Here is a 55,654-nt window from a genome sequence, read left to right as displayed (position 1 = left end):
TTTTCCGGGCGGGCTCCGGGCTGCCCACTGGACCCGAACCAGAACAGCACGCCCCGGGAACTTGCAGTCGGCGCCGAACTGCAGCAGAGTGCGCGGCCCCTGATCGCCCCCGGAACTCCCCATGCGCCTCGGCATCGACTTCGGTACCAGCAACTCCGCCGCCGCCATCGTGCATGAGGGGACACTGCTGCCGATCCGCTTCGGTGACGCCGAACAGTTCCGCACCAGCGTGTACTTCCCCGGCGTGGTGCCCGACCCGGATGACTTCCAGCTCGACGACGGCCAGGAACACCAGCTGCAGCAGATGATCGACAGCGCTGCGCGCGCGGCCCGTGCCGCCGGCCAGGAACGCACGCCGCAGGCGCTGCGCCGCGAAGCCCTGCGCGCACTGCGCCGGGAATGGATGGAAGCCCGCGCCGGCAAGGAACGCAGCGCCAGCGACCTGCTGCAGAACGCGGTCTACGGCGACGATGCACTGGAAGCCTACTTCGAGGAACACGAGGGCAACCTGGTGCAGAGCCCGAAGTCGATGCTCGGCTACAACCTGCACCCGCGCGCGAAGCAGACCATCACCGGCATCGCCGCACACATCCTCGAGCACATCCGCCTGACTGCCAGCGCCCAGCTCGGCCAGCCGCTGCGTGCCGCCCTGCTCGGGCGCCCGGTGCAGTTCCGCAGCTCGATCGGCGCGGCCGGCAACGACCAGGCGCTGGACATCCTGCGCGAAGCCGCCACCCAGGCTGGTTTCGACCAGATCGACTTCCTCGAGGAACCGGCCGCGGCGGCCATGCATTACCACGCCGAAAGCCACGAGCGGCACCAGGCGGTGATCGTCGACATCGGTGGCGGTACCACCGACATCGCGCATGCCGAAGTCGGCGGCGACGACGCCCCGCGTATCCACCGCGCGTGGGGTATCGCCCGCGGCGGTACCGACATCGACCTGGCGCTGAGCCTGTCCAGCTACATGCCGCTGTTCGGCCGCGGCATCACCCGCGTGCCCGCCCATCACTATGTGGAAGCAGCCACCGTGCAGGACATGACGCGCCAGCGTGACTTCCGCCAGCACAAATACGATCACGTCGACGACCCGTGGGGCGCGCGCCTGCAGGCCCTGCAGGACACCGGCAATACCGCCCGCCTGTACCGCGATGTCGAACGCGCCAAGATCGCCCTCAGCGCCACCAGCGAGCACCGCAGCACGCTGGACTACATCGCCCGCGACCTGCATGCCGACAGCAGCGCCGATGGCCTGGCCGCCGCCGCCCACGGCTACCTGGAGCAGATCCGGGAACTGCTTGCCCAGGTCCGCAGCGACATCGGGGGCGACCCGGATGCGGTGTTCCTGACCGGCGGCATGTCCCGTGCCGGCTACCTGCGCCAGGCCGTGGCCGAGGCCTTCCCGGGGGCCCGCATGGTCCACGGCGAGCCCTCGCTGGGCGTCGTCCAGGGCCTGGCATTGGCGGCAGCCAGCCAGGATTAACAAAACGTTACGCGGTCTAAGTTACTCTTGGTCGGCTAGAACCCCGCTGCACCTTCCACCGGCCACGCCGGTGTGTGTCCACGGTGCAGCCTGGCCCGCCCTGCGGGCCTAGCGGCCATGCCTTCCTGGCTCGTTCATGGTCCGCGCAGCACCTGAGCCGCCATCGAGACCCGCTTTGGGCACCCGCCAGGCCCCTGTGGCCTTACAACCTGACGCAGCACCTGCACCCATCGACTGCCGCCGTTGTGACGCGGTCTGTTGCCGGCTGCCCGTGCTGCTGCAGCCCGGCGACCACGTGCCTGGCCAGTTTCTGTCACGCGACACCCACGGCCGTGCCGTGATGGCGCGCAACGAGGAAGGCTGGTGCGCGGCGATCGATCCCTATCACCTGCGCTGCACGATCTATTCGCAGCGCCCGGCGATCTGCCGCCAGTTTTCGATGGGCGGCGATGACTGCCGCCGCGAGCGGCAGGACTACCTGCGCCAGGCCGACGCCTGGGCGCTTTCCTCCCCTTCCACCTGACAGGAGCAACCATGCCCCGCAAGGCAAAGACCCCCGCGAAGGCCAGCAACAGCATCCGCAGCGAACGCAAGGGCGCGGCCGCCAGCACCGTGGTCAGCAGCGATTCGATCGCTTCGGACCTGGCAGCGTTCCGCAAGGCCGGTGGCAAGATCGAAGTCCTCGGCACCACCTGGGCGCTGAAGAAAGCCAGCTGACCCAGCACCGACCGCGGCGGCGCTGCCGCCGCGGCCTGCCGGACCGCGCTCAGCGATCCAGGCTTACCCGAACACTGCCCGAATGCGACTGGATGCGGATGTCACCGTCGCCACTGCCCAACCGCGTATCAAGATGGCTGCCGGGGCCGTAGCGCGGCCGCTCCACCTGCCCGGCATCGCTGTTGATCGACCCGCTGAAGCTGTTCACCGACAGCTGTGCCGACACCGTGCGTGGCAGGCTCAGCGTAACCGAGGCACTGACCGATTCGACATTGATGCGGCCACCGGGTGCCAGTCCGGCTGCTGCCAGATCGATGCTGCCCGAGACGGTCTCCACCGCCAGCCGCTGCACGCGCCCGGCGTCCACCTCGACCCGGCCGGACACCGTCTGCGCACCGATATCACCGGACACCCCGCCGCCGGCCTCGATGCGGCCACTGACCGTGTTCACGTCCAGCCTGGGCGTCTGCAGGCGTGCGCTGACTCTGCCACTGACCGTGTTGAGCTTGCTGTCGCCACTGCGGCCCGCCGCGCTCAGGCTGCCGCTGACCGTGTCGGCCTGCAGCCGTCGCACATCGATACCACTGATGTCCTGGCTGGCGCTGACCGTGCTCAGCAGCAGCTCCACCGATCGCGGCACGTTCAGCACCAGCGTTGCACCGCCGTTGTTGCTGCGGCGCGGATATTCGATCTCCCAGCGCACACGGTTGGCGCTTTTTTCCTGACGCAACTGCAGGCCGTCGCTGAGCGTGCCGGTGAGCTGCACGTCGTTGCGGTCCCAGCCACGCACGGTCACCTTGCCGGCCACGTTGCTCAGCTCGATGCGACCGCCCGCAGCCAAGGTGTGGCGCTCGTCGATGCGGGTGTCGGCCAGCGCCACGGCAGGGGCCAGCAGCAGCGCGACACAGCAGGAAATCAGGGTTCGGGTCATGGGGGTCTCCTCAGGTCGTCAAGCCGGACTCGGCGGCATAGGCCGCCTGCCGGGTCAGTTCCAGCCGCAGCGCATAGGTGCGCTTGAGCTGGCCAAGCAGGTGCGGCGCACGCGGGTCCTGCGCCAAGGCGGCACGGATCTGCGCCGCGCTTTCATCCAGTTCGTGCAGGGCCGGCTGCCATTCCGGCGCCCGTCCATCGGGCAGCGAAGCGACGGCCTGCTGATACTGCTCGGTCATCGCCGCCGCCTGAAGCTGCAGCGCTGAAGGTACCGGAACCTCTGGCTGCGCATGGCGCCACGGCGCCACGGCGTAGACCGCCAGGCTGGCCGCCAACGCCGCACCCACCGGCAACCACCAACGCCGACGCGAACCGATCGGCAGGGCCACCACGTTGTCGCGCGGCGCAGGTGCCGCCTGCGGTTCACGCAGCGGCAGCTGGGCCGACAGGCGTGCCCAGCCATCGGTGGGTACGTCGCGCTCGCTTGGCAGCGCGCGCAGCCGTGCCAGCAGATCGTGGTCGGAATCGTGGTCGTGTGTATTCATGTCATGTCTCCCAGCCGTGCGCGCAACAGGCCGCGCGCACGATGCAACTGTGCTTTGGAACTGCCGACGGCCATCTGCAGCTGTTCGGCGATTTCCTGGTGTTTCCAGCCTTCGATGTCGTGCAGTACCAGTACCGCACGTGCCCGTGGTGGCAGCGTCGACAGCGCCCGTTCGAGGTCGCGTTCGGTGCCGGCACAGCGGTCGTGTACCGCCAGTTCCTGCAACCCTCCGTCCACTTCGTCGAGACTGTCATGGTCCTGCCCGGCAGCACGCCCGCGCAGCTCCATCAGTGCCGCGTTGACGCCCAGCCGGTGCAGCCAGGTTGACAGGCTGCTCTCGAAACGGAACCCCGGCAGCGACTTCCACGCCTGCAGGAACGCTTCCTGCAGCGCATCCTCGGCGCGCGCCTGCTGGCCTCCACACAGCCGCCACAGCACAGCGAATACCCGGGGCGCGTGGCGCCGGTACAGCAGTTCATAGGCAGCGGTGTCGCCGGCCGCCGCCGCCCTCACCAGGGCGGGTTCGTCGACGGCGTCGTTGGCGGCAGGCAGCGCGGGCATGGTGGTGTCGAGCATATCGCTTGGATGCGGTGACCCGGAAAAAGGTTTAGAGCCCATCCCCGATCAATGCCATGCAACCTTTTTGATGGCTGCTGCATCCATGGAAGGTCCTTCGCAAAATTGCCGTCCAGGAGTCCTGCCATGTCCAGCCCATCCTGCGCCGCCCTGCTGGTGATCACCGCCTGCGTCCTGCTGCAGGCGCTGGGCCTGTCACTGCAGCTACGCCCCGACAACGGCCGCGCCTGCCTGCAGCAGCACCGCCAGGAGCTGGTGTGCCTGGCCTGGACCCCGGCGGTCGAATCCCCCGCACGCGCCGGGTAACATCGGGGGCCGTTCCCGCCACCTGTTTTCGCCCCATGATGTTGTCGCTGAAGGATCACCTGCCCGCCTGGACCCACCCGTGGTTGAACTACGCCGGCGTCGCCCTGCAGATCGTACTGGTGCTGCTGGTCGCGTGGCTCCTGCGCCTGCTCGCCCGTCGCCTGATCCGCCGCTTCGCCGAGCACTACACGCTGCCGCCTGAAATGGTGATGGGTGCACGCCGGATAACCAGTTTCGTGGTCTATTTCAGTGCCCTGCTGTACATCCTCAGCCTGCTCGGCGCGAAGCCGTCGGTGCTGTGGACCGCCTTCACCGGCTTCGCCGCCGTGGGTGCAGTGGCCTTCTTCGCGGCGTGGAGCGTGCTGTCCAACATCTTCTGCACGCTGCTGATCTTCACCACCCGCCCGTTTCGCCTGCACGACTACATCGAGGTGCTTGAGAACGGCGAGAAGCCGGGCCTGAAGGGCCGGGTAATCGACGTGAACCTGATCTACACCACGCTGCAGGAGACCGGCGACGGCCACGAGGGCACGGTGCTGCAGCTGCCGAACAACCTGTTCTTCCAGCGCACGGTGCGGCGCTGGCGCGACCCGGCACAGGCCCCCGGCGGCATCCAGGGCGACGGCTGAGGGGGTTTTCCTTTGCAGGGCTGCGCCCTGCACCTGCCGAATCAACGTCAACCGCCAGAGCAACAGCAAAAGCCAGCATTTCGTGGGTTGGCGGGGTGGGTCCGGTTGAGGGGGACGCTGCAAGTACGTCCATGTAAGCTCGGTCGCCGCATCCATGCGGCTCACGCCCCCTCAACCGGACCCACCCCGCCTTCGACAGATTTCCGCGATCTGTCGGGACGGCGTTCTGCCCTGGTGGGTGTCGACCTTGGTCGACACAGTAGAGCCACGCCATGCGTGGATGATTCATTCGATGTCTGACAGAAAAATCGTGTCGACCAAGGTCGACACCTACCAACAGCCGCGCATTCAAACAGCCGCCATCACCAACAGCCGCGTGAACCCGTCGAAGGCGGGGCGGTGTCGGAGTGCGGGGTGTCAGCCGCATGGATGCGGCTGCCAAGCCTACAAGGAGGTACTTGCGGCGTCCCCGCACTCCGACACCGCCCCGCCACCCCACGGAATGCCCGCTTTTGCTGTGGCTGTTGCCTTGGCTTGAAGGCTTCGGCGGGTGCAGGGCGCAGCCCTGCCGAACACCCCTCACCTCAACTGGCTGTCCTTGCTGCCACGCCGGTTGTAGCCGGCATGCGCCTGCGCTTCGTCGTCATGCGCCTGCTGGCACGCCACACACAGACGTACACCAGGCACGGCCTGGCGCCGCGCCAACGGAATCGGCGCGTCGCATTCCTCACAATGTTCCAGACCCGGGCCCTCGCGCAGCTGGCGCCGCGCGCGGGCAATCGCATCGTCGACGGTGGCGTCGATCTGGTCCTGGACCGCGCCGTCTCCCGCCCAACCGGTGGCCATGGCCATCCTCCGCAGGTGTGTCGCCTGATATGGGGACGATACACCCGCGCACAAAGGAGCAGACCTGTGTTGAGCCGAGCCATGCCCGGCTGATCTTCAGCAATCTGAGCAGAACGTGGAGGACTTCAATCAGGTCGATCGCGACTTAATCCCCTCCGTCCCCTTTTTGCTTACCAGACCAGGTCGTCGGGCACCTGGAACTGCGCGTAGTAGGCGTCGTCCTCGGCGTTGCCGGTGGATATCTCGGCGGTCGAGCCCGGCTGGCCGTGGTCGACGATGATCGCTTCCGGGGCGCGCTCACGCACCTTCTCGGCAGCAGCACGTGGCAGCAGCGCGTAACCGTCGCCGTGGGCAACGATGACCAGTACGCCCACCGACAGCGCCTTGCGCAGCTTGGGGTCGATCAGCAGGGTGCGGATCGCCGCGCCATCGCTGAAGCGGTACTCGTCATCGCCCTTGTGGGGCACGGCATGGGCCGCGATGATCTGCCGGGCCTGTGCCTTCTGTTCAGCCAGCTTGGCCTGGGCATTGCGCTCGGCGGCCAGCGCGCGGTCGCGCTCGACCTTCTCGGCGCGGGCCCGTTCAGCCTCGCGCTGGACGTCGGCCGAGGTCGATTCGGCCTTGCCCTGGCGGGCCTTGGCCTGCGCGCTGGCGGCAGCGCTGGCCTGCGACTTCTTGGCCAGGCCGGCCTTGAGCAATTGTTCCTGCAGCGCGTTGGGCTTTGCCATGGTCGATGCGTACCGCGTGTAATCTTGGATGCCCCATTCTACCGACGCCCCGCCGCCCCTGCATGGCAGTCCTGAAGTACCTCACCGGTTATCCCGAACCCCTGGTTGCCCAGGTCAGCGACCTGCTGGCGCAGGGCAAGCTCGGCCCCTGGCTGCAGCAGCGCTACCCCGACCCGCACGAAGTACGCAGCGACCGCCAGCTGTACGACTACACCCAGGACCTGAAGGACCGCTACCTGCGCAAGTCGGTGCCGCTCAACAAGGTCTGCTACGACAACACGCTGGAAGTGATCAAGCACGCGCTGGGCACCCATACCGCCATCTCCCGCGTCCACGGCGGCCGCCTCAAGGCCAGCCGTGAGATCCGCATCGCCACCGTGTTCCGCCAGGCACCGGCAGCGTTCCTGCGCATGATCGTGGTGCATGAGCTGGCCCACCTGAAGGAAGCCGACCACAACAAGGCCTTCTACCAGCTGTGCCAGCACATGGAGCCGGATTACCTGCAGCTGGAATTCGATACCCGCCTGTACCTGACCGAGCTGGCCAACCGCGGCCAGCGCTGACCGGCCGCAGCAGCTACACTGCGCGCCCCCTGCCTGACCTTTCCGCCATGGAACCGATCCGTCTCGACAAACGCCTGTCCGCCCTGCTCGGCATCCCGCGCGGCGAAGCGCGACGCTACATCGAAGGCGGCTGGGTCACGGTCAATGGCGAGGTGGTCGAACAGCCGCAGCGTCCGGTCGATGACAGCGCGGTGATCGTCGTGGCCGAGCAGGCCAGCGATGAAAAGGCCGAGCGCGTCAGCATGCTGTTGCACAAGCCAGCCGGCGTTGCCGCTGAGACCCTGTGTGCGCTGGTCAGCAGTGACAGCCGCAGCGAACTTGATGCCAGCGACATCCGTCCGCTGCAGCGCCATTTCCACGGCCTGCAGCTGGCCGCCTCGCTTCCGGCCAGCGACAGCGGCCTGGTGGTGGTCAGCCAGGATCCGGCCACGCTGGCCCATCTGCAGCGCAATCTGGGCCGCACCGAACAGGAATACCTGATCGAAGTAGCCGAAGGCGGTCCGGAGCGCGGCCCGTGGCTGATGGCCCGGCTGCAGCAGGAATCGGGCGGCGCCAAGGTCAGCTGGCAGAGCGAGCAACGTCTGCGCTTTGCTGGCAAGGGACTGACCGCCAAGGGCCTGCGCGTGGCGGTGACGGCTGCCGGCCTGCAGGTGACGGCCGTGCGTCGGCTGCGTATTGGCCGCGTGGCATTGGGGCCGCTGCCGCCTGCGCAGTGGCGTTACCTGGGCAGCGACGAGCGGTTCTGACCGCGAAGTCCCTGTCATCCACGCATGGCGTGACGTTGTCTGAAGAAGCCATCCACGCATGGCGTGGATCTACGCGGCGGGTCTCTCGGCTTTCATCCACGCATGGCGTGGCTCTACCATCGGGGCATGAGCCTGCCCAAGCCCCTGTGGCGACGCCTGCTGCGCGTCGCTGCACTCATCCTCGCCGCGCTGTTGCTGCTGGTCCTGTCCGGGCTGCTGCTGGCTGACCATCTCACGCCACAGGCGCAGGGCTCACCCTCGCATGTGCTGCCACTGCAGCTGGCGCAGACCCGCATCGACCAGGAAATCGTGCCGCTGCAGGACGCACACCCCGGGCAGTCCGGCGTGGCGTTCCTCAGTGATGGCATGGATGCCTTCGCCGCACGCGCGATGATCACCACGCACGCAGGCCGCAGCCTGGACCTGCAGTACTACATCTGGCACGACGACCTGATCGGCCACCTGATGGCCAAGGCGCTGTACGACGCCGCCGAGCGCGGTGTGCGCGTGCGCATCCTGCTTGACGACATGAACGCCAAGGACAAGGACGCGCTGATGATGGCGCTCGATGCGCATCCGAACATCGAGATCCGCCTGTACAACCCGTTCCGCAACCGCAGCGGCGTCGCGCGCACGCTGGAACTGGTGCAACGTGCTTTCAGCGTGAACCACCGCATGCACAACAAGAGCTGGATTGCAGACGGCCGCATCGCGATCGTCGGTGGCCGCAACATCGGCGAGGAATACTTCAGCGCGCGCGACGATGTGAACTTCCAGGACCTGGATCTGGTGGTGGCCGGCCCCGCCGTGCAGCAGGCCAACCAGATCTTCGACGACTACTGGAACAGCAGCACGGCGATCCCGATTTCCGCACTGGCCTCGTATACCGATGCGCAGTTGCAGCAGCTGGTGCGGCAGTCGGACCTGGATGCCATGCATGCCAAGGCACAGCCCTACCTGCAGCGCGTGGCCGAATCGCGCGCACTGCAGCGGCCCAGCCCGGAACCGCTGCACTGGAGCGCGAACGTGCGCATCGCTTCCGATCCGCCGATGAAGCACCGCGATGACGACCGCCGCGGCTGGCTGGTCAGCCGTCTCAGCGACGAGTTGCGCGGCACGCAGCGCAGCGCGCTGCTGATCTCGCCCTACTTCGTGCCCGGCAACGATGGGGTCGAGGCGCTGTCATCGCTGGCCGCGCGCGGCGCGCAGGTGGGCGTGGTCACCAATTCACTGGCCGCCAACGACGTGGCGGCGGTACACGGCGGCTACATGGGCTACCGGGTGCCGCTGCTGAAGGCCGGCGTGCAGCTGTACGAACTGAAGGCACACGGCCAGCTGGATGCCAGCCTGTTCGGCAGCAGCGGTGCCAGCCTGCACACCAAGGCATTCGTGGTCGATGACCGTCGCGGTTTCGTCGGTTCGTTCAACCTCGACCCGCGTTCGGCCTACCTCAATACCGAAATGGGCGTGCTGTTCGACGACCCGGTGCTGGGTGCGCAGCTGCGCGACGAGTACCTGCGCCTGGCCGGCCCGGAGCACAGCTGGTGGCTGGCGCTGGGGCGTGATGATGACCTGCGCTGGCTGGAGCGGCAGCCACCGCCGCACTGGGTGGAGGCCGAACCCGGGGCCAGCCTGGGCAAGCGCTGGACCGCGCGGGTGATCAGCTGGCTGCCGGTGGAATCGCAGCTGTAGCGCTCAGGGCGCCGGACCCGCCTCTTCTTGCCCGGCGTCATCCCGTGTTTCCACGCTGCGCCCATGCAGGCGCCGCCAGATCCAGCGCAGGGCATGCGGCGGCGCCGAAGGCAACTGTTCGAGCAGGGCCAGCATGCGGCTCTGGCTGGCATGTCCGTGCCGGCACAGCAGGCTGGCCGCTGCGGCCGCGCTGGCCAGGCGCAGGCTGTCGGCCAGCGGGCCATCCGCCTCGGGCGCCAGGGCCTGGTGCACCGGCTCGGGCAGCTCCCAGGCCGCAGCCACGCGTTGCGCCAGCGGCAGCGACCACTGCTGCAGCAGCTGCAGCGCCAGCGCCGGCTCCACGGTTTCATCGCGTGCCTGCGCTTCCTGCAGCAGCTGGCGCATCACCAGTGCGGCTCCCAGCCCCTGTACAAGGCCCAGCCACTGGGCGGCGAAGGCATCGCCGAAGGTGACCGTACGCGCATGGTCAGCGGCTGCGCGCGAGGCCAGCAGTGCGTGCTCCCAGATGATCGTGCTGAACTGCGGAAACACCTCGCACTGCACCTGCATCACCGGCTGCACCAGAACCGCGCTGATGATCTGTCGCACGCCCTCGGTACCGACCAGCGTCACCGCCCGCTGCAGGCTTTCCACCGGCCGCTCGTGCACCTTGTAGGCCGGGCTGTTGGCGATGCGCAGCAGGTTGCCGGTCAGCACCGGGTCCTGGCCGATGATCGCCGCCATCACCCGCGCCGACGCTGCATCGTCGTTGACCGTCTGGATCAGCTGCGGCAGCAGCTGCGGGCGGCGCGGCAACTGACGGGCCGCCCAGTCCCGGTCCTGCAGCGCGCGCGCCACCGCCTCGCCCAGCCCCGCGGCCTGCACCGGCGTCGATTCACCGGCCAGGCGCGGGTACAGGGCCAGCGCATGCAGGCCGCGCTGCAGATGTGCAGCGATCTCGGCCGAGGGCAGAGCCTCGCCCTGCAGGCTGGCCGCAGCCGCCGCCACCGCCTGCCGCGACACCGCCGCCAACCGGGACGGCGCGGTCCCGGTCGAGCGCGCCAGCCAGCCGCGCAGCGATCGCCACCAGGCCGGCGTCATCGCCGCCCGCCCTGTCGTTGTGGTGCCCTTGCCGTCACTGACCGCCCTGCCTCTTCACGCGAATCCGGCCACCCGCCGTCGTCGCAGCATCGGCCGCACTTTCATCTTCTTTAACCGGAAGGCCGCCGATGTCGACGGCACCGGCCGGGGGAATGGACTAGAATGGCGCCGCGCGACCCGTCCCCCTGCACCGACGACGTCGCTTTTTTTGTTTTGGGACCCTACCGTTCACTGGCCGTTCGCTGCAGTTAGCCGCTGATCGCGCCATCGGAGACGCCATGCTATTCGAAACCCTCGCCACCACCGGCCACGAACAGGTGGTGTTCTGCCACAACCACGACGCCGGCCTGAAGGCGATCATCGCCATCCACAACACCACCCTCGGCCCGGCCCTGGGCGGCGTGCGCATGCGCCCCTACGCCAGCACCGACGAGGCGTTGGCCGATGCGCTGCGGCTGAGCCGGACGATGACCTACAAGAATGCACTGGCCGGCCTCAACGTAGGTGGCGGCAAGGCGGTGATCATCGGCGACCCCAAAGTGGACAAGACCGAGGTGCTGTTCCGTGCCTTCGGCCGTTATGTCGATTCGCTGGGCGGGCGCTACATCACTGCCGAGGACGTCGGAACCGACGTCAACGACATGGAGAACATCTACCTGGAAAGCCAGTTCGTGACCGGCGTGCACCAGGTCCATGGTGGCTCCGGCGACCCCGCCCCGTTCACCGCCTACGGTGCGCTGCAGGCACTGATGGCATCGATGCGCTTCAAGTTCGGCCATGAGGAAGTGGGCAAGACCAGCATCGCCGTGCAGGGCCTGGGCCACATCGGCATGGAACTGGTGAAGCTGCTGCGCGACCGCGGCGCCAAGCTCTACGTCACCGACCTGGACAGCGCGCTGGTTGATCGCGCGGTCAGCGATTTCGGCGCCGAAGCAGTCAAGCCGGATGAGATCCATGAAGTGAACGCCGACGTGTTCGCGCCGTGCGCGCTGGAAGGCGCGATCAACGCCGACACCCTGCCGCGGATCAAGGCGAAGATCATCTGCGGCACCGCCAACAACCAGCTGTCGAGCCTGGAGATCGGCGACGAACTGCATGCGCGCGGCATCCTGTATGCGCCGGACTATGCGGTCAACGCCGGTGGCGTGATGAACGTGTCGCTGGAGATCGACGGTTACAACCGCGAACGCGCGATGCGTCTGATCCGCAGCATCTACCACAACCTCACCCGCATCTTCGAACTGTCGCAGCGCGAGAACATCGCGCCGCAGCGTGCCGCCGACCGCATCGCCGAGAGCCGCATCCTGTCGATCGGCAAGCTGAAGATGCCGCTGGGCCGCAGCACCCCGCGCCTGGGCAACCTGCGCGGCGGCTGAGGCTGCAGACGTCGCGCCGGGCATGACCCGGCGCGACCCGTCCTTCAGAACCCGGTGCTGTAGCGCAAGGCTGCCTGCCGCGCACCTTCGCCGCCGACGCGCTGGTCAAAGCCCAGGCTCAGGCGACCATTGCGGCCCCACCACGATTCCAGCGCCACGCCAATCAGCGCACTGCCGCGCGGCGCGTTCCAGCCCGCCAGCGGCGCCCAGGCATCGACGCCGACGAAGCTGGCCTGCCAGTCCGCATCCGCACCATCAAGCCGTTGTTGCCATTCGGCATGTCCACGCAGCGTCCAACGCCCCCAGCCACGTTCGCCGCGGATACCGGCCAGCATCTGGCTGCGCTGTACGCGATTGGCATCACCCCGCAGGCCGAAACCGAAGCCGCCGAGTTCATTGAAGGCGTCGGTATCCACACGCGTGGTGCTGGCGCCGACGTAGGGCGTCAACGATGCGCCTGCACGCCCCAACCGGTAGCCGCCCTCCACGCTGGCACTGCTGAAACGGCCGCCGTACCGCGCAGAGACGCCATAGGCGCCCGCACCGAGCAGCAGCTGACGATCCAGCGCGCGGGTGAACTGGCCGCTGCCCACCTGGGCCAACGCGTAGCCACGCCCCAGATTCCAGCCGGCGTACAGCTGCGCCTGCGCCTGACGATCACGCCCACGATCGCCGCCGAAACGGCTGCCACCATTGCTGCGGGTCTCGCCAAACGCCACGCCCATCAGGCCGTTGCTGCCCAGTGGCAGATCCTGGCCGGCCATCCAGCCCCGGCTGTCGGCGGCGTTGCCGGCGAAGCTGCCCTGCCCCGCCTCACCCAGCGCGCTCTGCCAGCTCCCGCGCAGGCGCGGTGCGGCCTGTACACGATCGAATCGCTCGGCAATCGCACGCCGCGACATGTCGATGCTGTCGAAGGTCGCCGCTTCGGCACGGGCATGCGCTTGACCGGACAGGCTCTGCAGGCTGGCGGCCAGGCCCTGCGGGCCACCGCCGGTCCACTGCAGGGCACCGGCCGCTGCACCAAAGGCCGATCCCTGCAGGCCTGCGTTTTTGTCCAGCGCTGCGAATGCACCTTCCAGGCGCTGTGCTGCCGCCTGGGCGGACGCCCCCAGGCCACTGGCCGCTGCGGTGACGCTGACCTGGGTCAGGTTCAACCAGGCGTTGTTGCTGTCATAGCCGTAGCTGCTCTGCAGCAATGACAGCCCCTGCAGGCCACTGGAGGTAGCCGGCGTACTGAAGGTGCCGCTGAGTCCGCCTGCCGCATGGATCAGGTCCTGTCGGCTGCCGTTCTGTGGCACGTAGCCGGAAACGAAGCCATGCACGCGCACGCCACCGTCGATCGCGGCATTGCCGGTGACCTGCAGCGCATTGGCGCCCAGTGCGATCATCAGCTGTGCGCCGGCCTGCTGGGTGTAGTTGCCCTCGATGGTGCCGGTGGTGTTGCCGGTGGTGAGGAATACGCTGCTGCCGTTGACCACATTGCCGATCACGCGGGGCGTGCCGCCATTGAACTGCAGGCCGGTCGAATCCGGATCGGGCTGGCCGAGGATGGTCACGTTGGAACGGATCACGCCACCGTTCTGCAGCGACAGGATGCCGCGTTCGATGCGGGTGGCACCGGTGTAGCTGTTGTTGCCGGCCAGCACCAGGGTGCCCCCGCCCTGCTTGACCAGGCCGCCGCTGCCGACGATATCGTTGCGCCACGCCGAGCCGGTCGAGGCCAGGTCCACGTTGGCGACCACATCACCCCAGTCGAAGCGCCCCGGACCGTTGATCGCACGACCGATGTCGAGCAGGCCATAGCCGAACACCGGATCCACGCCCGGCGCGCCGATGTCCTTGGCGGTGCCCAGCAGGGTCTGCCGCACCAGATCGTTGCTGAAGTACGGGAAGCGCTCCCAGACCAGCGCCGCCGCGCCGGAAATCAAGGGCGCCGCGAATGACGTGCCGTAGTTCCAGTAGTAGCTGCCACCGTTGGCATCGGGGTAGACCGCGCTGCCTGGCGCTGCCAGGCAGTAGCGTGCCGCCTGGCCACAGGCATTGGCATAGCTGGCCAGCGTACCGGGCGCATACGGATCCACGGCGGTGGCCACCAGCCAACCGCGCTCCAGGTCGGCGGCCGGTAGCGTGCCGGCCATGCCCTGCTGGCTGGGCAGTGCGGCCAGGCTGCTCGGTTCACTGCGGCCATCGTTGCCTGCGGCGAACACCACCAGCCCGCCGTGGTTGATCACGAAGGGGCGATATTCGGCGGCCACCTGCGCGGTGGTCGGCAGGTCGGTCCAGTACAGGCCGCCCCACGAGTTGTTCATCACCTTCACGTTATAGCTGATCAGGTCCTGGTGGACCTGCGCCACGCCCAGCGGGCCGCTGAAGGAATTGCCCTTGCCGCTGCCGTCATCGACGGGCGGTTTGTCGGCAATGATCCGTGCCGACACGATCTGCGCCTTTGGCGCGATGCCCCCCGGCCAGGAGCCCGTTGCTGCGCCGGCGGCGAGGCTGGCCACGGCGGTGCCGTGGCCGACCACATCGTCGACACCCAGATTGTTCCTGGCCGGATCGATGTAGTTGAGGTTGGCCAGCACCCGGCCATTCAACGCCACCGCATTGCGCTGCACGCCCGAGTCGACGATGCCGATGCGCACGTTCTGACCGGTCAGGCCGGCAGCCTGTGCGGCGCGCGCATTGGTGACTGACAGATGCGCGTCGAAGGCCGGCTCCTGCGGTTTGACCGGGGGCGGCGTCGTCGGTGGCGGGGTAGTCGGCGGCGGCGGTGGTGGCGGTGTATCGATGCGCACGTTGCCGCCTCCGCCACCTCCGCCACAGGCCGTCAGCGCCAGTGCCAGCGCGGTTGCCAGGGCAGATCTCACCGTCGTCGTGCGTTTCATCGATTCCTTCCCATGAACGTTGGCCCGCCCTTGTCCCGGCAGGCATGCGGCGCCGTCCAGCGGCGGCCCTCCCCGACCCTCTATACTTGGGCCGACCCCCACGCAGTCTGCCGGGAAACCGGGGCGCTTCCAACGGCCCACGGTCTCCTTTCCGAACATTGCTCACGCATCAACGAGATTGCCATGTCCAACATCGTCATCGCCGCCGCCAAGCGCACCGCCATCGGCTCCTTCCTCGGCCAGTTCAACGGCGTGCCGACCCCGACCCTCGGCGCGGCCGCCATCGCCGCCGCCCTGGAACAGTCGGGCATCCCGGCCAGCGACGTTTCCGAAGTCCTCATGGGCTGCGTGCTGCCGGCCAACCTCGGCCAGGCGCCCGCCCGCCAGGCGGCGATCGCTGCCGGCATCCCGCTGTCGACCGGTGCCACCACGCTGAACAAGGTGTGCGGCTCGGGCATGAAGACCATCATGCTCGGCCATGACCTGATCAAGGCCGGTTCGGCCAGCATCGTTGTCGCCGGCGGCATGGAATCGATGTCCAACGCGCCGCACATGCTGCCCAACTCGCGCACCGGCAACCGCTTCGGCAACTTCCAGGCGGTCGATCACATGGCCCACGATGGCCTGGTCAACGCTTACGACGGCAAGGCGATGGGCGAATTCGCCGAATGCGCCGTGGACAAGTACCAGTTCAGCCGCGAAGAGCAGGACGCCTACACCATCGAATCGGTCAAGCGCGCGCAGGCGGCCCAGGCCAACGGTGCGTTCGCCGATGAAATCGTCGCGGTGAAGGTCGCCACCCGCAAGGGCGAGGTCGAGGTCAGCACCGACGAGCAGCCCGGCCGCTCGGACATCGCCAAGATCCCGACCCTGCGCCCGGCCTTCAAGAAGGACGGCAGCGTCACCGCCGCCAGTTCCTCCAGCATCTCCGACGGCGCTGCTGCAGTGGTGCTGCTGACCGAGGAAGATGCGGCCGCGCGCGGTATCACCCCGCTGGCCCGCATCGTCGGCCACGCGACCCATTCGCAGGAACCGGAGTGGTTCACCACCGCCCCGATCGGCGCGCTGCACAAACTGCTGGACAAGACCGGCTGGTCGGTGGACCAGGTCGACCTGTTTGAAATCAACGAAGCCTTTGCCGTGGTGGCGATGGCACCGATGCGTGAGCTCGGCATCCCGCATGACAAGCTCAACGTGAATGGCGGCGCCTGCGCACTGGGCCATCCGATCGGTGCCTCCGGTGCACGCCTGGTGGTGACCTTGGTCAACGCCCTGCGCACGCGCGGTGGCAAGCGCGGCATTGCCACCCTGTGCATCGGCGGTGGCGAAGCAACGGCTATCGCCATCGAATTGATTTAAATGGATTTAACGATGATTTCGCAAAAATGAATGCGGGATCGCTTGACACCCAATCTTGGCTTGTCATCATGTTGTCGGCGCGCAGCATGCGCGTTGCCTAATTCTAACGACGAGGATTCACACAATGAGCATCAACAAGCTGCTGGTCGCGATGTCCCTGGCTCTGGCCCTGGCCGCCTGCTCGAAGCAGGAAGCTGCCCAGGACGCCGCTGCTTCGGCCAACGAAGCCGCCACCGAAGCCCAGGCTGCTGCCGACCAGGCCGCCGCTGCTGGCGCCCAGACCGCCGACGCTGCCCAGCAGGCCGCTGACACCGCCGCCACCGCTGCTGACGCTTCGGTTGACGCTGCTGCCCAGGCTGGCGCTGCTGCCACCGACGCCGCTGCCGGCGCCGCTGCTGACGCTGCCAAGGCTGCTGAAGGCACCGCTGAGAAGGCCAAGGACGCTGCTGAAGAAGCCAAGAAGTAATAACTTCTTTCTTCACGCTGTTCTGGAAAAGCCGCTGGTTCGCCAGCGGCTTTTTCTTTTGTCGAATGCGCGCGACTGAGCCGCTGCATCGCGACCCCGTCTTCACAACGGCATGAATAGGCTGGCGTCCCCATCCATTGCAGTACCGGAGACCGCCATGAAGATTCGTCCGATCACCACCACCCTGCTGGCCGCCTCCCTGCTGCTGGCCCTGGCCGCCTGCAAGGGCCCGGAAGCCGAACAGGCCAAGCAGGACGCACAGCAGGCTGCCGACAGCGCAGGCGCTGCCGCACGTGACGCCGTGGACAAGGCCGCCGAAGCCACCCGCGACGCCGCCGACAAGACCGCTGCCGCTTCCGAGCAGGCCGCCGCCGATACCCAGCAGGCGCTGGACAAGGCTGCAGACGCCACCGCCAACGCCGCCGACAAGGCCAAGGACGCCGCAACCGACGCCGCCGCACACGCCAGCGACGCGACCGCCAACGCGGCACAGAAGGTCGCCGACAAGGCCCGCGATGTCGCCAATGACGCCAAGGCCAACGCCGCCAAGGAAGAAGCCAAGCACTAAGCCTTACCGGCAGCCGAGCACCGGCTCGGCTCCACAGGAAAAGCCGCGGCACTGCCGCGGCTTTTCTGCTTTTCGCTCCCTGCTTTTTCTGTTGATTCCGTGGTGTGCGCCCACGGAAAGTGTCCAAGGACGCGCGGGTAGGTTGCGCAGGGGCGTAAGCGCCATGGATGGCGCGCCCGAGCCTACAAGGACGTATTCACGGCGCCCCCTGCGCGACCTACCCGCGCGGCCCACCCATCAGTATCAGCGCCCACCACGAGGGGCTCCGCCGTTGGCCGCCCCTACGGCAGCGCGCGCGCCAGCATCGCCGTCAGCTCCAGCCCCGCCGGCAGCGTCCCGAACGCCAGCCCATGCTCCCCTTCCAGCCGGCTGCGCACGAACGCCTCCGCCATCGGACTGCGCGCACGCAGCAGCAGCGCCGCCTGCAGCAGCAGCGCAGTGCGCTCGCAGAACAGCCGCGCCTGCGCTTCCTCCGCTGGCGGTGCCGCTGCCCAACGCTGCAATGCCGCTGCATAGCGCGCATCACGGTCAGCCACCGACGCCAACTCACCGCGCAACGCCGCCATCGCCTCCGGTTCACGCGCCAGCGCACGCAGCACATCCAGGCACTGGATGTTGCCGCTGCCCTCCCAGATCGAATTCAACGGTGCCTGCCGGTACAGGCGCGGCAGCATCGACTCCTCCACGTAGCCGGCACCGCCCAGGCATTCCTGCGCTTCATTGACGAAGGCCGGCGCGCGCTTGCACAGCCAGTACTTGCCCAGCGCCGTCCCCAACCGCGCCATCGCCGCTTCATTGGCATCCACACCGGCACGATCCACCGCGCGTGCGATGCGCATCGCCAACACCGTGGCCGCTTCCGACTCCAGCGCCAGATCAGCCAGCACGTTGGTCATCAGCGGGTGCTCGACCAGCAGCTTGCCGAAGGTGCGTCGATGACGTGCGTGGTGCAGCGCCTGCGCCAGTGCCATGCGCATCTCCGCCGCCGCACCCAGCATGCAGTCCAGGCGGGTCATCATCACCATGCCGATGATGGTGGCCACGCCGCGCCCCTCTTCGCCCACCCGCCATGACTGTGCGCCGCAGAACTCGACCTCGCTGGAGGCGTTGGCCCAGTCGCCGAGCTTGTCCTTCAGCCGCATCAAACGGAACGCATTGCGGTCACCATCGGCCAGCCGGCGCGGCATCAGCAGGCAGGTCAGCCCTCCCGGCGCCTGCGCCAGCACCAGGAAGCCATCGCACATCGGTGCGGAAAAGAACCACTTGTGGCCGACCAGGCGGTAACGCTCGCCATCGATCGGTTCGGCGCGCGTGCTGTTGGCACGCACGTCGGAACCGCCCTGCTTCTCGGTCATGCCCATACCCAGGGTGATGCCGGCCTTGTCCGCCACCGGCACGTCGCGCGGGTCATAGACCGGTGCAGCGGCCTTGCGCGCCCACTCGGCCAGATGTGGCTGCGAATGCAGTACCGCTACCGCCGCATGGGTCATGGTCAACGGGCAGCTGGTGCCTGCCTCGGCCTGGTGATGCAGGTAGCTCAACACCGCACGCGCCACGTGCGCGCCAGGCTGCGGCTCATGCCAGGACAATCCTGCCACGCCGTGCGATTTGGCCGTGTCCATCAACTGGTGATAGGCCGGATGGAACTCCACCGTGTCGATGCGATGGCCCTGTGCATCATGCGTGCGCAGGCGTGGACGATCACGGTTGGCATCGAAGCCGAGCCGGTACAGTTCATCACCGGCGAGTGCACCATAGACCCCCAGTCGCGACGTGAAGCTGGCGGCGCCTTCGCGCTGCACGGCCTCCATCAACGCCACGTCGTCGGTCCACAACTGTCGCCCTGCGAACGGCGGCGGCTGGTTCAGCACCACATGGGTTTCATACGGCGCGTTGCTGCTGAAGCTGGGTCCACTCATCCGGTCCATCCTGGCGGCAAGAGGTCTGCGGCCCGATTGTGCCGCATCGCCTGCCAAGCCCGTGTTCAGGCCGGTTCTCACCCTCTGCACGAGACGCAGGCCACAGTGAGTGCATGGCAGGCAACGACGATCTGGTGGTGCTGCGCCCGGAGGGGCTGTACTGCGCCGCCGGCGATTTCCATATCGACCCGTGGCGACCGGTACCGCGTGCGGTCATTACCCATGGCCACGGCGACCATGCCCGTCCGGGCATGGGGGAGTATCACTGCAGCGAAGGCAGCCTGCCGATCCTGCGCTGGCGGCTGGGTGACGTGCCGGTACAGGCGCATGCCGAGGGTGCCGCGTTCCAGCTTGGGCGGGTGCAGGTATCGCTGCATCCCGCCGGCCACGTGCTCGGTTCGTCACAGGTGCGCATCGATGACGGCGAACAGGTCTGGGTCGCCTCCGGCGACTACAAGCGGCAGCCTGATCCGACCTGCACACCGTTCGAAGTGGTGCCCTGCGATACCTTCATCACCGAGGCCACCTTCGCACTGCCGATCTACCGCTGGCCGGACACGCCGGCGGTGGCTGCAGAGATCGTGGCGTGGCGCCGCGAATGCGAACAACGTGGCGAAGCGGCGATCCTGCTGTGCTACGCATTGGGCAAGGCGCAACGGGTGCTGGCCGAACTGCGCCCACTGGACGATCGCCCAGCCTGGCTGCATGGCGCCATCGCCAATGGCGTGGCGGTCTACCGGCAGGCCGGGGTACCGATGCTGGAGACGCTCACCGTCGCCGAGCAGGGCCGCCAGCCTGATGCCGCCGGCCAGCTGATCCTCGCCCCGCCGTCGGCTGCGGGCACGCCCTGGATGCGCCGCTTCGGCCGCCACCAGCTGGGCTTCGCCTCCGGCTGGATGCAGCTGCGCGGCAATCGGCGGCGCCGCAATGTCGATCGCGGTTTCGTCATTTCCGATCACCCCGATTGGCCAGCACTGCTGCAGACCATCGAACAGACGGGCGCGCAGCGGGTGATCGCTACCCATGGCAATACCGATGCGTTGATTCCGTTCCTGCGCGAGCGCGGCGTGGATGCCGAAGCCTTCCGTACCGATTTCGGGAGCGAGGAATGAAGGCCTTCGCTGCGCTCTACCAGCGCCTGGATCGCAGCACCGCCACGCTGGACAAGCGTGCAGCGCTGGTCGACTACTTCCGCCAGGCGCGCGCGCACGATGCCGCATGGGCGCTGTACCTGCTCAGCGGTGGCAAGGTGGGCGGCGCACGCCGCAGGATCGCTGCCAGCGGCGAGTTGCGCACCTGGATTGCCGAAGAATCCGGCTTGCCGCCCTGGTTGGTGGAAGACAGCTATGCGCAGGTGGGTGACCTGGCCGAAACGCTGACCCTGCTGCTGGATGATCCATCGCAGCCAGCTGCCGACCGCGCGTTGGCCGAATGGATCGAACAGCATCTGCTGGCGGTGGCCAATCAACCCGAGGCAGTGCGCCGTGCGGCGGTCGTCGCGGGCTGGCGGCAGCTGTGCAGCAGCGAACGCCTGGTGTTCAACAAGCTGCTGACCGGCGCCCTGCGCGTAGGCGTTTCGCAGCGGCTGGTACAGCAGGCGCTGGCCGAATGGTCCGGCCTGGACATCGCACGCATCGCCCAACGCATGCTTGGCGAGTGGGTGCCTTCGCCCGGGCTGCTGGCTCAGCTGCTGTCGCCGGATGAGCTTCCGCTGGACCGTCAGCAGCCCTACCCGTTCTTCCTCGCATCGCCACTGGAAGGTGAACCTGCCGAACGGCTCGGCCCGATCGATGACTGGCTGCTGGAATGGAAATGGGATGGCATCCGCCTGCAGCTGCTGCGCCGGCGTGGCGAGGTCGCGCTGTGGTCCCGCGGCGAGGAACGGCTGGATGGCCGCTTCCCCGAGATCGAGCAGGCGGCGATGGCGTTGCCGGAGGGCTGCGTGCTTGACGGAGAGCTACTGGCCTGGGACGAGACCGCCAACCTGCCGCGCGCCTTCAATGCACTGCAGACCCGCATCCAGCGCCGCAAACCCGGTGCGGCCACCCTGCGCAACACGCCGGTGCGCGTGCTCGCCTATGACCTGCTTGAACTCGATGGCGCGGACCTGCGCGAACTTCCGTTGCAGCAGCGGCGCGCGCAGCTCACCGAGGTCATCGGTGCGCTGGACGATGTGCGGATCCAGCTGTCGCCCCACGTTGACGCCGACGATTGGCGGCGGGCTGCAGCGATGCGCGACGTGGCACGCGAACGCGGCGTGGAAGGTCTGATGCTGAAACGGAGGGGCTCGCCCTACCTGGCCGGGCGACGCCGCGGCGACTGGTGGAAATGGAAGGTCGATCCACTCACCGTCGATGCGGTGCTGCTGTACGCACAGGCCGGCCACGGGCGGCGCAGCACGCTGTACACCGACTACACCTTCGGTGTCTGGGACGGCGACACGCTGGTGCCGGTGGCCAAGGCTTATTCGGGCTTGGACGACAAGGAGATCCTCGCACTCGACCGCTGGATCCGCGCCAACACCCGCGAGCGCTTCGGGCCGGTGCGCAGCGTGCGCGCCGAACAGGTGTTCGAGCTGGGCTTCGAAGCGGTCAACCGCAGCAGCCGGCACAAGTCCGGCATCGCCGTGCGCTTTCCGCGCATCCTGCGCTGGCGCCACGACAAGCCTGCCAACGAGGCCGATCAGCTGGCTACGCTGCAGGCGCTGGCGCGATGACCCGCAGCCAGGCGCTGCGCAGGCTGGAAGACTGGTTCGCCGCGCGTGGCTGGCGCTCACTGCCGTTCCAGCGTGCGATGTGGCGGCATTACCTTGCCGGTGGTTCCGGGTTGCTGCACACACCCACGGGCAGCGGCAAGACACTGGCGATGTTCGGCGGCCCTCTGCTGCAGGCCATGATCGACCCACCGCCGTCGCCCCGCCGCGCCAGTGCAGTGCGCCCGCTGCAGGTGCTGTGGGTGACGCCCTTGCGCGCATTGGCAAGCGACACCGCGCGCGCACTGCAGGCCGTGGTCGATGGGTTGGGGCTGGGGTGGCGGGTCGGCCTGCGCAGCGGTGACGCCAGCAGCCGCGAACGACGACAGGCGCGCGAGGGCCGCATCGACGTACTGGTCACAACGCCGGAATCGCTGGCGCTGCTGTTGAGCTATCCGGATACGCTGCCACGCATGCGCCAGCTGCGCTGCGTGGTAGTGGACGAATGGCACGAGCTGTTGGGCAACAAGCGCGGCGTCCTGCTGCAGTTGAATCTGGCCGTGCTACGCGATGCCGCGCCTGCAGTGCAGCTGTGGGGGCTGTCGGCCACGCTGGGCAATCTGCAGGAGGCACGCGACGTGCTGCTGCCCGGGCAGCCGGATGCACCGATCGTGCAAGGTGTACGTACGCGGGCAATCAGCGTGCGCAGCCTGCTGCCCGACCCCGGCGAACGTTTCCCCTGGGCGGGGCATCTGGGCCTGGCGCAGCTGCCTCGCGTGCTGGACGCGTTGATGCAGGCACGCAGCAGCCTGTTGTTCACCAATACGCGTGCGCAGGCGGAACTATGGCATCAGGCACTGGCCGCGGTCTGGCCCGAGGACCAGGACACGCTTGCGCTGCACCACGGCTCGCTGGATCCGGCACTGCGCCAGCAGGTGGAAGACGGACTGCGCGCTGGCGCGCTGCGCTGCGTAGTGGCCACCTCCAGCCTCGACCTTGGCGTGGACTTCCCCGAGGTCGAACAGGTACTGCAGCTGGGCAGCCCCAAGGGCGTGGCGCGCCTGCGCCAACGCGCCGGACGTGCACGCCACCGCCCGGGTGCCAGCGGTTCCATCCTGTGCGTGCCCAGCCATGCGCTGGAACTGGCCGAGTACGCCGCAGTGCGCCGTGCATTGGCCGAAGGCGTGGTCGAAGCACGCAGGCCGCCGACGCTGTCGCTGGATGTGCTGGCCCAACATGCGGTCAGCCGCGCCCTGGCCGGTGGCTTCGACAGCGATGCGCTACTGGCGCAGGTGCGGCGCACCCACGCCTTCGCATCGCTCGGCGAAGACCAATGGCAGGCGGTACTGACCTTCATCGTGCAGGGCGGCCAGGCGCTGGCCCAGTACCCCGATTTCCACAAGGTCGTACGCGATGACGACGGCTACTACCGCATGCACGATCGCCGCCAGGCACTGCGCCATCGGCTGTCGATCGGCACCATCAGCAGCGATGGCAGCGTGCGCGTGCAGTTCCTGCGCGGTGGTGGCCTGGGCGCCGTGGAGGAGCAGTTCGCCAGCCGACTGCGCCGTGGTGATCGCTTCCAGTTCGCCGGGCGCCTGCTGGAACTGGTGCAGCTGCGCGACATGACCGCCTTCGTGCGGCTGGCACGAGGACGCGGTGAGGGTGTGGTGCCGCGATGGCAGGGAGACCAGTTGCCGCTGTCGATGCCGCTCGGCCGCGAGCTGGAGTGGGTACTGTCCAGCGCCGACGACAGCGCCGAATCACGCTGGTTGCTACCGTTGCTGGCACTGCAGCAGCAGTTGTCGGCGCTTCCCGGCCCAGAACATCTGCTGGTGGAAGAGGTGCGGCGCCGCGAAGGCCAGTTCCTGTTCGTCTACCCCTTTGCCGGCCGCCACGTGCACGAGGCGCTGGCCGCCTTGCTGGCACTGCGCTGTACCCGCCGACAGCGCAACAGCATCGGCTATGCGGTAAACGATCATGGCCTGGTGCTGGCACCGGCGCAGGCGATCGATCTGGATGCGGCGCAATGGTGCGCATTGTTCACCACCGATCAGCTGCTGGACGATCTGCGTGCTGCGGTGAACCTGGGCGAGCTGGCGCGGCGCCAGTTCCGTGGCATCGCACGCGTAGCGGGCCTGCTGGTCCCCAGCCTGCCCGGCGGCACGCCGCGATCGCTGCGCCAGCTGCAGGCCTCGGCGGGCCTGCTGTACGACGTACTGCGCGAGCATGATCCCGACCATCTGCTGCTGGCCCTGGCCGAGCGCGAAGTACTGCACGACAGCCTGGACCTTCCCGGACTGCAGCAGGTACTGGAACGGATCGGCACCCGGTCGCTGTCGGTGCAGCGCCCTTCATCACTCACGCCACTGGGCTTTCCATTGTGGGCAGAGCGGCTGCGCGGGCAATTCAGCAACGAAGACTGGCGCACCCGCGTGCAACGCGCGGCCCAGCAGCTGGAGCGCCGCCATGGCCGATGAACTGCCGCTGCTGCGCGCCGGCGAATCGCTGATTCTGCTTGGCGCGCGTGCGCTGTACTGGCCCGCGCGGCGGGCGCTGCTGATCGCCGACCTGCACCTGGGCAAGGCCGATGTCTTCCGTCGTTCCGGCATCGCGCTGCCCGCTGGCGGTACCCGCACGGACCTGCAGCGCCTGCAGTCACTGCTGGACACGTACACCTGCCGCGAACTCTGGATCCTGGGCGACATCCTGCATGGGCCGGCACATCGCGCCGCCTGGTACCAGCAATGGTTGGCATGGCGCGAGCGCAATGCCGCGCTGGACGTGCATGTACTGCGCGGTAATCACGATCGGCAGCTGCCGCATGCGCAGCTGCAGGTACATATCCACGATGAGGTACGGCTGCAACCGTTCCTGCTTCGCCATGAGCCGATGCTCGACGCGGCATTGCACGTGATCGCAGGTCATCTGCATCCGCAGATCACCGTGCCGCCTCTGCGGCGGCGCTTCCCCGCATTCTGGCTGCGCGAGCGGATGACGATCCTGCCCGCGTTCTCCGCGTTCACCGCTGGAATCATGCCCGTACCTGCCCACAGCGAGCGGATGATCGCCTGTGTGGAAGATGGCCTGGTGGAACTGCCCGTACGGTGAATCAGGCCGGGCGGACGCCCAGCGCCGGCATCAGGCGGAAATCAGGCGTGTCATCGTCACGTCGCCGCGGCAGGGCCTGGATGGCCACCAGCATTTCCTGCGCACAGGCCCGGATGCGTGCGTGGTGCTCGGGCGATGCATGACTGATCAGGCTGCCGACATGGAATTCGAATACGTCCTCCAGTACGTCGGGCTGGTCCTCGTGCAGCATCTGCAGCAGACCGCGCAGCTTGCAGATTTCCGATTCCAGCTCCTCGACCGCGAACAACATGGCGTCCTCCTCTTCAACATCAGCGGCACATCCGGGCCGCAGCAGGCCGCAACGGCGGCGCCACCCGGGCCACGCGCGATATTGATCACGGAAAGGAAAACGGGCGACGCGGCTGTCGCGTGCTCCCCTCTTCTCGCATATCCGCGGTGAGGCAACCGTTAATTCACGTGACGCCGGGCTTCACGCGCCGGCGGTTGCGGCGATGATGCGGGGCGGTTCGGCGGCAGTTGCCAACGCGTCGATGAAGGCCGGATCCAGTGCCAGCGAGCCGAACCAGCCATGCTGCGTGCCACTGAGCACCCGCAGCATGTGACCACGACCACCCGGCAGGCGCCCCATCGGCCCGAGCAGTACATCACGCGCCTTTGCCCACGCATCGCGATCGGACTGGAACAACGGCGTCAGCCAGCGGCTCCAGCGCTGATACACCGCCACATGCGCGCGTCGCTGCGCCTGGTAGGCCTGCAGCGCGACCGTGCTGCCGCCGTAGGTGCGCACCGCATCGCGCAGCGCCAACGCATCGAGCAGCGCCATGTTCACGCCCTGCCCCAGCTGCGGGCTCATCGCATGCGCGGCATCACCGGCCAGCACCATGCGGCCGTGGTGCCAGCGCGTCATCACCGCATCACGGTAGACCGCGCGCGCCAGCTGGCCGGCATCACGCAGATGGGCGAAGCGCGCGCTGGCCTGCGGCCACAGTGCATGCAGCTCATCCAGCCAGGGCGTCATGCCATCGGCCTGCCAGCGCTCGAAGTCGGTGCGTGGCAGGCTCCAGAAGAAGCTCAGGCGCGGCGTGTCATCACCGGGGCGCGTACCGACCGGCAGCAGCCCGATCATCTTGCGCGCGGCCACGTAGCGCTGGCGCAGCTCCTGCACGTGCGGCCAGTCTTCGGCCGGCAGCAGGCACCACAGCGCTCCCCACGGATACACGCGGTCCAGCCCGGCACCGCCGGCGATCGTGCCGCGCAGCGTTGAGGCGGCGCCATCGGCGGCAACAACCAGGTCGAACGGGCCATGCAGGCGCCCTTCGCTGTCACGCAGGCGGCCGTGTTCGGCATCCACCTCGGTAATAGTGGTACCGGCATGCAGCTGGCCCTCGCCTGCGCGCGCCTCCTCCAGCAACGAGAACAAGGCCCCGCGCTGCATGCCCAGGCCGTGCAGGCGCGCATCCAGGCCGTCGTAGCGCATGTCCATCACCGCGCGCTCGCACGGCGTGTCGCCATACAGGCGGTGCACCGGCGCGGCATGTGCGCGCACTGAATCAAGCAGGCCCATCTGCCACAGTACCTGCAGGCCGCTGGGCTGCAGCAGGAAGCCGGCGCCAACCGGTCCCGGCGTGGGCACGCGTTCGAAGATCTCCACCTCGTGGCCGTCACGCGTAAGCAGGATGGACACCGCCTGTCCAGCGGTGCCGTAGCCGATCACGGCGATGCGCAGTCGTTCCGTCATGGCTGCATTGTGCCCGAGGCGGGTTGCGAATGGAGAAGGTAGGCCGCGCACGGCATCCCCGCATGGCGTGGATCCAGTGCGCAAAAAAAAACCCCGCCGAAGCGGGGTTTTCAACGCACTGTCGAGTGGATCACTCGGCCGGCGTGATGTTCGAAGCCTGGGCACCCTTCGGGCCCTGGGTCACGTCATAGGTGACACGCTGGCCTTCCTGCAGGCTGCGGAAGCCCTTGGAGTTGATGGCGGAGAAGTGCGCGAACACGTCGGCGCTGCCATCCTCCGGCGAGATGAAGCCAAATCCCTTGGCGTCGTTGAACCACTTGACGGTACCGTTCGGCATGGTGATGCGAGACCTTATGCAATGAATGGGTGGTGTACGCTGAACCCGCGCACAAGCTGAGTATGCAAAGCTTGCTCGGGGAAGACAATCACCCCCGCGCCAATTCGCCCACCAGTTCCGGAAGTCCGTTGCTTGCCGCCTGCACATTGGCCAGCACTTCGGCCATCGTAATCTCCTCGCCATCACCGCAGCCGGCGGCCCAATTGGCGATGATCGCCAGGCAGGCGTAATCCAGCCCCAGCTCGCGTGCCAGCGCGGCTTCCGGCATGCCGGTCATGCCCACCAAGTCGCAGCCGTCGCGGCGCATGCGGGCGATTTCAGCGATGGTTTCCAGGCGCGGGCCCTGCGTTGCGCCATAGCAGCCACCGTCATGGACCGTGACACCGGTCACTTTGGCCGCGGCCAGGATCTTGCTGCGCAGCATCGGCGTGTACGGGTGGCCGAAATCGACGTGGACCACGTCAGTGCCCTCTTCTTCACAGATCGTGCTGATGCGGCCCCAGGTGTAGTCGATGATCTGGTCCGGGCAGGCCAGCACGCGCGGGCCGAAGTTCTCGGTGATGCCACCGACCGTGTTCAACGCCAGCACGCGCTGCGCGCCCAGTTGCTGCAGCGCGGCCAGGTTGGCGCGGTAGTTGATCTTGTGCGGCGGCAGCGAATGGCCCTCGCCATGCCGCGCCAGGAACGCCACGCGATGGCCGAGCAGCGTACCGACGCGCACCGGGCCCGACGGACGGCCGAAGCGGGTGTCGACCTCGTGGGTCTGCACGTCGTCAAGCTTGGCCAGGTTGTAGACACCGGTACCGCCGATCACGGCCAGGGCGATCTGTTGCATTCGAAGCACTCCATGAAAAGACGAACGCCGGCACCCGAGGATGCCGGCGGCAGAAGAAGACGCGCCGCAGGCGGCTGCGCCGTTATTCCTTCATCGCGTAGATGGCCGGCACGCAGCGCAGGGTTTCGTTGACGTCCATGCCGAAGCCGAACACGTAGCGGTCCGGCAGTTCGATGCCGGCGTAGTCGGCAGTCACGTCCGGCAGCGCGCGGTCGTGCTTCTTCACCGTCATCGCGGCGATGCGCACGTCGGTCGCGCCCTGTTCCAGGCACCAGGTGCGTACGCCCTGCAGGGTGTAGCCCTCGTCGAGGATGTCGTCGACCAGCAGCACGCGGCGACCGAACAGCGACGTGGCCGGCTTGTGCTTCCAGACCAGGTCGCCGCCGGTGGTTTCACCACGGTAACGGGTGGCGTGCAGGTAATCGAACTGCACGTCCTGGCCGCGCGCGCCCAGTTCCAGCGCCAGCTGGCCGGCGAACGGCAGCGCACCGTGCATGATGGACAGGAACAGCGGCACCTCGCCCTTGTAATCGCGCGCGATGGCGTCGGCGATACCAGCGATGGCCTTGTCGATGGTGGGGCGGTCGACCAGCAGGTCAGCCTGGGCCAGGGCCTGGGAAATGGTGAGGTTGGGCATCAGACGGTTCTTCCAAGGGTTTCAAGCAGACGGGATTGGGTGTCGCCATGGCGGGCATCGGCCAGCAGGCCGTCCCAGCCAAGCGCGCCGCGGCCGAGCAGGCCCAGCAGCGCAGCAGTATTGAGGGAACGCCCCTGCACCGCGTGCAGGGCTTCATCGACCAGTTCCGGGTGGCAGACCAGCACCACGTCGCAGCCGGCATCCAGATGCGCGTGCACGCGCGCCGGCACGCCGCCGGCGCTGTGCGAGGCGGCCATGCCGATGTCATCGGAGAACACCACGCCGCGGAAGCCGAGCTCGCCGCGCAGGATGTCCTGGATCCAGCGCGGCGAATAGCCGGCCGGTTCAGGCGCAATCTGCGGGTAGATCACGTGCGCCATCATCACCGCGTCGGCACCGGCGGCGATGCCGGCCAGGAACGGCACCAGGTCCTGCGCACGCAGCTCGTCCAGCGCGCGCGGATCGATCGCGGTATCGACGTGAGTGTCTTCCAGCACGGTGCCGTGGCCGGGGAAATGCTTGAGCGTGGCGGCCATGCCGACCGCATGCATGCCGCGCACGTAGGCGGCGGTGAATGCGGCCACCACCTGCGGGTCTTCACTGAAGGCGCGGTTGCCGATGGCGCGGTTGCCACGGCCGAGGTCGACCACTGGCGCGAAGCTCAGGTCCAGGCCGCTGGCGCGCACTTCACTGGCCATCAGCCAGGCATGCTGCTCGGCCAGGGCCAGCGCCTGCTGCGGGTCGGTCGCGTACAGCGCACCGATGTCCTGCAACGGCGGCAGCTCGCTGTAGCCCTCACGGAAGCGCTGCACACGGCCGCCCTCCTGGTCCACGCAGATCAGCTGCGGGCGTGGGGCAGCGGCACGGATCGCCGCACTCAGATCGGTCACCTGCTGACGCGAAGCGAAGTTGCGCTTGAACAGCACCACCCCGGCCACGGCATCGTGCTGCAGCCAGTCACGTTCCTGGGCGGTCAGTTCGGTGCCGGCAACGCCGATCAGCAGCATGGTCGATCTCCACAACGCGCGCCCGCATGGCGCAGTGCCGCATTGTCGCAGAACCGGCCGACAGGCGCAGTGGTCAGAAAAAGGGGACGGAGGGGATTAAGGCGCAATCGGCCCCTACGGGCTGGATACGTCTTAATTCCCTCCGTCCCCTTTTCGGGGCCGGTCAGACCTTGCAGCCGTCCGGGCCGCAGGCTTCGTCACCGTCAGCCGGGGTCGTGGGCGCGCCCTGCTCGGCGGCGATCTGCTGCAAGGCCTGGGCGAACGCCTCCGGCGGCTGCGCCCCGGAAATGGCCCATTTCCCATCGATGACGAAGGTCGGTACCGAAGAAACGCCCAATGCATGGGCCTGCGCCAGCTTGGCGTCGACCTCGGCCAGGCCGCGGTCGGAGGCCAGCATCTGCGCGATTTCGCCGGCATCGAGGCCGCCCGCCACGCCGGCCTTGATCAACACCGAGGGGTCGGCCAGGTTCTGGCCATGCTCGAAGTGGGCGCGGAACAGCGCTTCACCCACCGCGTCCTGCACGCCGTGCTCGCCGGCCAGCCACAGCACCCGGTGCGCCGGCAGCGTGGTCACCCGCACCTGGCCCTGGCTGAAGTCCATCGGCAGGCCCTCGGCGCGCGCGGTGGTCTGGGTCTGGCCGAGGATCTGTTCGGTACGCTCGACGCCCCCGAACTTGCGCACATAGGCCTCGCGCAGCGGCACCGGGGTGGCGTCCGCGTCCGGGTCCAGCTGGAACGGCTGCCAGTGGATATCGAGTTCAGGCGCGTTCGCGCCCAGCAACTGCACGCCCTGCTGGAAACGATGCTTGCCGATCCAGCACCAGGGGCAGACCACGTCGGAGTAGATGTCGATTCTCATCCCCACGACATGGGGCCCGCCCTGCTCGATAAAAGGGGACGGAGGGGATTAAGTCGCTTCCCGCACAGGTGGGCTAAAGACGACTTAATCCCCTCCGTCCCCTTTCTGGCGGTTTCACCACTCTGAATACGGGTGACTGGCCAGGGCAACGTTGTAGTAGCGGGCGTCATCAGTGACTTCGGCGCCGACCCAGTCCGGCAGGTCAATGGCCTGGTCAGCACTGTCCAGCTCGACCTCGGCCACCACCAGGCCAGCGTTGTCGCCGAGGAATTCGTCCACCTCCCAGGTCAGGCCGGCGTGTTCGACCAGATGGCGGCGTTTGTCGATCAGGCCGCCCACACACAGCGCCAGCAGTGCGCGTGCATCATCCACCGGGATCGGGTAATCGAACTCCTGCCGGGTATGGCCGATGGTGCGCGACTTCAGGTTCAGCGCGGCGTGATCGCCCTCGATGCGCACGCGCACCGAGGCGTTCTGGGTGCCGCGGTCAAGCGCGCCCATGTCGTTGATGTAGCCCTGCGCCATCGGGATCACCCGGTGCGCGGCGGCGCGCCAGCCATCACTGCTGACGAGGAATTTGCGTTCGATTTCGATGCCCATCGCGCCATTATGCGCGATGGGCATGACAGTCGATCAGCGCTTCTCGAACACCGCGATGCTTTCCACGTGTGCGGTGTGCGGGAACATGTCCATGGCACCGGCACTGACCAGGGTGAAGCCCTGTTCGTTGACCAGGTAGCCGGCATCGCGTGCCAGCGAACCCGGGTGGCAGCTGACGTAGACGATGCGCTTGAACTGCTTCAGCGGCAGCTGCTGCAGCACTTCGATCGCGCCCGAGCGCGGCGGGTCCAGCAGCAGCTTGTCGAAGCCCTGGCGCATCCACGGGGTGCTGCGCTGGTCCTGGGTCAGGTCAGCGCTGAAGAACTGCGCGTTGCCCAGGCCATTGCGCTCGGCATTCTCACGGGCACGCGCGACGAGGCCGGCATCACCTTCCACACCGACCACTTCGCGCACGCGGCGCGCCAGCGGCAGGGTGAAGTTGCCCAGGCCACAGAACAGGTCCAGCACGCGCTCGTCCTCGCCCGGCTCAAGCAGGTCCAGAGCATGGGCGATCATCTTCTCGTTGAGCTTGGCGTTGACCTGGATGAAGTCCAGCGGGCGGAACGCCAGCTCCACATCCCACGGTGCCAGCCGGAACGACAGTGGCACGCCCTGCCCGTCCAGCGGCTGCACGGTGTCCACGCCGCCGGACTGCAGGTAGATCACGAAGCCATGCTGCTGGCCGAAGGCGGCCCAGGCCGCACGATCGGCGTCGCTGAGCGGCTGCAGGTGGCGCACGGTCAGGACCACGGCCTGGTCACCGGCGATGAACTCGATCTGCGGGATGTCACGCTTGCCATCGAGCGATTCGATGAAGGTAGACAGCACCTCGACCTTGGTGCCGATTTCCGGGATCACGGTCAGGCACTGGCTGAGGTCGGCGACGAAACGCGGGTCCTGTTCACGGAAGCCGACCAGGGTCTTGTCCTTCTTCTCGACCCGGCGCACCGAGAAGCGGCCCTTGCGCCGGTAGCCCCAGCTCTCGCCGACCAGCGGCGCCAGTACGCTGCCCGGCTTCACGTGGCCGATGCGTTCCAGGTTGTCCATCAGCACGCGCTGCTTGGCCACGATCTGCTGGTCTTCATCCAGATGCTGCAGCACGCAGCCGGCGCAGGTGCCGAAGTGCGGGCACTTCGGGGTCACGCGCTGCGGCGAGGCCTGCAGCACTTCCACCGTGCGCGCTTCGTCGAAATGGCGGCTGCGGGCGGTCTGTTCGGCCATGACCACCTCACCCGGCAGCGCGCCGCTGACGAAGGTGACCTTGCCGCCCTCGCCTTCGCGGCGGGCGACGCCGCGACCATCATGGCTGAGGTCGAGGATCTCGGTCTGGAACGGGGTACGGTCGATGCGGGAGCGGGATCGGGCCACGTGGCAACAGGCTGCGGGCAAAAATGGGGGCGTATTGTCGCAGATCCTGACCGGCAGGGTCCGGACCCGCTTGCGCCCGCCGCCGCCGTGCTTGATGATTGCAACAGCTGACATGGAGGCAGCCCTGATGCAGATGACCCCGCGGGCCAGCCGGCCCCGCTTCCTGCTTGTCGAGGACGACATCATCAGCCGCGGTTTTTTCAAGGCGGCGTTGGAAACGTTACCGGCGGACGTGGACACCGCAGATTCACTGGCCAGCGCCCTGGCCAGCGCCGAACCCGGCGCGCATGACCTGTGGCTGATCGACGTCAACCTGCCTGACGGCAATGGCGCGCAGCTGCTGCGCGAACTGCGCCGTTCACATCCCGACACCCCGGCATTGGCGCATACCGCCGACGGCGATACCTCGATCCATGCGCGCCTGCGCGAAGCCGGGTTCAGCGACACCCTGGTCAAACCCCTCGGCCGCGACCAGCTGCTGAAGGCGGTGCGCCGCGCACTGGTCAACAGTCCGGCCGGGATCGTCATGGCCCAGGCGCCGGCTGCGGTCGAGCTGCAGGTACAGGACTGGGACGAGACTGCGGCACTGGCCGCGCTCAATGGCCAGCGCAACCACCTGATCGCCCTGCGCGAGCTGTTCCTGGCCGAGCTGCCGGGGGTACGCGACGCGGTCGAGCAGGCGGTGGACCAGCATGACGAGCGCCAGCTGCGCAGCCAGCTGCATCGGCTGCAGGCGAGCTGCGGCTTCGTGGGGGCGGCACGGTTGGGACGGGCGGTGCGCCAGTTGCATCATGCGCCGGAGTCCGGGCAGGCCCAGGATGGGTTCCGCGCCGCGGTGGCGGCCCTGCTGCATTGAGGGTTGGTCGGCAGGGCCGCGCCCTGCACCTGCCGAAGCTTCAAGCCAGGGCAACGTCAAAGGCCAAAGCAGCATTCCGTGGGATGGCGGGGCACTGTGGGTTTGCGGGGACGGCGCAAGTACGTCCATGTAGCCTTGGTCGCCGCTTGCTCGTGTGCGCTGTCCTGCGCACACGGCAAGACCGGGGTTGGGCGTCCTGCCCAACCCGCCCGAGGCATGCCTCAGGCCCATGCGGCTCACGCCCCGCAAACCCACAGTGCCCCGCCTTCGACAGTGGGCCGGTGGCCAGTAGATCCACGCCATGCGTGGATGAATCTCAATCAGAATCAAATATTTCGAATTGAAATCGAAACGCATCCACGCATGGCGTGGCTCTACTGTGTCGACCAAGGTCGACACCCACCAGAGCAGAGTGCCGTTCCGACAGCTCGCAAGAATCTGTCGAAGGCGGGGTGGGTCCGGTTGCGGGAGTGTCCGCGGCATGGATGCCGCGGCCAAGCCCCCAGGGATGGGTTTACGGCGTCTCCCGCAACCGGACCCACCCCGCCTCCCCACGGATAACCAGCTTCTGCCGTTGACGTTGATTCTGCAGGTGCAGGGCTGCAAGCCCTGCCGAACACCCCCTACCTGCGTGGCGCGAGCTGCTCGAGCATTTCCCAGGACTTCAGGCCGCGCGGCCCGAGGTGATGAGCCAGCACCCGCCGCATCGGCAGGCGCAGGCTGGCCAGGTCAGCCGCATCGGGCTCTTCGTCGGCCGCCAACGCCAGCAGCGCCGAGCCAGTGGCCGCCGCCCGGCGTTCCCCACCGCGCTCGCTCAGCAGGCGCTGCGCGCCTTCCTGGGGGTCCAGTTCATAGCGCGCGGCCGGGTCGATCGGCTGGCCGTCGCTCGCGCTGTCCAGATCGAAACCCAGGCCCAGCGCGGACAACAGCTCGCGTTCGAAGCGACGCAGGGTCCAGGCCAGGCCGGCGCCCACGCCCAGACGCGCACGTGCCTCGCCGTAGGCCAGGTACAACTCAGGCAGCGGGTCCTGGCGCGGGGCCAGGCGCAGGGTCAGTTCACTCAGGTAGAAGCCGGCCAGCATCGCCTGGCCGACCAGGCGTGGCGCGGCATCAAGCGCCTCGGCACCACGCAGCTGGGCCAGTTCACCCCGCTGCCGGGCACTGAAGCGGATCCACTGCAGCGGCTGCAGAGCAGCGCGCAGCACCTGTCCCTTGGCGGTGGATACGCCACGCGCGAGCAGGCCGATCCGGCCATGCTGCGCACTCAGCACTTCGACCAGCAGGCTGGTCTCGCGGTAGGCCCGTGCATGCAGCACGAAGCCGGTGTCGTCCTCGATCATCATCGAAGCGACCGCAACGGCTTACTCGTAACCGAAGGCCTTCAGTGCGGCCTCGTCGTCGGACCAGCCTTCACGCACGCGCACCCAGGTCTCCAGGAACACCTTGGCGCCGAACAGACGTTCCATCTGCAGGCGGGACTTGGCCCCGATCTCCTTCAGCCGGGTGCCGCCCTTGCCGATCACGATCGCCTTCTGGCCCTCGCGCTCGACCCAGATCACCGCACCGATGCGCAGCAGGTTGCCATCTTCGGTGAAGCGCTCGATTTCCACCGTGGTGGCGTACGGCAGTTCTTCGCCGAGCTGGCGCATCAGCTGCTCACGCACCAGTTCGCCGGCCAGGAAACGCTGGCTGCGGTCGGTGATCTCGTCCTCGCCGAACATCGGCGGCGCTTCCGGCAACAGCGCCAATACGTCGCGTACCAGTGCTTCCAGGCCGTTGCGCTTCTGCGCCGAGATCGGATGCACGGACGAGAAATCGCGGCCGGCCGTGACTTCCTGCAGGAACGGCAGCAGCGCGCCCTTGTCCTTCAGCCGGTCGATCTTGTTGACCACCAGCACCACCGGGATACCGGCGTCGCGCAGCACGTTGAAGGCCAGGCTGTCTTCTTCGTCCCAGCGACCGGCTTCGATCACCAGCAGGCCGGCGTCGACGCCTTCCAGCGAGCCGCGCGCGGCGCGGTTCATCACCCGGTTCATCGCCCGCTTCTGCACCTTGTGCAGGCCGGGGGTGTCGACCAGCACCAGTTGGCCTTCCGGATAGGTGGCGATGCCCAGCAGGCGATGGCGCGTGGTCTGCGGGCGGTTGGAAACGATGCTGACCTTGGCGCCGACCAGGGCATTGGTCAGGGTCGATTTGCCCACGTTCGGGCGGCCGATGACGGCCACGCTGCCGCAATGATGGGAAGTTTGTTCGCTCACTTGGAATCCAGTTGTTCTAGGACGGCCGCAGCCGCCTGTTGTTCGGCAAGCCGCCGCGAGGCGCCTTCGCCCTCGGTGCTGGCGGCCGGGTCGGCTACGTTGCAGCGTACCCGGAAGTGCTTGGCGTGGTCGTCACCGGATTCTGACACCAGTTCATACTGCGGCAACGCCTTCTGTCGGGCCTGCAGCCATTCCTGCAGGCGGGTCTTGGGGTCCTTCTCGGGCCGGCCGGAGGCCGGCAGTGCCTCGATCGAAGCGCTGAACCAGGGCAGTACCACCGCCCGGCAGGCCTCGAAGCCGGCATCCAGGTAGATCGCGGCCACCACGGCTTCCACCGCGTCGGCCAGGATCGAGTCGCGGCGATGACCGCCGGACTTCATTTCGCCCGGGCCCAGGGTCAGCCGCTCGCCCAGTTCCAGGCTGCGCCCGATCACCGCCAGCGCGCCTTCACGCACCAGCTCGGCACGGGCACGGGTCATCGCACCTTCGTCGGCCTTGGGCCAGCGTCGGTACAACGCTTCGGCCGCCATCATGTTGACGATGCTGTCGCCGAGGAATTCCAGGCGCTCGTTGTGCGGCGCACCGGCACTGCGATGCGTCAGCGCCTGCTTGAGCAGGGCCGGGTCGCTGAAGGCATGACCGATCAGGTCGCCACGTTGGATGAATTTACTGGGCACCGCTTCGTGTCAGGTCCTGGGAAGAATCGAATTTGCCAACCACATCGAGGTTGCCAATCAGCTGACGGCGCACTTCGTAGTTGACCTTGAGGGTCCAGCCATTGTCGCGACGGTCGAACTTCACGTTGGCCGGCTTCACGTTGTCCGAGTAGTTGATGTACAGGCGCTTGAAGAACAGGTCCTGGATGCGCGCCGGCTCCATGCTGCCCACGCCCGGCTCGTTGGCCAGGCTCTTCATCGCCGAGCGCACCGCGTAGTACTCCTGGTACATCGGGAACAGCTTCATGCCGATGTAGAGGAAGAAGCCAACCACGATCAGGACCGTCAGGAACGAGGTCAGGGTCATGCCACGCTGCGTGTTCATCGTCTTCATTGCGTTCTCCCCAGATACGCGTCGGATGTGAAAATACTCAGTTGATGCCCGCTCAGTTGATGCTCGAGCCGATCCGCGACGGCTCGAAGCCATCCTTGCAGAACCAGCCCTGGCAGTTCAGCCAGATCAGGAATGCCTTGCCGCGCAGGTTCTCTTCCGGCAGCAGGCCCCAGAAACGGCCATCGTCGCTGTTGTCACGGTTGTCGCCCATCACCAGGTACTTGCCGGCCGGCACGGTCCACTGGCCCTGGCCACGCGGATAGTCGGTCTCCAGCACCGTGTGGGTGCGGCCCGGCAGGTGCTCGACCAGCAGGTTGGCGCCCTCGCCCTGGCCCTTGTGGCCGGCGTAGATGCCCTTGTTGTCGTACTTCAGCGGCTCGCCGTTGAGGATCACGCCGTCGCCTTCGAAGACCACGGTGTCACCCGGCACGCCGATCACGCGCTTGATGAAGTTCTCGCCCTTGGCCGGATCGTTCTCGCCATGGCCGGGGAAGTGGAACACCACCACGTCACCACGCGAGGGCTCGCCAACCGGCACGAACTTGGTGTTGCTGATCGGCAGGCGCAGGCCGTAGGAGAATTTGTTGACCAGGATGAAATCGCCGATCAGCAGGTTCGGCATCATCGAGCTGGACGGGATCTTGTACGGCTCGGCGATGAAACTGCGCACGATCAGCACGATCGCCAGCACCGGGAAGAACGCACGCGAGTAGTCCACCAGCACCGGCTCGGAATCGAGCAGGCCCGCGCGCTGGGCGCGCCGCTTGGCAAGGTACAGCTTGTCCGCGAGCAGGATCAGGCCCGAGGCCAGGGTCAGCACGACCAGGAGGATCTCAAACAGTTTCATTCAGGGTCCTTTGCAACGTCACCAGACGACCGGCCCCGCAGGGCCGGTGCGGGCTTACTTGTTGTCCATCTGCAGCACGGCCAGGAACGCTTCCTGCGGGATCTCCACGCGGCCGACCTGCTTCATGCGCTTCTTGCCTTCCTTCTGCTTTTCCAGAAGCTTCTTCTTGCGCGAAACGTCGCCACCATAGCACTTGGCCAGCACGTTCTTGCGCATGGCCTTGACCGTGGTACGGGCGATGATCTGCGAGCCGACGGCGGCCTGGATGGCCACGTCGAACATCTGGCGCGGGATCAGGTCCTTCATCTTTTCGCACAGCTCGCGGCCGCGACGGTCGGCATGGCTGCGGTGCACGATCAGCGACAGTGCGTCGACCTTGTCACCGTTGATCAGCACGTCCACGCGCACGAACGGACCTGCGTCGAAGCGCACGAAGTGATAGTCCAGCGAGGCATAGCCACGGCTGACCGACTTCAGCTTGTCGAAGAAATCCAGCACCACTTCGGCCATCGGCAGCTCATAGCTGATCTGCACCTGGCTGCCCAGGTAGTTGATGCCGATCTGGCTGCCGCGCTTTTCTTCGCACAGCTTGATGATGTTGCCGATGTACTCCTCGGGGGTGAGCACGTTGGCACGGATGATCGGCTCGCGGATCTCCTCGACCTGGTTCACCGGCGGCAGCTTGGCCGGGTTGTCCATGTTGATGATCGAGCCATCGGTCTTCAGGACTTCATACACCACCGTCGGCGCGGTGCTGATCAGGTCCAGGTTGTATTCGCGCTCCAGGCGCTCCTGCACGATTTCCATGTGCAGCATGCCGAGGAAGCCGCAGCGGAAGCCGAAGCCCATCGCCTCGGAGCTTTCCGGCTCGAAACGCAGCGCGGCATCGTTCAGGCGCAGCTTGTCCAGCGCTTCGCGCAGGTCCGGGTAGTCCTCGGCATCGACCGGGAACAGGCCGGCGAACACGCGCGGCTGCATTTCCTGGAAGCCCGGCAGCGGCTTCGGTGCCGGGTCGCCGGCCAGGGTCAGGGTGTCGCCGACCGGCGCACCGTGCACGTCCTTGATGCTGGCGGTGACCCAGCCCACTTCACCTGCACGCAGCGCCGGCAGCACCTTGCGCTTCGGGGTGAACACGCCGACGTTGTCGACCTGGTGGTTGCGGCCGGTGGACATCACCTGCAGCTTGTCACCGGCCTTGATCTCGCCCTGCATCACGCGCACCAGCGAGACCACGCCCAGGTAGTTGTCGAACCAGGAGTCGATGATCAGCGCCTGCAGCTTGTCGGTGTCGCGCGGCTTCGGCGGCGGGATGCGATGCACGATCGCTTCCAGCACGTCCTGCACGTTCAGGCCGGTCTTGGCACTGACCGGCACGGCGTCGGAGGCGTCGATGCCGATCACGGCCTCGATCTCGGCCTTGGCGCGCTCGATGTCGGCGGTGGGCAGGTCGATCTTGTTGATCACCGGCACCACTTCCAGGCCCTGCTCCACCGCGGTGTAGCAGTTGGCCACCGACTGCGCTTCCACGCCCTGGGCCGCATCGACCACCAGCAGCGCGCCTTCGCAGGCGGCCAGCGAGCGGCTGACTTCATAGGAGAAGTCGACGTGGCCGGGGGTGTCGATGAAGTTCAGATGGTAGGTCTGCCCGTCCTTGGCCAGGTACGGCAGCGACACCGACTGCGCCTTGATCGTGATGCCACGCTCGCGCTCGATCGGGTTGGAGTCGAGCACCTGCGCTTCCATCTCGCGGGCCTGCAGGCCACCACAGAGCTGGATGATGCGGTCGGCCAGCGTGGACTTGCCGTGGTCGACATGGGCGATGATGGAGAAGTTGCGGATGTTCCGCATCGAATCAGAAGACATAGGTGGCGGCGGCGCGCGGCGTCGTCAGGGTAACGGTCGATTATCGCATGCCCGGCGCCCGCCCGCGAAAACGGCCTCATCGGACCGGGCCCGGAACGGCCGAAGCCCCGCCGGGGCGGGGCTTCGGGGGAGAAACAGGGGCCGCCGAAGCGGCCCCGGCAGGCCTTACTGGCCGGCCTTGACCGCTACGAACGCGCTGTTTCCGCTGCCGGTGCGCACCAGCAGCATCACCACGTCGCCCTTCTTGTAGCTGGACAGCGCACGGTTCAGCGCGTCCACGCTGCCGACCTGGGTGCTGGCCACCTGCAGGATCACCATGCCCGGAGACAGGCCCGCATCACGCGCGCCCTGGCCCTTGACCCCGGTGATGCGCACGCCTTCGCCCGATTCCAGGGCCAGCTGCTTGCGCTGCGGCGCGGTCAGGTCACTGACATCCAGCCCCAGCAGGGCATTGGCGCCGGCCTGCGGAGCCGCATCGCTGTCGCCGCTGGCCGGGCCACGCGAAACGGCCTGCCCGTCTTCGGTCAGTGCGGTCAGGGTGGCGCTGAGGTCGCGCGGCTTGCCGTCGCGGATCACACCCAGGGTGACCCGGCTGCCCGGTGCCATCGCGCCGATCAGCGGTGGCAGGTCGGACCAGCTGTTGACCGGCGCGCCGTTCACCGAACGGATCACATCGCCGATCTTCACCCCGGCCCGGGCTGCAGCCGAGTCCGGCACGATCTGGTTGACCAGGGCGCCGCGGCTGTCCGGCAGGCCCATCGCCTGCGCCTTCAGGCCGTCGATTTCCTGCACCACCGCGCCGAGCTGGCCGCGGGTGACCTTGCCGGTCTTCTTGATCTGCTCGACCGCGCTCATCGCCAGGTCGATCGGGATCGCGAAGCTGATGCCCATGTAGCCGCCCGAGGCGGAGAAGATCTGCGAGTTGATGCCGACCACTTCGCCACGGGTATTCAGCAGCGGGCCACCGGAGTTGCCCTGGTTGATCGCCACGTCGGTCTGGATGAAGGGCACATAGCGCTGGTCCGGACCGCCGGTGCTGCGGCCGAGGGCGCTGACCACGCCGGCAGTGACCGAGTGATCGAGGCCGAACGGCGAGCCGATCGCGACCACCCACTGACCCGGCTTGAGGGAGTTGGAGTCGCCAACGCGCACGGTCGGCAGGTTCTTGCCGTCGATCTTCAGCAGTGCGACGTCGTACTGCTGGTCGCTGCCCACCACTTTCGCGGTGAACTCACGGCGGTCACCCAGCTTGACCTTCACCTCGCTGGCATCGGCCACCACGTGGTAGTTGGTCAGCACATAGCCATCGGGCGAGATGATGAAGCCCGAGCCCATGCCGCGGCCCTTGATGCTGGGGCCACCGTCCGGGCCGCCGGGACCCTGCCCCGGCATCGGGAAATCCGGGCCGAAGAAGCGGCGGAAGAACTCCGGCATGTCATCGTCGCCTCCCATCGGGCCCCGCGAGGCCTGGCGGTTGTTGCGGACGATGGTGGTGTCGACGTTGACCACGCCAGGCCCGACCTGTTCGACCAGATTGGTGAAGTCAGGCAGGCCCGTGACCAGGGGCTGGGCCGGCGCCCGCGGCGCGGTGGCCGGCGCGGCCTGGGTCTGGGCGGCCGGAGCCGGGGCCTGCGCGCAGGCCATCAACGGTAGGGTCAGGGCCAGCAGGCCCATGGCCTGCGTGCGGAGTCGGGGAGTCATCGGACGGCAACCTCCGGATCGGATGGAAAGAGGAATACGGGCCCCGCCGACGGCGGGGCGTAAAAGCGCCCGGCTCAGTCGCGCGGGCGCGGCGGCACCGGCAGGTCGTCCTGCAGGCGCGGCTCGAACGGGTAGAACGCGGCGCCCCCGGCATGGGCCGGGAAGCTCGCGTTGAGCGCGCCGCCGGCAGCGGGCGCCAGGCTGGAGCGCGGCCACGGTCGCGCCTGCAGGCTCCCGACCTCACCGAACGGCATGTTGCGGCTGGCATTGGCCGGCACGGTCGGGGTCAACGGCGCCTGTGCGGCGGCCACAGCGCGTTGCGGCATGTCCTCACGCTGGGCGGCACGCGCGGCCTGCTGGCTGCGGGTAGCACTGGCGCGACGGGTATCCTGGCGTCGGCTGGCCGCGGCCATGGCCACTGCCGGTACACCGGCCACGGCCATTGCGGCGGTATCCACCGAGGCTTCGGTTACCGGAGCCGGCGTCGTCGGGGCCGGCGCGAGTTCGGCCTGGCTGGCGATCACCTGCGGAGCCAACGGCTCGCCCGGAGTGGCTTCCTTAAGTTTCTCACCGCCCATGAACAGGGCCACCGCCGCCACCGAAGCGGCCAGTGCGGCACCACCGCCCCAGGCCCGCCAACCACTGCGGCGCACCTGGCGGCGCGGCTCGGCCTGCGGCGCCGGCTCGGCGGCGATGGCGGCAGCCACGGCGGCGCTGAAGCCGGCCGGTGCCAGCACCGAGGCCTGTCCGCGCATCACGTCGCCCAACAGCTGCCAGCGTTCCTGGCAGCCGGCCAGCTCGGGGTCGTGCTCCATCCGCCGCAGCAGGAAGCGCGCTTCGTCGGCGCCCAGCTCGCCATCGACCAGGGCCGACAGCTGTTCGCGATGGCGCTGGTCCAGGCGCTGCCCGGCGGGCGATTGGTGGTTCTGCGATTCGTTGATCGGATTACTGGTCATACGCGGCTCTTCTCACGGGTGGCGCTGCCGATGTCCAACAGCGGCCGGAGTTCGGTGTCGATCGCCTCGCGCGCCCGGAAGATCCGTGAACGCACGGTGCCGATCGGGCACCCCATTTTCTGCGCGATATCCTCGTAACTCAGGCCTTCCACCTCGCGCAGGGTGATCGCCAACCGAAGCTCTTCCGGCAGCGCGTTGACGGCCTTCATCACCGTCTGTTCCAGTTCCTGGCGCATCAACTCGCGTTCGGGCGTGTCGGTGTCGCGCAGGCGCGTCCCGCTGTCGAACTGTTCGGCATCACCGATGTCGATGTCATCGGTCGGCGGTCGGCGATTGTGTGAAGCCAGGTAGTTTTTGGCGGTATTCACGGCGATTCGATGCAACCAGGTTGAGAACTGGGCATCGCCACGGAAACTTCCGATCGCGCGGTAGGCACGGATGAAAGTGTCCTGGGCGACGTCCTGACATTCGCTCCAGTCGGCGATGTAGCGACCGACCAGGGCCACCACGCGATGCTGGTACTTGCGCACCAGGACATCGAACGCGGCGCTCTCGCCGTGCTGCACGCGCCGGACCAGTTCCAGATCCAGCTCCTGAGGTGTATCAACATCGGCCATGAGGGGCCGCACTCCTGTCAGCCCAACCGACGTCGGGCAATGAGACTGCCAATCCCGGGAAAAGTTCAGTCGCCGATCACCTGGCGCCGCACCAGCTTTTAACCACCGTTCCGTTAGCGTCCCGGTCCACGGCCATGGATCCGGGGTCGCCACTCCCCTGCTATTGGGATTTGACGCGGGGGAAACAACCTCTGGATCATAGCCGCTTCTCCATACACAACCGGATGGAACGTCCATGCTCTCAGGCTTCGATGGTCTCCGCTTCAGCCACTGGCACCCCGAGATCCGCGACGACGGCGTGGTGGTTCTCTCCCTCGATCGTCAGGACAGCAGCGTCAACGCGATGTCGCAGGACGTGCTGCTGGAACTGGGCGACCTGCTTGAGCGCATCGCCCTGGACCCGCCCAAGGGCGTGGTGATCCAGTCGCTGAAGAAGGCCGGCTTCATTGCCGGTGCGGACCTGAAAGAGTTCCAGGAATTCGACCGTCGCGGCACCGTCAACGACGCCATCCGTCGCGGCCAGGCCACCTACCAGAAGCTGGCCGAGCTGCCCTGCCCCACCGTGGCAGCGATCCACGGCCACTGCCTGGGCGGCGGCACCGAGCTGGCGCTGGCCTGCCGCTACCGGGTGGCCTCCAATGACAACAGCACCCGTATCGGCCTGCCGGAAACCCAGCTGGGCATCTTCCCGGGATGGGGCGGCAGCGCCCGCCTGCCGCAGCTGGTCGGTGCACCGGCGGCGATGGACATGATGCTGACCGGCCGCACCCTGTCGGCCTCGGCCGCGCGTGGCATCGGCCTGGTCGACAAGGTGGTGGCACCGGCGGTGGTGCTCGACACCGCCGTGGCGCTGGCCCTGTCCGGCACCACCCGCCCGTTCAAGCAGCGCGCGACGGCCTGGGCCACCAACACTTGGCTGGCACGCACGCTGCTGGCGCCGCAGATGGTCAAGCAGGTCGCGCGCAAGGCCAAGAAGGACCAGTACCCGGCGCCGTACGCGCTGATCAGCACCTGGCAGCGCAGTGGCGGCAAGCCGATCCAGGCACGCCTGGATGCAGAACGCCGCGCCGTGGTGAAGCTGGCCAGCACCCCGACCGCGCGCAACCTGATCCGCATCTTCTTCCTCACCGAGCGCCTGAAGGGCCTCGGTGGTGGTGATTCCGGCATCCGCCACGTGCACGTGGTCGGCGCTGGCGTGATGGGCGGCGACATCGCCGCGTGGGCCGCCTACAAGGGCTTCGAAGTGACCCTGCAGGACCGTGAGCAGCGCTTCATCGACCCGGCCATGGAACGCGCGCAGGCGCTGTTCGCCAAGAAGGTGCGTGACGAGAGCAAGCGCCCTGCCGTGGCCGCGCGCCTGCGTGCCGACCTGGAAGGCAACGGCGTGGCCGAGGCCGACCTGGTGATCGAAGCGATCATCGAGAACCCGGAAGCCAAGCGTGCGCTGTACCAGACGCTGGAACCGAAGATGAAGCAGGACGCGCTGCTGACCACCAACACCTCGTCGATTCCGCTGGTGGAATTGCGCGACCACATCCAGCGCCCGGCACAGTTCGCTGGCCTGCATTACTTCAACCCGGTCGCGCAGATGCCGCTGGTGGAGATCATCCATCACGACGGCATGGCGCCGGAGACCGAGCGCCGCCTGGCCGCATTCTGCAAGGCACTGGGCAAGTTCCCGGTGCCGGTGGCCGGCAGCCCGGGCTTCCTGGTCAACCGCGTGCTGTTCCCGTACATGCTGGAGGCCGCGACCGCGTATGCCGAGGGCATTCCGGGCCCGGTGATCGACAAGGCCGCGGTGAAGTTCGGCATGCCGATGGGCCCGATCGAACTGATCGACACCGTGGGCCTGGACGTGGCCGCAGGCGTGGGCCGCGAACTGGCGCCGTTCCTGGGCCTGCAGATTCCCGCCGCGCTGCAGACGGTGGAACCGGACAAGCGTGGCAAGAAGGACGGCCAGGGCATCTACACCTGGGAGAACGGCAAGCCGAAGAAGCCGGACGTGGCCAGCGATTACCAGGCCCCGGCCGATCTGGAGGACCGCCTGATCCTGCCGCTGCTGAACGAAGCAGTGGCCTGCCTGCACGAAGGCGTGGTGGCCGACGCGGACCTGCTGGATGCCGGCGTGATCTTCGGTACCGGTTTCGCACCGTTCCGCGGTGGTCCGATCCAGCACATCCGTGCGGTGGGTGCCGATGCGATCGTCGAGCGCCTGAAGGCACTGCAGCAGCGCCACGGCGACCGTTTCGCCCCGCGCCCGGGCTGGGACAACCCCGCCCTGCGCGAACCAGTGGTTTGAGTTTATCGGCCGGGCCTGCGGCCCGGCACCCGCGGTAGTGCCGGCCGCTGGCCGGCAACCTCAAAAGCCAGAGCCAAAGCGGCTCTGGCTTTTCTGTTTGTTGGGCGGGGCGGTGTGGATCATTACGAACTGGTGGGTGTCGACCTTGGTCGACACCAGGAGCGAAGCGACCGGCGTTTGATTTTGATTTTCTTTTTTCTTCTCCGTGGCTGGACCGCACACGGAAACTGTCAGAGGTCGGGCGGGGTGGATTCGCGGGGGTGTCCGCGGCATGGATGCCGCGGCCAAGCCTCCACGGACGGATTCACGGCGTCCCCCGCGAACCCACCCCGCCCGGCCAAGCGCGGCTTTTGCTTTACACGACCAACCCCACAGCCACGAGGGGCTGCGCCGTTGGCTGGACCCCCAGTCGAGCAAGCTCGACTCTACGGAACAACCTGTTACCCATACGGGGCATGTGCCCGTCACAGCTGCATGCGATGCTGACCACCTGATCCCTGCCAGCGAGAACGCCCGCATGACCACCATCATCGCCCCGCGCGTACACGACATCGGCGGACTCGAAGTCCGGCGCGCCGTCCCCACCCTGCAGGCGCGCAGCATCGGCTCATTCGTGTTCGTCGACCAGATGGGCCCGGCACTCATGCACCCCGGCACCGCCATCGACGTGCGCCCGCATCCGCATATCGGCCTGGCCACCGTCACCTACCTGTGGTCGGGCGCCATCGGCCACCGCGACACGCTGGGCTCGGATCAGGTGATCCGTCCCGGTGACGTCAACTGGATGACCGCCGGCCGCGGTATCGCCCATTCCGAGCGCACGCCGCAGCCGGACCGCGATCACGACAACCCGATCCACGGCATGCAGACCTGGGTCGCGCTGCCGAAGTCACATGAAGAGATCGAGCCGGCGTTCTACCACCATGCCGCGGCCACCCTGCCCGAGCAGCGCCGCAATGGTGCCTGGCTGCGGGTGATCGCTGGCCGCGCCTATGGCGAGGAATCGCCGGTAAAGGTGTTCGCCGATACCCTCAACGTGGCAATCGATCTCGACCCGGATGCGGAGATCGATATCGACGACGGCCACCGCGAGCGTGCGCTGTACATCCTCGAAGGCGAGGCACAGCTGGATGGCGTGGACATCCCTGCCCAGCACCTGGTGATTCCCGAAGCCGGCGCACGAGGCCGCCTGCGCGCGAAGACGCCGGTGAAGGCGATGCTGTTCGGTGGCGAGCCGCTGGATGGCCCGCGTCACCTGTGGTGGAACTTCGTGTCCAGCTCGAAGGAACGCATCGAGCAGGCCAAGCACGATTGGGAAGCCGGCCGCTTCGGCACCATTCCGGGCGACGACAAGGAGTTCATCCCGCTGCCGCAGTACTGAACATCGCGTGTTGCACACATCCGAAGGTGTATCCCTGCACCCGGCGTTGACACTACAGTCACCCGCTGATCGCTGAAATGTGACATAAATCACACTTTCGACCGTCAAAGGAGTGCAACACATGAGCATGGGTAAACGCTTGTCCGCCGAGTTCCTCGGCACGTTCTGGCTGGTTCTGGGTGGCTGTGGCAGTGCGGTGCTGGCCGCTAAGTTCGGTGGCGACGGCAATCCGCTGGGTATCGGCTTCCTCGGCGTGGCGCTGGCCTTCGGCCTGACCGTGGTGACCGGCGCCTATGCGTTCGGCCATATCTCGGGCGCGCACTTCAATCCGGCGGTCAGTGTCGGCCTGTGGGCTGGCGGTCGTTTCCCGACCAAGGACCTGATCCCGTACATCATCGCCCAGGTTGCTGGCGGCCTGCTGGCCGGCTTCATCCTGCTGCAGATCGCTTCCGGCGCCAGCGGCTTCGCCATCGATGGCAGCCAGGCCGGTGCGTTCGCCAGCAACGGCTACGGCGCGCTGTCGCCCGGCGGCTACAGCGTGGCGGCCGCCTTCCTGTGCGAGGTGGTACTGACCGCGGTGTTCCTGATCGTGATCATGGGCGCCACCCATGGCAAGGCGCCGGCCGGCTTCGCGCCGCTGGCGATCGGCCTGTCGCTGACCCTGATCCACCTGATCAGCATCCCGGTCACCAACACTTCGGTGAACCCGGCCCGTTCCACCGCGGTGGCCTTCTTCGCCGGCAGCGGTGCGGTCAGCCAGTTGTGGCTGTTCTGGGTCGCCCCGCTGCTGGGCGGTGCGATCGGCGGCATCATCTACAAGTGGATCGGCAACGACCGCTGAGGCCTGTGCGGACCATTGCGGCCGACGATCGGCCGCAATGGTTACGCTTGTAACCGCGATTTGTGCGATCGCTCACGTTCCGTTAAGGTTGAGTTGACCGTCCGTGCACATGCCGGATGGGGCGGCATCCGGGGATGGGATGCCATGGCCGCCAGTCCATCTGGCGGAGCCACACGACAGACCACCTTGGGGGATGCATGAAGTTCGCGCCTGTAGTGTTGTCGAGCCTGCTGTTCGCCGCGGCCCAGGCCGCCGCGCAGGCTCCCGCCGAATGTCCTTCGTTGCCGGCCAGCAGTGGCCTGCAGTGGCAGCAGCAGGTGCTGGCCGATTTCCTGGTCTGCCGCGCCAGCACCGGGGACGGCCGCGAGGTACTGAGCCTGATGCTCAGCGCGCGTAACCCCGATATTCCGTTGAACCGGGCGCTGCGGCAGGAAAAGGGCAGCTTCGGCGGTGAATCGCTGTACTGGTACCAGCCCGATCTTGGTGGCCAGCAGCCGCCCGGTTACGCCGAGCGCCGCATCAGCGTGGTCAAGCTGGACAAGAAGCGCTACGCGCAGATTTCACTGTATCCGGACAGCGCCCAGGAACTGGGCTCGCTGCAGCAGCTGGCGCAGGGCATGAGCCTGACCCCGTCGGCCGTGGCCGCGGGGCGCTGAAGGTGACGGGGATGACTGCCTGGCAGCGTCCCCGCAATGCGAGCCGATCAGACGGTAGTGCCGGCCGCTGGCCGGCACCTCGATCCGCCGTGACCGCAGGCAGTTGCCGGCCAGCGGCCGGCACTACGTCAGAACTTGCCTTCCTGGAAATCGACGAAGGCCTGCATCAGTTCCTGCCGCGTGTTCATCACGAACGGCCCGTGGCGCATCACCGGTTCGCGCAGCGGACGGCCGGCAACCAGGATCAACCGCGCACCTTCGCTGCCGGCCGAGAGGTGCAACTGCTCGCCACCGCCCAGCACCGCCAGTTCCTGGCGTGCAACATCGCGCGCAGCATCCTGCTCACCCACGGTCATCGCACCTTCGAACACGTAGGCGAACGCGTTGTGCCCTTCCGGCAGCGCATAGGTCCAGGCACGGTCGGGCGCCAGCGTGATGTCGAGGTAGAGCGGATCGGTGGCCGGCTGCACGATCGGGCCATCGGTGCCGTCCACGCTGCCGGCAATCACCTTCACCTCCACGCCCGGCTCCGGGTGCACCACGGGAATGCGCTCGGGCGCGAATTCCTGGTACTTCGGGTCGGTCATCTTGTCCTTCGCCGGCAGGTTCACCCACAGCTGGAACCCGCGCATCTGCCCGCTCTCCTGCTCGGGCATCTCCGAATGCACCAGGCCACGGCCAGCGGTCATCCACTGCACGCTGCCCGGGGTGAGCAGGCCTTCGTTGCCATGGTTGTCGCGATGCCGCATGCGCCCGTCGAGCATGTAGGTGACGGTTTCGAAACCGCGGTGCGGATGCTCCGGGAAACCGGCGATGTAGTCCTCGGCACGGTCGGTGCCGAACTCATCGAGCAGCAGGAATGGATCCAGGTCGGGCAGCGTGGGGCCGCCGATGACGCGGGTCAGGCGCACGCCGGCACCGTCGGAGGTGGGCATGCCACGGATGGTGCGCAGCACGCGGACCGGTTCGGGAAAGCTCATGGCGACTCCTGTTGGATGGATGCCAGTGAAGATGGACGCCACACGGCCGTACGCCAATGGATGGCTCCGCAACCGATTGTTCCATCCCTGATGTTCGTTGCACGTCAGCGCAACCGCCGTACGACCAAAGTACTAACGCCGATTCGTCCTGTGCCAATTGACCCTGTCGAGGGCACGCGGGACTCTTTGTCTGTCTTTCCGGGAGAGAGCACCTCATGAAAGGGTTTTCCAAACTGGGCTGGGCGGTACTCGCCCTGCTCGGCGCATTCTGTCTGGGCACCGTGGCCCTGCGCCGCGGCGAACACATCAACGCACTGTGGATCGTGGTGGCAGCGGTTTCGCTGTACCTGGTCGCCTACCGCTTCTACAGCCTGTTCATCGCCAACAAAGTGATGCAGCTGGATCCGACCCGGGCCACCCCGGCGGTGATCAACAACGATGGCCTGGATTACGTGCCGACCAACAAGCACGTGCTGTTCGGCCACCACTTTGCCGCCATCGCTGGCGCCGGCCCGCTGGTCGGCCCGGTCCTGGCCGCGCAGATGGGCTACCTGCCCGGCCTGTTGTGGCTGGTGGTGGGCGTGGTGCTGGCCGGCGCGGTGCAGGACTTCATGGTCCTGTTCCTGTCCAGCCGTCGCAACGGCCGCTCGCTGGGCGACCTGGTAAGAGAAGAGATGGGCCAGGTGCCAGGCACCATCGCGCTGTTCGGTGCGTTCCTGATCATGATCATCATCCTGGCGGTGCTGGCGATGGTGGTGGTCAAGGCGCTGGCCGAAAGCCCGTGGGGCATGTTCACGGTGATCGCGACGATGCCCATCGCGATCCTGATGGGCGTGTACATGCGCTACATCCGTCCCGGCAAGATCGGCGAGATCTCGGTCGTCGGCCTGATCCTGCTGCTGGCCGCGATCTGGTACGGCGGCAAGGTCGCCGCCGATCCGGTCTGGGGCCCGGCCTTCACCTTCACCGGCACCCAGATCACCTGGATGCTGATCGGTTACGGCTTCGTCGCCTCGGTGCTGCCGGTGTGGCTGCTGCTGGCCCCGCGTGACTACCTGTCGACCTTCCTCAAGATCGGCACCATCATCGCGCTGGCCATCGGCATCCTGGTGGTGATGCCGGAACTGAAGATGCCGGCGCTGACCCAGTTCGCCGCCAGCGGTGATGGCCCGGTGTGGAAGGGCGGCATGTTCCCGTTCCTGTTCATCACCATCGCCTGCGGTGCGGTATCCGGCTTCCACGCGTTGATTTCCTCCGGTACCACGCCGAAGCTGCTGGCCAATGAAGCGCACATGCGCTACATCGGCTACGGCGGCATGCTGATGGAATCGTTCGTGGCGGTGATGGCGCTGGTGGCGGCCTCGATCATCGATCCGGGCATCTACTTCGCGATGAACAGCCCGGCGGCGGTGATCGGTGCCGATGCGGCCTCGGCCGCGCACTACATCACCAACACCTGGGGCTTCACCATCACGCCCGAGCAGCTGACCGCGACCGCGGCGGCCATTGGTGAACCGACCATCCTGCATCGCGCAGGTGGCGCACCGACACTGGCGGTGGGCATCGCGCAGATCCTGCACGAAGCGATTCCCAGTGGCAGCGACGCGATGATGGCGTTCTGGTACCACTTCGCGATCCTGTTCGAAGCGTTGTTCATCCTCACTGCAGTCGACGCTGGCACCCGTGCGGGCCGCTTCATGCTGCAGGACCTGCTGGGCAACTTCGTACCGGCGCTGAAGAAGACCGAATCGTGGACCGCCAACATCATCGGCACCGCGGGTTGCGTGGCGCTGTGGGGCTACCTGCTCTACACCGGCGTGGTCGATCCGTTCGGTGGCATCCAGACGCTGTGGCCGCTGTTCGGCATCTCCAACCAGATGCTGGCCGGTATCGCGCTGATGCTGGGCACGGTGGTGCTGTTCAAGATGAAGCGTGACCGCTATGCGTGGGTGACCGCGGTGCCAGCCATCTGGCTGCTGATCTGCACCACCTACGCCGGCTTCATCAAGATCTTCGACAGCAACCCGGCACAGGGCTTCCTGGCCCAGGCACACAAGTTCCAGGCCGCCCTCGCCAGCGACACCATCACGGCACCGGCCAAGTCGGTGGCGCAGATGAAGCAGATCGTGGTCAACGCCTACGTCAACACCGGCCTGACCGCGCTGTTCCTGCTGGTGGTGGGCGCGGTGCTGGTGTATTCGATCAAGACCATCCTGGCGGCCCGCCGCAATCCGCAGCGCACTGACCGCGAGACCCCTTACGTGGCGCTGAAGCCGCATGAAATGGTGGATCTGTGATGAGCACGCAACTGGTTCCCGCCGGCCAGTACCAGGCACACCGCCGCATCTGGCGGCGCCTGGTGCAGACCGCCCGACTGTGCTGTGGCATTCCTGATTACGACAACTACGTCCGACACATGCTGGAGAAGCATCCGGATCAGGAACCGATGGACTACAAGACGTTCTTCCGCGAACGACAGGAAGCGCGTTACGGCGGACGCAACGGTGGCCGTTGCTGTTGAGGAGTGAGGTGGGTGCCGGGCTTGCAGCCCGGCACCCGCACCTTCGACGGATTTCCGGTGAAGGCGAGAAGCATCAGGGGTCAGGATCCGTTTCCTCCGGGAAACGGATCTGACCCCTTCCATGTTCATGGAGGCCCATGAAATGCATCCACGCATGGCGTGGATCTACGGAAGCATGACGCCAGGACGGCCCGAACTCAGCCGGTCGCCATCCACTTCAGGATCAGGCCGGTGACGTAGGCCAGGCCGGTGCCGGTGGCATAGCCCACCGTGCCCAGCAGCACGCCCACCGGAGCCAGCGTCGGATGGAACGCCGCTGCCACCACAGGGGCCGAAGCGGCTGCGCCGATGTTGCCCTGTGAACCAATGGCGAAGAAGAACAGCGGCGCGCGCAGCAGCTTGGCTACCACCCACAGCACCAGCACGTGTGTGGCCATCCAGATCGCGCCGAGCAGGAACAGCCACGGCCGGTCCAGCAGCGACAGCAGGTTCATCTGCATGCCGATGCAGGCGATCAGGAAGTACAGGAACACCGTGCCCAGCCGCGAAGCACCTGCGGCTTCCAGCCGGCGCGCACGGGTGAAGCTCAGGCCCAGGCCCATCGCCGTGGACAGCAGGATCACCCAGACGAACTGGCTGTCCAGGCTGAACTGGCTGGCCCAGCTGACATTGGCCTTGAACCAGCCCGACAGCGGCGCGGCGATGGCGTGGGCCAGACCGACGCCACCCAGTGCCACGCCGACGATCACCATCAGGTCGGTCATGCTGGGAATACGCGCGTTCTGCGCCTCGTAGGCACTGATGCGCGCCTTCATCTCGTCGATGGCACGGGTATCGGCACCGTTGCGGGTATCGATCTGCTGCGCACGGTTGGCCAGGAACAACAGGATGGCCATCCACAGGCTGGCGCAGGCCACGTCGACCACCGCGAACTGGCCGAAGGTGGTGGCATCGGTGCCGAACACCTCACGCATGGCCACCATGTTGGCGCCGCCACCGATCCAGCTGCCGGCCAGCGCGGCCATGCCCGCCCAGGTATCACCTGCCACGGTTTCCGGATGGATCAGCTTCATCAGCTGGAACGAGACGATGGCGCCGAGCATGATGCCGGCAGTACCGGCGCAGAACACGACCAGCAGCTTCGGGCCGAGCTTGATGACGCCCTTCAGGTCGATCGACAGCGTCAGCAGGACCAGTGCGGCCGGCAGCAGCACGTCACGCGCGACCGGGTTGTACAGCGAGGTGTTGTGGCCATCGATGACACCAGCGGTGTTGTAGATGGCGGGGATGAAGTAGCACAGCAGCAGTGCCGGCACCCAGGCGAAGATCTTCTTCAGCAGCGGGGTCGGACCACTGGCGGCCCAGAAGATCAGGGCCAGGGTGGCGGCAATCAGGCCCAGTCCAACGATATCGTTGCTGATCAGGGCAGTAGCGGGTTCGGTCGGCATGGGATCCTCTGTCGATCGAAAGAGCGGAGAAAAAAAAGCGCCGCATAAGGCGGCGCAGGTCGAGATTAACATTGTCTTCACGCCCGGTCATGCTGCAGTGCCGACCACACCCTCATCCCCCTCAGGGAGCCCACTCATGCAGCTTGGCGCCTTTTCGGTCAGCCTCTCGGTGAAGGATCTGCCGGCCTCCCGTGCCTTCTACGAAGCCCTGGGCTTCTCGGTCACCGGCGGCGATCCGGCACAGAACTGGCTGGTGATGCGCAGCAACGGCACCGTGATCGGTCTGTTCCAGGGCATGTTCGAGGGCAACCTGCTGACCTTCAATCCTGGCTGGGACCAGCACAAGCAGGAACTGCCCCACTTCCAGGATGTGCGCGAGCTGCAGGCCGAGCTGGATGCCAGGGGCATCGCGCTGGCAGTCCGCACCGATCCCGATGGCCAGGGGACCGGTTACCTGCAGCTGGCCGATCCCGACGGCAACGTGATCCTGATCGACCAGCACGTGGCGCGGCCGAACGGCGCCTAGTGCCGTGGGGTTGCCGGCCAGCGGCCGGCACTACCGAGATGTGGGGCGCGAGGCACTGAAATCGAGCGTGACACGCGTGCCGCGCGGCTCGCAGGGCTGCAGCTGCAGGGTCCAGCCCAGGTGCTCGCAGAGCCGCGCGATCAGGTCCAGTCCGATGCCGCCGCCCCGATCGGCGCGCTCGCCACGGGCCATGCGTGCGTGGATCGCCGCGATCTCCTCCGGGCTCATGCCATGCCCGGGGTCCTGCAGGGTCAGCACCGCCGACGAACTCAAGCGCAATTCGATATGGCCACGGCCACTGTTCTCGATGGCGTTGCGCAGCAGGTTGCCGATCGCCGCCTGCACCACCGCCAGCGGCGCGACGATGTCCACCGGTGCGGCCTGGATGCCGATGCTCAGGTCCTTGTCGCCCAGCAGATGGCGATGGTCGTCGACGATCTCCGGCAGCAGCTGGTCCAGCGCGATGCGCTCGGCACGCGCCGCCAGTCGTGCCGGATCACGCGCCAGCACCAGCAGCAGTTCGATCAGCTGCTCGACGCTCTGCGCGGTGCGCAGCACCCGCTGCATCTGCTGGCGCGCACGCTCGGGCAGGCCCGGTTGCTCCAGCGCCAGTTCGGCGGCACCGGTCATCACCGCGATCGGCGTGCGCAGTTCATGGCTGGCCGTGCTGATGAACACCCGCTCACGTTCGACGAACTGTTCGTTGCGGTCCAGATAATCGTTCAGTGCACCGGCAATCGTGTGCAGCTCGGAACTGCCACGCGGGTCGACCTCGATGCGCTGCCCCTGCGCGCCGGGCCGCAGGTCGGCGATGCGCTGCGCCAGCAGGCTCAACGGGCGCACCATCCGCTCCATGCCGAAGGACGCCATCAGCACGGTGACGAAGATCATGATCACGCCCGCCAGCATCACCCAGCGCGTGGCGAACTGCTCCAGGTCATGGAAGTCGGAGATGTCCAGCGCCAGCGCGACCCGCCCCATCGATTCGGTCTCGCGCACCATCACCGCCATCTCGCGGCCCTTGATCATCACCCCGTCATGCAGCCCCGGATGCAGCGTGAGGACGCTCTCGGGCAGGTTGACCGCGTCGAAGCGGTACAGGCTCAGGGTGTCCGAATCCTGCCAGCGGTAATGCGGCTCGTGCTCGACATGTTCGACGATGCTGTCCAGCTCGGAATTGAGGAGCGCGCGCCATGCCGCATGCTCGGCGTGCTCGTGCACATAGTTGCCAACACTGAACACCGCCAGCGAAAGCAGCGCCAGGTAGCCCAGCAACCACCACAGCACGCGCCGGTACAGCGGCCCGGGCTTACGCGCCTTCATCAATATCCTTGCCAGCGTCGCTGCCGGTGGTCACGGCCAGCCGATAACCCACCCGCGGCAGGGTGTGGATCAGCTTCTCGGCAAACGGGCCGTCAACGCTGCGACGCAACTCGTAGACGTGCGAGCGCAGCAGGTCGCCATCCGGCGGCTCGTCGCCCCACAGGGCGAACTCCAGCTGCTGTCGCGTCACCGCACCCGGGCTGGCCCGCATCAGCACTTCCAGCAGTTTGCGGCAGGCTGGGTACAGGTGCAGCACCTGGCCCTCACGCTGGGCCTCCAGCGTCGCCAGATCCAGCACCAGGTCGCCCACCTGCAGGCGCTTGCGCGGGTTGCGGCCCTGCGCACGCAGCAGCAGCGCTTCCAGCCGCACCTCCAGCTCGGGCAGCGCGAACGGCTTGGTCAGATAGTCGTCGGCACCGGCGCGGAAGCCGGCGATCTTGTCCGGCAGTTCATCGCGCGCGGTCAGCATGATCACCGGCACCTCGGACGCGTGCTCGGCACGCAGCCGGCGCAGCACCTCCGGCCCCTCCATGCGCGGCAGCATCCAGTCCAGGATCACCGCGTCGTAGGGATGGCTGCCGGCCAGGTGCAGGCCGGTGATGCCATCCGGGGCCACGTCCAGTACATGCCCGCGCGACTCGAAATAGTCGAACAGGTTGGCCACCAGCTGGCGGTTGTCCTCGATCACCAACAGACGCATGCACGAAACATCCACGGAAGTTCGTACCATGGTAGCGCCGCCCATGTCGGAATGCGGTCGTCCCGCCCCCTTCTGACGCTTTTCCCACCCCCGCCACCTCAGAATGGCCGTTTTGCTCCCGGAGCCTGCCGTGCCCGTAGCCCTGCCCCGCCGTTGGCGCCTGCCCCTGTTGTGGCTGCTGATCATTGCTGCATTGGCAGCGGGCATCGGCCTTCGGCAGCCGCAGCCGCCGGACGAGCCGCGCTTCGTGCT

General features: G+C 67.3%; 55 protein-coding genes (1 of these 55 only partly in view). 25 read left to right on the top strand and 30 right to left on the bottom strand.

Going from position 1 to position 55,654, the window contains the following annotated elements; translation table 11 throughout:
• Positions 1-121: 121 nt before the first annotated feature.
• From AC13GF_RS18355 to AC13GF_RS18345, 3 genes are all read left to right on the top strand, one after another.
• On the top strand, positions 122-1,483 hold the full coding sequence (locus tag AC13GF_RS18355) for an Hsp70 family protein (RefSeq protein WP_483005564.1): 1,362 nt from the start codon (positions 122-124) through the stop codon (positions 1,481-1,483).
• A gap of 136 nt (positions 1,484-1,619) precedes the next feature.
• On the top strand, positions 1,620-2,006 hold the full coding sequence (locus tag AC13GF_RS18350) for a YkgJ family cysteine cluster protein (protein ID WP_012480951.1): 387 nt from the start codon (positions 1,620-1,622) through the stop codon (positions 2,004-2,006).
• A gap of 11 nt (positions 2,007-2,017) precedes the next feature.
• Complete coding sequence (locus AC13GF_RS18345; protein ID WP_005410566.1) at positions 2,018-2,200, top strand: hypothetical protein; 183 nt, start codon at positions 2,018-2,020, stop codon at positions 2,198-2,200.
• A gap of 49 nt (positions 2,201-2,249) precedes the next feature.
• Here AC13GF_RS18345 and AC13GF_RS18340 read toward each other — a convergent pair whose 3' ends face one another.
• The 3 genes from AC13GF_RS18340 to AC13GF_RS18330 are packed head-to-tail and all read right to left on the bottom strand — an operon-like array spanning position 2,250 to position 4,250.
• Entirely contained in the window at positions 2,250-3,131 is an 882-nt protein-coding gene (locus tag AC13GF_RS18340) for a DUF4097 family beta strand repeat-containing protein (RefSeq protein ID WP_483005563.1), read from the bottom strand.
• Positions 3,132-3,141: 10 nt separating this feature from the next.
• On the bottom strand, positions 3,142-3,675 hold the full coding sequence (locus AC13GF_RS18335) for a hypothetical protein (RefSeq protein ID WP_483005562.1): 534 nt from the start codon (positions 3,673-3,675) through the stop codon (positions 3,142-3,144).
• Positions 3,672-4,250, bottom strand: a complete 579-nt coding sequence (locus tag AC13GF_RS18330; RefSeq protein ID WP_241877422.1) for an RNA polymerase sigma factor — start codon at positions 4,248-4,250, stop codon at positions 3,672-3,674. Before AC13GF_RS18330 ends, AC13GF_RS18335 begins: the two co-directional genes overlap by 4 nt.
• Positions 4,251-4,376: 126 nt before the next feature.
• On the opposite strand from AC13GF_RS18330, the gene AC13GF_RS18325 reads away from it, so the two are divergent.
• Both AC13GF_RS18325 and AC13GF_RS18320 read left to right on the top strand, forming a co-directional pair.
• Positions 4,377-4,556 (top strand): hypothetical protein, encoded by a 180-nt coding sequence (locus AC13GF_RS18325; protein ID WP_043402757.1) that lies wholly within the window; start codon positions 4,377-4,379, stop codon positions 4,554-4,556.
• A gap of 35 nt (positions 4,557-4,591) precedes the next feature.
• Positions 4,592-5,185 (top strand): mechanosensitive ion channel domain-containing protein, encoded by a 594-nt coding sequence (locus tag AC13GF_RS18320; protein ID WP_483005561.1) that lies wholly within the window; start codon positions 4,592-4,594, stop codon positions 5,183-5,185.
• A gap of 579 nt (positions 5,186-5,764) precedes the next feature.
• On the opposite strand, the gene AC13GF_RS18315 is transcribed toward AC13GF_RS18320, so the two are convergent.
• Together AC13GF_RS18315 and AC13GF_RS18310 are read right to left on the bottom strand one after the other, a co-directional pair.
• Positions 5,765-6,031: a DksA/TraR family C4-type zinc finger protein gene (locus AC13GF_RS18315; protein ID WP_032129365.1), complete on the bottom strand. Its 267-nt coding sequence runs from the start codon at positions 6,029-6,031 to the stop codon at positions 5,765-5,767.
• A 170-nt stretch (positions 6,032-6,201) separates the two neighbouring features.
• Positions 6,202-6,759 (bottom strand): DUF2058 domain-containing protein, encoded by a 558-nt coding sequence (locus AC13GF_RS18310; RefSeq protein ID WP_483005560.1) that lies wholly within the window; start codon positions 6,757-6,759, stop codon positions 6,202-6,204.
• Between the two features lie 62 nt (positions 6,760-6,821).
• On the opposite strand from AC13GF_RS18310, the gene AC13GF_RS18305 reads away from it, so the two are divergent.
• The 3 genes from AC13GF_RS18305 (at position 6,822) to AC13GF_RS18295 (ending at position 9,760) form a co-directional block, all read left to right on the top strand.
• Positions 6,822-7,322, top strand: a complete 501-nt coding sequence (locus tag AC13GF_RS18305; protein ID WP_010482861.1) for a M48 metallopeptidase family protein — start codon at positions 6,822-6,824, stop codon at positions 7,320-7,322.
• A gap of 47 nt (positions 7,323-7,369) precedes the next feature.
• Positions 7,370-8,068, top strand: coding sequence for an RNA pseudouridine synthase (locus tag AC13GF_RS18300; RefSeq protein WP_119006602.1), 699 nt, complete (start codon positions 7,370-7,372; stop codon positions 8,066-8,068).
• Between the two features lie 102 nt (positions 8,069-8,170).
• Positions 8,171-9,760, top strand: a complete 1,590-nt coding sequence (locus AC13GF_RS18295) for a phospholipase D family protein (RefSeq protein WP_483005559.1) — start codon at positions 8,171-8,173, stop codon at positions 9,758-9,760.
• A gap of 3 nt (positions 9,761-9,763) precedes the next feature.
• On the opposite strand, the gene AC13GF_RS18290 is transcribed toward AC13GF_RS18295, so the two are convergent.
• A complete protein-coding gene (locus AC13GF_RS18290; protein WP_483005558.1) occupies positions 9,764-10,840 on the bottom strand; it encodes an HDOD domain-containing protein in 1,077 nt (358 codons plus the stop codon).
• Positions 10,841-11,118: 278 nt separating this feature from the next.
• On the opposite strand from AC13GF_RS18290, the gene AC13GF_RS18285 reads away from it, so the two are divergent.
• Entirely contained in the window at positions 11,119-12,216 is a 1,098-nt protein-coding gene (locus AC13GF_RS18285; RefSeq protein WP_010482852.1) for a Glu/Leu/Phe/Val dehydrogenase dimerization domain-containing protein, read from the top strand.
• Positions 12,217-12,260: 44 nt separating this feature from the next.
• On the opposite strand, the gene AC13GF_RS18280 is transcribed toward AC13GF_RS18285, so the two are convergent.
• Entirely contained in the window at positions 12,261-15,101 is a 2,841-nt protein-coding gene (locus AC13GF_RS18280; RefSeq protein WP_483005557.1) for a S8 family serine peptidase, read from the bottom strand.
• Positions 15,102-15,284: 183 nt separating this feature from the next.
• Here AC13GF_RS18280 and AC13GF_RS18275 point away from each other — a divergent pair, with 183 nt between their 5' ends.
• The 3 genes from AC13GF_RS18275 to AC13GF_RS18265 all read left to right on the top strand — a co-directional run bounded on the left by AC13GF_RS18275 (position 15,285) and on the right by AC13GF_RS18265 (position 17,494).
• On the top strand, positions 15,285-16,460 hold the full coding sequence (locus AC13GF_RS18275) for a thiolase family protein (RefSeq protein ID WP_126930025.1): 1,176 nt from the start codon (positions 15,285-15,287) through the stop codon (positions 16,458-16,460).
• A gap of 124 nt (positions 16,461-16,584) precedes the next feature.
• Positions 16,585-16,926 (top strand): hypothetical protein, encoded by a 342-nt coding sequence (locus AC13GF_RS18270; protein ID WP_004153024.1) that lies wholly within the window; start codon positions 16,585-16,587, stop codon positions 16,924-16,926.
• 157 nt (positions 16,927-17,083) lie between these two features.
• Positions 17,084-17,494 (top strand): hypothetical protein, encoded by a 411-nt coding sequence (locus AC13GF_RS18265; RefSeq protein WP_014647982.1) that lies wholly within the window; start codon positions 17,084-17,086, stop codon positions 17,492-17,494.
• A gap of 281 nt (positions 17,495-17,775) precedes the next feature.
• Here AC13GF_RS18265 and AC13GF_RS18260 read toward each other — a convergent pair whose 3' ends face one another.
• The gene (locus AC13GF_RS18260) at positions 17,776-19,413 is read right to left on the bottom strand and encodes an acyl-CoA dehydrogenase family protein (protein ID WP_483005556.1); all 1,638 of its coding nucleotides are present in this window, start codon (positions 19,411-19,413) and stop codon (positions 17,776-17,778) included.
• Positions 19,414-19,526: 113 nt separating this feature from the next.
• Between AC13GF_RS18260 and AC13GF_RS18255 the strand changes: the two genes are divergently transcribed.
• From AC13GF_RS18255 to pdeM, 4 genes are read left to right on the top strand one after another with little or no spacing between them, the layout of a single operon-like run.
• Positions 19,527-20,525 (top strand): ligase-associated DNA damage response exonuclease, encoded by a 999-nt coding sequence (locus AC13GF_RS18255; protein ID WP_483005555.1) that lies wholly within the window; start codon positions 19,527-19,529, stop codon positions 20,523-20,525.
• A complete protein-coding gene (locus tag AC13GF_RS18250; RefSeq protein WP_483005554.1) occupies positions 20,522-22,129 on the top strand; it encodes an ATP-dependent DNA ligase in 1,608 nt (535 codons plus the stop codon). The genes AC13GF_RS18255 and AC13GF_RS18250 overlap by 4 nt, the downstream gene beginning before the upstream one ends.
• On the top strand, positions 22,126-24,585 hold the full coding sequence (locus AC13GF_RS18245) for a ligase-associated DNA damage response DEXH box helicase (protein ID WP_483005553.1): 2,460 nt from the start codon (positions 22,126-22,128) through the stop codon (positions 24,583-24,585). Before AC13GF_RS18250 ends, AC13GF_RS18245 begins: the two co-directional genes overlap by 4 nt.
• Positions 24,575-25,216, top strand: coding sequence for a ligase-associated DNA damage response endonuclease PdeM (gene pdeM / locus AC13GF_RS18240; protein ID WP_483005552.1), 642 nt, complete (start codon positions 24,575-24,577; stop codon positions 25,214-25,216). The genes AC13GF_RS18245 and pdeM overlap by 11 nt, the downstream gene beginning before the upstream one ends.
• A gap of 1 nt (position 25,217) precedes the next feature.
• Here pdeM and AC13GF_RS18235 read toward each other — a convergent pair whose 3' ends face one another.
• The 9 genes from AC13GF_RS18235 to rlmD form a co-directional block, all read right to left on the bottom strand.
• Complete coding sequence (locus tag AC13GF_RS18235) at positions 25,218-25,487, bottom strand: hypothetical protein (protein ID WP_295553025.1); 270 nt, start codon at positions 25,485-25,487, stop codon at positions 25,218-25,220.
• Between the two features lie 180 nt (positions 25,488-25,667).
• Entirely contained in the window at positions 25,668-26,936 is a 1,269-nt protein-coding gene (locus AC13GF_RS18230) for an FAD-dependent oxidoreductase (RefSeq protein ID WP_483005551.1), read from the bottom strand.
• A gap of 130 nt (positions 26,937-27,066) precedes the next feature.
• Complete coding sequence (locus AC13GF_RS18225; RefSeq protein ID WP_005410590.1) at positions 27,067-27,273, bottom strand: cold-shock protein; 207 nt, start codon at positions 27,271-27,273, stop codon at positions 27,067-27,069.
• Between the two features lie 88 nt (positions 27,274-27,361).
• A complete protein-coding gene (locus AC13GF_RS18220) occupies positions 27,362-28,108 on the bottom strand; it encodes an S-methyl-5'-thioinosine phosphorylase (protein ID WP_005410591.1) in 747 nt (248 codons plus the stop codon).
• A gap of 82 nt (positions 28,109-28,190) precedes the next feature.
• A complete protein-coding gene (locus tag AC13GF_RS18215) occupies positions 28,191-28,745 on the bottom strand; it encodes a hypoxanthine-guanine phosphoribosyltransferase (protein ID WP_005410592.1) in 555 nt (184 codons plus the stop codon).
• Positions 28,745-29,752: a beta-N-acetylhexosaminidase gene (gene nagZ, locus AC13GF_RS18210; RefSeq protein WP_483005550.1), complete on the bottom strand. Its 1,008-nt coding sequence runs from the start codon at positions 29,750-29,752 to the stop codon at positions 28,745-28,747. Before nagZ ends, AC13GF_RS18215 begins: the two co-directional genes overlap by 1 nt.
• A gap of 163 nt (positions 29,753-29,915) precedes the next feature.
• Entirely contained in the window at positions 29,916-30,611 is a 696-nt protein-coding gene (locus tag AC13GF_RS18205) for a DsbA family oxidoreductase (RefSeq protein WP_483005549.1), read from the bottom strand.
• Positions 30,612-30,725: 114 nt separating this feature from the next.
• Positions 30,726-31,211, bottom strand: a complete 486-nt coding sequence (locus tag AC13GF_RS18200; protein WP_049421258.1) for a CYTH domain-containing protein — start codon at positions 31,209-31,211, stop codon at positions 30,726-30,728.
• A 33-nt stretch (positions 31,212-31,244) separates the two neighbouring features.
• Positions 31,245-32,579 (bottom strand): 23S rRNA (uracil(1939)-C(5))-methyltransferase RlmD, encoded by a 1,335-nt coding sequence (gene rlmD, locus AC13GF_RS18195; protein WP_483005548.1) that lies wholly within the window; start codon positions 32,577-32,579, stop codon positions 31,245-31,247.
• Positions 32,580-32,706: 127 nt separating this feature from the next.
• On the opposite strand from rlmD, the gene AC13GF_RS18190 reads away from it, so the two are divergent.
• Entirely contained in the window at positions 32,707-33,435 is a 729-nt protein-coding gene (locus AC13GF_RS18190) for a response regulator (protein WP_483005547.1), read from the top strand.
• Between the two features lie 623 nt (positions 33,436-34,058).
• Here AC13GF_RS18190 and recO read toward each other — a convergent pair.
• The 9 genes from recO to rpoE form a co-directional block, all read right to left on the bottom strand.
• Positions 34,059-34,778 carry a DNA repair protein RecO gene (recO, locus tag AC13GF_RS18185; protein ID WP_483005546.1) on the bottom strand — a complete coding sequence of 240 codons (720 nt, stop codon included), beginning with the start codon at positions 34,776-34,778 and terminating at the stop codon, positions 34,059-34,061.
• 18 nt (positions 34,779-34,796) lie between these two features.
• Complete coding sequence (gene era, locus AC13GF_RS18180; protein WP_010482823.1) at positions 34,797-35,693, bottom strand: GTPase Era; 897 nt, start codon at positions 35,691-35,693, stop codon at positions 34,797-34,799.
• Positions 35,690-36,370, bottom strand: a complete 681-nt coding sequence (rnc, locus tag AC13GF_RS18175; RefSeq protein ID WP_019662167.1) for a ribonuclease III — start codon at positions 36,368-36,370, stop codon at positions 35,690-35,692. Before rnc ends, era begins: the two co-directional genes overlap by 4 nt.
• Positions 36,360-36,743 (bottom strand): DUF4845 domain-containing protein, encoded by a 384-nt coding sequence (locus tag AC13GF_RS18170; protein ID WP_010482821.1) that lies wholly within the window; start codon positions 36,741-36,743, stop codon positions 36,360-36,362. The genes rnc and AC13GF_RS18170 overlap by 11 nt, the downstream gene beginning before the upstream one ends.
• 52 nt (positions 36,744-36,795) lie before the next feature.
• Complete coding sequence (gene lepB / locus AC13GF_RS18165; protein ID WP_032129848.1) at positions 36,796-37,590, bottom strand: signal peptidase I; 795 nt, start codon at positions 37,588-37,590, stop codon at positions 36,796-36,798.
• A 54-nt stretch (positions 37,591-37,644) separates the two neighbouring features.
• Positions 37,645-39,438, bottom strand: a complete 1,794-nt coding sequence (gene lepA / locus AC13GF_RS18160) for a translation elongation factor 4 (protein ID WP_032129849.1) — start codon at positions 39,436-39,438, stop codon at positions 37,645-37,647.
• Between the two features lie 180 nt (positions 39,439-39,618).
• A complete protein-coding gene (locus AC13GF_RS18155; RefSeq protein ID WP_483005545.1) occupies positions 39,619-41,154 on the bottom strand; it encodes a DegQ family serine endoprotease in 1,536 nt (511 codons plus the stop codon).
• 74 nt (positions 41,155-41,228) lie between these two features.
• The gene (locus AC13GF_RS18150; RefSeq protein WP_483005544.1) at positions 41,229-42,110 is read right to left on the bottom strand and encodes a sigma-E factor negative regulatory protein; all 882 of its coding nucleotides are present in this window, start codon (positions 42,108-42,110) and stop codon (positions 41,229-41,231) included.
• Positions 42,107-42,727 carry an RNA polymerase sigma factor RpoE gene (rpoE, locus tag AC13GF_RS18145; RefSeq protein ID WP_010482816.1) on the bottom strand — a complete coding sequence of 207 codons (621 nt, stop codon included), beginning with the start codon at positions 42,725-42,727 and terminating at the stop codon, positions 42,107-42,109. The genes AC13GF_RS18150 and rpoE overlap by 4 nt, the downstream gene beginning before the upstream one ends.
• 235 nt (positions 42,728-42,962) lie before the next feature.
• Here rpoE and AC13GF_RS18140 point away from each other — a divergent pair, with 235 nt between their 5' ends.
• From AC13GF_RS18140 to AC13GF_RS18125, 4 genes are all read left to right on the top strand, one after another.
• The gene (locus AC13GF_RS18140; RefSeq protein WP_483005543.1) at positions 42,963-45,026 is read left to right on the top strand and encodes a 3-hydroxyacyl-CoA dehydrogenase NAD-binding domain-containing protein; all 2,064 of its coding nucleotides are present in this window, start codon (positions 42,963-42,965) and stop codon (positions 45,024-45,026) included.
• A gap of 517 nt (positions 45,027-45,543) precedes the next feature.
• Positions 45,544-46,407 (top strand): pirin family protein, encoded by an 864-nt coding sequence (locus AC13GF_RS18135; RefSeq protein WP_049427674.1) that lies wholly within the window; start codon positions 45,544-45,546, stop codon positions 46,405-46,407.
• A 121-nt stretch (positions 46,408-46,528) separates the two neighbouring features.
• The gene (gene aqpZ / locus AC13GF_RS18130) at positions 46,529-47,248 is read left to right on the top strand and encodes an aquaporin Z (protein ID WP_032129854.1); all 720 of its coding nucleotides are present in this window, start codon (positions 46,529-46,531) and stop codon (positions 47,246-47,248) included.
• Between the two features lie 197 nt (positions 47,249-47,445).
• Positions 47,446-47,904 carry a hypothetical protein gene (locus tag AC13GF_RS18125; protein ID WP_483005542.1) on the top strand — a complete coding sequence of 153 codons (459 nt, stop codon included), beginning with the start codon at positions 47,446-47,448 and terminating at the stop codon, positions 47,902-47,904.
• Between the two features lie 128 nt (positions 47,905-48,032).
• On the opposite strand, the gene AC13GF_RS18120 is transcribed toward AC13GF_RS18125, so the two are convergent.
• Positions 48,033-48,884, bottom strand: a complete 852-nt coding sequence (locus tag AC13GF_RS18120) for a pirin family protein (RefSeq protein ID WP_483005541.1) — start codon at positions 48,882-48,884, stop codon at positions 48,033-48,035.
• Between the two features lie 215 nt (positions 48,885-49,099).
• Between AC13GF_RS18120 and AC13GF_RS18115 the strand changes: the two genes are divergently transcribed.
• Both AC13GF_RS18115 and AC13GF_RS18110 read left to right on the top strand, forming a co-directional pair.
• Positions 49,100-51,181, top strand: coding sequence for a carbon starvation CstA family protein (locus tag AC13GF_RS18115; RefSeq protein WP_032129857.1), 2,082 nt, complete (start codon positions 49,100-49,102; stop codon positions 51,179-51,181).
• Positions 51,181-51,405: a YbdD/YjiX family protein gene (locus AC13GF_RS18110; RefSeq protein ID WP_005410613.1), complete on the top strand. Its 225-nt coding sequence runs from the start codon at positions 51,181-51,183 to the stop codon at positions 51,403-51,405. Before AC13GF_RS18115 ends, AC13GF_RS18110 begins: the two co-directional genes overlap by 1 nt.
• A 197-nt stretch (positions 51,406-51,602) precedes the next feature.
• Here the strand turns inward: AC13GF_RS18110 and AC13GF_RS18105 are convergent, their stop codons facing one another.
• The gene (locus AC13GF_RS18105) at positions 51,603-52,853 is read right to left on the bottom strand and encodes a DUF819 family protein (RefSeq protein WP_014038098.1); all 1,251 of its coding nucleotides are present in this window, start codon (positions 52,851-52,853) and stop codon (positions 51,603-51,605) included.
• Positions 52,854-52,989: 136 nt separating this feature from the next.
• On the opposite strand from AC13GF_RS18105, the gene AC13GF_RS18100 reads away from it, so the two are divergent.
• Positions 52,990-53,379: a VOC family protein gene (locus tag AC13GF_RS18100; protein WP_483005540.1), complete on the top strand. Its 390-nt coding sequence runs from the start codon at positions 52,990-52,992 to the stop codon at positions 53,377-53,379.
• A gap of 30 nt (positions 53,380-53,409) precedes the next feature.
• On the opposite strand, the gene AC13GF_RS18095 is transcribed toward AC13GF_RS18100, so the two are convergent.
• Together AC13GF_RS18095 and AC13GF_RS18090 are read right to left on the bottom strand one after the other, a co-directional pair.
• Positions 53,410-54,702 carry a sensor histidine kinase gene (locus AC13GF_RS18095; protein WP_483005539.1) on the bottom strand — a complete coding sequence of 431 codons (1,293 nt, stop codon included), beginning with the start codon at positions 54,700-54,702 and terminating at the stop codon, positions 53,410-53,412.
• The gene (locus tag AC13GF_RS18090; RefSeq protein ID WP_440086434.1) at positions 54,689-55,402 is read right to left on the bottom strand and encodes a response regulator transcription factor; all 714 of its coding nucleotides are present in this window, start codon (positions 55,400-55,402) and stop codon (positions 54,689-54,691) included. The genes AC13GF_RS18095 and AC13GF_RS18090 overlap by 14 nt, the downstream gene beginning before the upstream one ends.
• A gap of 103 nt (positions 55,403-55,505) precedes the next feature.
• Between AC13GF_RS18090 and AC13GF_RS18085 the strand changes: the two genes are divergently transcribed.
• On the top strand, positions 55,506-55,654 hold the 5' end (the start) of the coding sequence (locus tag AC13GF_RS18085) for an ArnT family glycosyltransferase (RefSeq protein WP_440086436.1). 1,582 nt of this gene lie beyond the right edge of the window; the window shows 149 of its 1,731 coding nt (coding positions 1-149); its start codon is at positions 55,506-55,508; its stop codon lies off the right edge, out of view.

The sequence above is a fragment of the Stenotrophomonas sp. 22LJNL06-5-1 genome, from assembly GCF_056861455.1.
The sequence above is the reverse complement of the archived record's forward strand: the minus strand, read 5'-3'. Positions and strand labels throughout refer to the sequence as shown.

Coding starts and splice junctions, on each gene's coding strand:
- AC13GF_RS18355 (WP_483005564.1), top strand. CDS start 122: ATGCGCCTCGGCATCGACTTCGGTACCAGCAACTCCGCCGCCGCCATC.
- AC13GF_RS18350 (WP_012480951.1), top strand. CDS start 1,620: ATGGTCCGCGCAGCACCTGAGCCGCCATCGAGACCCGCTTTGGGCACC.
- AC13GF_RS18345 (WP_005410566.1), top strand. CDS start 2,018: ATGCCCCGCAAGGCAAAGACCCCCGCGAAGGCCAGCAACAGCATCCGC.
- AC13GF_RS18340 (WP_483005563.1), bottom strand. CDS start 3,131: ATGACCCGAACCCTGATTTCCTGCTGTGTCGCGCTGCTGCTGGCCCCT.
- AC13GF_RS18335 (WP_483005562.1), bottom strand. CDS start 3,675: ATGAATACACACGACCACGATTCCGACCACGATCTGCTGGCACGGCTG.
- AC13GF_RS18330 (WP_241877422.1), bottom strand. CDS start 4,250: ATGCTCGACACCACCATGCCCGCGCTGCCTGCCGCCAACGACGCCGTC.
- AC13GF_RS18325 (WP_043402757.1), top strand. CDS start 4,377: ATGTCCAGCCCATCCTGCGCCGCCCTGCTGGTGATCACCGCCTGCGTC.
- AC13GF_RS18320 (WP_483005561.1), top strand. CDS start 4,592: ATGATGTTGTCGCTGAAGGATCACCTGCCCGCCTGGACCCACCCGTGG.
- AC13GF_RS18315 (WP_032129365.1), bottom strand. CDS start 6,031: ATGGCCACCGGTTGGGCGGGAGACGGCGCGGTCCAGGACCAGATCGAC.
- AC13GF_RS18310 (WP_483005560.1), bottom strand. CDS start 6,759: ATGGCAAAGCCCAACGCGCTGCAGGAACAATTGCTCAAGGCCGGCCTG.
- AC13GF_RS18305 (WP_010482861.1), top strand. CDS start 6,822: ATGGCAGTCCTGAAGTACCTCACCGGTTATCCCGAACCCCTGGTTGCC.
- AC13GF_RS18300 (WP_119006602.1), top strand. CDS start 7,370: ATGGAACCGATCCGTCTCGACAAACGCCTGTCCGCCCTGCTCGGCATC.
- AC13GF_RS18295 (WP_483005559.1), top strand. CDS start 8,171: ATGGCGTGGCTCTACCATCGGGGCATGAGCCTGCCCAAGCCCCTGTGG.
- AC13GF_RS18290 (WP_483005558.1), bottom strand. CDS start 10,840: ATGACGCCGGCCTGGTGGCGATCGCTGCGCGGCTGGCTGGCGCGCTCG.
- AC13GF_RS18285 (WP_010482852.1), top strand. CDS start 11,119: ATGCTATTCGAAACCCTCGCCACCACCGGCCACGAACAGGTGGTGTTC.
- AC13GF_RS18280 (WP_483005557.1), bottom strand. CDS start 15,101: ATGAAACGCACGACGACGGTGAGATCTGCCCTGGCAACCGCGCTGGCA.
- AC13GF_RS18275 (WP_126930025.1), top strand. CDS start 15,285: ATGTCCAACATCGTCATCGCCGCCGCCAAGCGCACCGCCATCGGCTCC.
- AC13GF_RS18270 (WP_004153024.1), top strand. CDS start 16,585: ATGAGCATCAACAAGCTGCTGGTCGCGATGTCCCTGGCTCTGGCCCTG.
- AC13GF_RS18265 (WP_014647982.1), top strand. CDS start 17,084: ATGAAGATTCGTCCGATCACCACCACCCTGCTGGCCGCCTCCCTGCTG.
- AC13GF_RS18260 (WP_483005556.1), bottom strand. CDS start 19,413: ATGAGTGGACCCAGCTTCAGCAGCAACGCGCCGTATGAAACCCATGTG.
- AC13GF_RS18255 (WP_483005555.1), top strand. CDS start 19,527: ATGGCAGGCAACGACGATCTGGTGGTGCTGCGCCCGGAGGGGCTGTAC.
- AC13GF_RS18250 (WP_483005554.1), top strand. CDS start 20,522: ATGAAGGCCTTCGCTGCGCTCTACCAGCGCCTGGATCGCAGCACCGCC.
- AC13GF_RS18245 (WP_483005553.1), top strand. CDS start 22,126: ATGACCCGCAGCCAGGCGCTGCGCAGGCTGGAAGACTGGTTCGCCGCG.
- pdeM (WP_483005552.1), top strand. CDS start 24,575: ATGGCCGATGAACTGCCGCTGCTGCGCGCCGGCGAATCGCTGATTCTG.
- AC13GF_RS18235 (WP_295553025.1), bottom strand. CDS start 25,487: ATGTTGTTCGCGGTCGAGGAGCTGGAATCGGAAATCTGCAAGCTGCGC.
- AC13GF_RS18230 (WP_483005551.1), bottom strand. CDS start 26,936: ATGACGGAACGACTGCGCATCGCCGTGATCGGCTACGGCACCGCTGGA.
- AC13GF_RS18225 (WP_005410590.1), bottom strand. CDS start 27,273: ATGCCGAACGGTACCGTCAAGTGGTTCAACGACGCCAAGGGATTTGGC.
- AC13GF_RS18220 (WP_005410591.1), bottom strand. CDS start 28,108: ATGCAACAGATCGCCCTGGCCGTGATCGGCGGTACCGGTGTCTACAAC.
- AC13GF_RS18215 (WP_005410592.1), bottom strand. CDS start 28,745: ATGCCCAACCTCACCATTTCCCAGGCCCTGGCCCAGGCTGACCTGCTG.
- nagZ (WP_483005550.1), bottom strand. CDS start 29,752: ATGCTGCTGATCGGCGTTGCCGGCACCGAACTGACCGCCCAGGAACGT.
- AC13GF_RS18205 (WP_483005549.1), bottom strand. CDS start 30,611: ATGAGAATCGACATCTACTCCGACGTGGTCTGCCCCTGGTGCTGGATC.
- AC13GF_RS18200 (WP_049421258.1), bottom strand. CDS start 31,211: ATGGGCATCGAAATCGAACGCAAATTCCTCGTCAGCAGTGATGGCTGG.
- AC13GF_RS18190 (WP_483005547.1), top strand. CDS start 32,707: ATGCAGATGACCCCGCGGGCCAGCCGGCCCCGCTTCCTGCTTGTCGAG.
- recO (WP_483005546.1), bottom strand. CDS start 34,778: ATGATGATCGAGGACGACACCGGCTTCGTGCTGCATGCACGGGCCTAC.
- AC13GF_RS18170 (WP_010482821.1), bottom strand. CDS start 36,743: ATGAAGACGATGAACACGCAGCGTGGCATGACCCTGACCTCGTTCCTG.
- lepB (WP_032129848.1), bottom strand. CDS start 37,590: ATGAAACTGTTTGAGATCCTCCTGGTCGTGCTGACCCTGGCCTCGGGC.
- lepA (WP_032129849.1), bottom strand. CDS start 39,438: ATGCGGAACATCCGCAACTTCTCCATCATCGCCCATGTCGACCACGGC.
- AC13GF_RS18155 (WP_483005545.1), bottom strand. CDS start 41,154: ATGACTCCCCGACTCCGCACGCAGGCCATGGGCCTGCTGGCCCTGACC.
- AC13GF_RS18150 (WP_483005544.1), bottom strand. CDS start 42,110: ATGACCAGTAATCCGATCAACGAATCGCAGAACCACCAATCGCCCGCC.
- rpoE (WP_010482816.1), bottom strand. CDS start 42,727: ATGGCCGATGTTGATACACCTCAGGAGCTGGATCTGGAACTGGTCCGG.
- AC13GF_RS18140 (WP_483005543.1), top strand. CDS start 42,963: ATGCTCTCAGGCTTCGATGGTCTCCGCTTCAGCCACTGGCACCCCGAG.
- AC13GF_RS18135 (WP_049427674.1), top strand. CDS start 45,544: ATGACCACCATCATCGCCCCGCGCGTACACGACATCGGCGGACTCGAA.
- aqpZ (WP_032129854.1), top strand. CDS start 46,529: ATGAGCATGGGTAAACGCTTGTCCGCCGAGTTCCTCGGCACGTTCTGG.
- AC13GF_RS18125 (WP_483005542.1), top strand. CDS start 47,446: ATGAAGTTCGCGCCTGTAGTGTTGTCGAGCCTGCTGTTCGCCGCGGCC.
- AC13GF_RS18120 (WP_483005541.1), bottom strand. CDS start 48,884: ATGAGCTTTCCCGAACCGGTCCGCGTGCTGCGCACCATCCGTGGCATG.
- AC13GF_RS18115 (WP_032129857.1), top strand. CDS start 49,100: ATGAAAGGGTTTTCCAAACTGGGCTGGGCGGTACTCGCCCTGCTCGGC.
- AC13GF_RS18110 (WP_005410613.1), top strand. CDS start 51,181: ATGAGCACGCAACTGGTTCCCGCCGGCCAGTACCAGGCACACCGCCGC.
- AC13GF_RS18105 (WP_014038098.1), bottom strand. CDS start 52,853: ATGCCGACCGAACCCGCTACTGCCCTGATCAGCAACGATATCGTTGGA.
- AC13GF_RS18100 (WP_483005540.1), top strand. CDS start 52,990: ATGCAGCTTGGCGCCTTTTCGGTCAGCCTCTCGGTGAAGGATCTGCCG.
- AC13GF_RS18095 (WP_483005539.1), bottom strand. CDS start 54,702: ATGAAGGCGCGTAAGCCCGGGCCGCTGTACCGGCGCGTGCTGTGGTGG.
- AC13GF_RS18090 (WP_440086434.1), bottom strand. CDS start 55,402: ATGCGTCTGTTGGTGATCGAGGACAACCGCCAGCTGGTGGCCAACCTG.